General features: G+C 35.5%; 48 protein-coding genes and 1 tRNA gene (2 of these 49 cut by a window edge). 23 read left to right on the top strand and 26 right to left on the bottom strand.

Annotated features, from left to right (window positions below; all coding sequences use genetic code 11):
- Both hutI and K8344_RS08255 read left to right on the top strand, forming a co-directional pair.
- Positions 1-1,147, top strand: partial view of an imidazolonepropionase gene (gene hutI, locus K8344_RS08260; RefSeq protein WP_237608258.1) — the 3' portion only. It extends 92 nt beyond the left edge of the window; 1,147 of the gene's 1,239 nt are visible here — the last part of the coding sequence; its start codon lies beyond the left edge, outside the window; its stop codon occupies positions 1,145-1,147.
- Entirely contained in the window at positions 1,144-2,145 is a 1,002-nt protein-coding gene (locus tag K8344_RS08255; RefSeq protein ID WP_237608257.1) for a formimidoylglutamase, read from the top strand. The genes hutI and K8344_RS08255 overlap by 4 nt, the downstream gene beginning before the upstream one ends.
- Before the next feature lie 86 nt (positions 2,146-2,231).
- Here the strand turns inward: K8344_RS08255 and K8344_RS08250 are convergent, their stop codons facing one another.
- The 11 genes from K8344_RS08250 to K8344_RS08200 form a co-directional block, all read right to left on the bottom strand.
- Positions 2,232-2,606, bottom strand: coding sequence for a hypothetical protein (locus tag K8344_RS08250; protein WP_139855643.1), 375 nt, complete (start codon positions 2,604-2,606; stop codon positions 2,232-2,234).
- A gap of 72 nt (positions 2,607-2,678) precedes the next feature.
- Positions 2,679-4,370 carry an energy-dependent translational throttle protein EttA gene (ettA, locus tag K8344_RS08245; protein ID WP_237608256.1) on the bottom strand — a complete coding sequence of 564 codons (1,692 nt, stop codon included), beginning with the start codon at positions 4,368-4,370 and terminating at the stop codon, positions 2,679-2,681.
- A 168-nt stretch (positions 4,371-4,538) separates the two neighbouring features.
- A complete protein-coding gene (locus tag K8344_RS08240; RefSeq protein WP_237608255.1) occupies positions 4,539-5,015 on the bottom strand; it encodes a DinB family protein in 477 nt (158 codons plus the stop codon).
- Between the two features lie 67 nt (positions 5,016-5,082).
- Positions 5,083-5,265: a CAL67264 family membrane protein gene (locus K8344_RS08235; RefSeq protein ID WP_165149676.1), complete on the bottom strand. Its 183-nt coding sequence runs from the start codon at positions 5,263-5,265 to the stop codon at positions 5,083-5,085.
- A gap of 246 nt (positions 5,266-5,511) precedes the next feature.
- On the bottom strand, positions 5,512-6,399 hold the full coding sequence (locus K8344_RS08230; RefSeq protein WP_237608254.1) for a hypothetical protein: 888 nt from the start codon (positions 6,397-6,399) through the stop codon (positions 5,512-5,514).
- 53 nt (positions 6,400-6,452) lie between these two features.
- Positions 6,453-7,325 carry a DUF4412 domain-containing protein gene (locus tag K8344_RS08225; protein ID WP_237608253.1) on the bottom strand — a complete coding sequence of 291 codons (873 nt, stop codon included), beginning with the start codon at positions 7,323-7,325 and terminating at the stop codon, positions 6,453-6,455.
- A gap of 216 nt (positions 7,326-7,541) precedes the next feature.
- The gene (locus K8344_RS08220) at positions 7,542-8,735 is read right to left on the bottom strand and encodes a DegT/DnrJ/EryC1/StrS family aminotransferase (RefSeq protein ID WP_237608252.1); all 1,194 of its coding nucleotides are present in this window, start codon (positions 8,733-8,735) and stop codon (positions 7,542-7,544) included.
- Between the two features lie 169 nt (positions 8,736-8,904).
- Entirely contained in the window at positions 8,905-9,543 is a 639-nt protein-coding gene (locus tag K8344_RS08215; protein WP_237608251.1) for an NAD(P)H-dependent oxidoreductase, read from the bottom strand.
- 169 nt (positions 9,544-9,712) lie between these two features.
- Positions 9,713-10,939: a hypothetical protein gene (locus K8344_RS08210; RefSeq protein WP_237608250.1), complete on the bottom strand. Its 1,227-nt coding sequence runs from the start codon at positions 10,937-10,939 to the stop codon at positions 9,713-9,715.
- Positions 10,940-10,966: 27 nt separating this feature from the next.
- On the bottom strand, positions 10,967-11,104 hold the full coding sequence (locus K8344_RS08205) for a hypothetical protein (RefSeq protein WP_237608249.1): 138 nt from the start codon (positions 11,102-11,104) through the stop codon (positions 10,967-10,969).
- A 114-nt stretch (positions 11,105-11,218) separates the two neighbouring features.
- A complete protein-coding gene (locus K8344_RS08200) occupies positions 11,219-15,109 on the bottom strand; it encodes a hybrid sensor histidine kinase/response regulator transcription factor (protein ID WP_237608248.1) in 3,891 nt (1,296 codons plus the stop codon).
- A 214-nt stretch (positions 15,110-15,323) separates the two neighbouring features.
- Between K8344_RS08200 and K8344_RS08195 the strand changes: the two genes are divergently transcribed.
- Positions 15,324-15,408 (top strand) — tRNA-Ser (locus K8344_RS08195).
- Between the two features lie 34 nt (positions 15,409-15,442).
- On the opposite strand, the gene K8344_RS08190 is transcribed toward K8344_RS08195, so the two are convergent.
- From K8344_RS08190 to K8344_RS08135, 12 genes are all read right to left on the bottom strand, one after another.
- A complete protein-coding gene (locus K8344_RS08190) occupies positions 15,443-15,655 on the bottom strand; it encodes a hypothetical protein (RefSeq protein WP_237608247.1) in 213 nt (70 codons plus the stop codon).
- A gap of 1 nt (position 15,656) precedes the next feature.
- A complete protein-coding gene (locus K8344_RS08185) occupies positions 15,657-17,396 on the bottom strand; it encodes an efflux RND transporter periplasmic adaptor subunit (protein WP_237608246.1) in 1,740 nt (579 codons plus the stop codon).
- A gap of 13 nt (positions 17,397-17,409) precedes the next feature.
- Positions 17,410-17,892, bottom strand: coding sequence for a DUF305 domain-containing protein (locus K8344_RS08180; RefSeq protein WP_237608245.1), 483 nt, complete (start codon positions 17,890-17,892; stop codon positions 17,410-17,412).
- A gap of 4 nt (positions 17,893-17,896) precedes the next feature.
- Positions 17,897-19,942 (bottom strand): heavy metal translocating P-type ATPase, encoded by a 2,046-nt coding sequence (locus K8344_RS08175; RefSeq protein ID WP_237608244.1) that lies wholly within the window; start codon positions 19,940-19,942, stop codon positions 17,897-17,899.
- Positions 19,943-19,970: 28 nt separating this feature from the next.
- Entirely contained in the window at positions 19,971-20,426 is a 456-nt protein-coding gene (locus K8344_RS08170) for a heme-binding domain-containing protein (protein ID WP_237608243.1), read from the bottom strand.
- Positions 20,427-20,519: 93 nt separating this feature from the next.
- Positions 20,520-21,134, bottom strand: a complete 615-nt coding sequence (locus K8344_RS08165; RefSeq protein ID WP_237608242.1) for a DUF3347 domain-containing protein — start codon at positions 21,132-21,134, stop codon at positions 20,520-20,522.
- A 103-nt stretch (positions 21,135-21,237) separates the two neighbouring features.
- Positions 21,238-22,506 carry a TolC family protein gene (locus K8344_RS08160; protein ID WP_237608241.1) on the bottom strand — a complete coding sequence of 423 codons (1,269 nt, stop codon included), beginning with the start codon at positions 22,504-22,506 and terminating at the stop codon, positions 21,238-21,240.
- 39 nt (positions 22,507-22,545) lie between these two features.
- Positions 22,546-22,863: a four helix bundle protein gene (locus K8344_RS08155; protein WP_237608240.1), complete on the bottom strand. Its 318-nt coding sequence runs from the start codon at positions 22,861-22,863 to the stop codon at positions 22,546-22,548.
- A 71-nt stretch (positions 22,864-22,934) separates the two neighbouring features.
- On the bottom strand, positions 22,935-26,747 hold the full coding sequence (locus tag K8344_RS08150; RefSeq protein ID WP_237608239.1) for an efflux RND transporter permease subunit: 3,813 nt from the start codon (positions 26,745-26,747) through the stop codon (positions 22,935-22,937).
- A 147-nt stretch (positions 26,748-26,894) separates the two neighbouring features.
- Positions 26,895-27,311, bottom strand: a complete 417-nt coding sequence (locus K8344_RS08145) for an HYC_CC_PP family protein (RefSeq protein WP_237608238.1) — start codon at positions 27,309-27,311, stop codon at positions 26,895-26,897.
- 108 nt (positions 27,312-27,419) lie between these two features.
- Entirely contained in the window at positions 27,420-27,782 is a 363-nt protein-coding gene (locus tag K8344_RS08140; protein WP_237608237.1) for a hypothetical protein, read from the bottom strand.
- A complete protein-coding gene (locus tag K8344_RS08135) occupies positions 27,782-28,054 on the bottom strand; it encodes a hypothetical protein (RefSeq protein ID WP_237608236.1) in 273 nt (90 codons plus the stop codon). Before K8344_RS08135 ends, K8344_RS08140 begins: the two co-directional genes overlap by 1 nt.
- A gap of 548 nt (positions 28,055-28,602) precedes the next feature.
- On the opposite strand from K8344_RS08135, the gene K8344_RS08130 reads away from it, so the two are divergent.
- From K8344_RS08130 to acs, 15 genes are all read left to right on the top strand, one after another.
- Positions 28,603-29,235: a Crp/Fnr family transcriptional regulator gene (locus K8344_RS08130; protein WP_237608235.1), complete on the top strand. Its 633-nt coding sequence runs from the start codon at positions 28,603-28,605 to the stop codon at positions 29,233-29,235.
- A 67-nt stretch (positions 29,236-29,302) separates the two neighbouring features.
- Positions 29,303-30,112 carry a sulfite exporter TauE/SafE family protein gene (locus K8344_RS08125; protein ID WP_237608234.1) on the top strand — a complete coding sequence of 270 codons (810 nt, stop codon included), beginning with the start codon at positions 29,303-29,305 and terminating at the stop codon, positions 30,110-30,112.
- Positions 30,113-30,352: 240 nt separating this feature from the next.
- The gene (locus K8344_RS08120) at positions 30,353-30,622 is read left to right on the top strand and encodes a heavy-metal-associated domain-containing protein (RefSeq protein WP_237608233.1); all 270 of its coding nucleotides are present in this window, start codon (positions 30,353-30,355) and stop codon (positions 30,620-30,622) included.
- 307 nt (positions 30,623-30,929) lie between these two features.
- Positions 30,930-32,273, top strand: coding sequence for an MBL fold metallo-hydrolase (locus K8344_RS08115; protein ID WP_237608232.1), 1,344 nt, complete (start codon positions 30,930-30,932; stop codon positions 32,271-32,273).
- A gap of 124 nt (positions 32,274-32,397) precedes the next feature.
- Positions 32,398-33,732 carry a cytochrome ubiquinol oxidase subunit I gene (locus K8344_RS08110; RefSeq protein WP_237608231.1) on the top strand — a complete coding sequence of 445 codons (1,335 nt, stop codon included), beginning with the start codon at positions 32,398-32,400 and terminating at the stop codon, positions 33,730-33,732.
- Between the two features lie 2 nt (positions 33,733-33,734).
- On the top strand, positions 33,735-34,811 hold the full coding sequence (gene cydB / locus K8344_RS08105; protein ID WP_237608230.1) for a cytochrome d ubiquinol oxidase subunit II: 1,077 nt from the start codon (positions 33,735-33,737) through the stop codon (positions 34,809-34,811).
- 19 nt (positions 34,812-34,830) lie between these two features.
- Positions 34,831-35,136: a hypothetical protein gene (locus K8344_RS08100; RefSeq protein WP_237608229.1), complete on the top strand. Its 306-nt coding sequence runs from the start codon at positions 34,831-34,833 to the stop codon at positions 35,134-35,136.
- Positions 35,137-35,300: 164 nt separating this feature from the next.
- The gene (locus K8344_RS08095) at positions 35,301-35,699 is read left to right on the top strand and encodes a hypothetical protein (protein WP_237608228.1); all 399 of its coding nucleotides are present in this window, start codon (positions 35,301-35,303) and stop codon (positions 35,697-35,699) included.
- A 146-nt stretch (positions 35,700-35,845) separates the two neighbouring features.
- Positions 35,846-40,177, top strand: coding sequence for a CusA/CzcA family heavy metal efflux RND transporter (locus K8344_RS08090; protein WP_237608227.1), 4,332 nt, complete (start codon positions 35,846-35,848; stop codon positions 40,175-40,177).
- Positions 40,178-40,187: 10 nt separating this feature from the next.
- Positions 40,188-41,354, top strand: a complete 1,167-nt coding sequence (locus tag K8344_RS08085) for an efflux RND transporter periplasmic adaptor subunit (RefSeq protein ID WP_237608226.1) — start codon at positions 40,188-40,190, stop codon at positions 41,352-41,354.
- Positions 41,332-41,559 carry a hypothetical protein gene (locus K8344_RS08080; RefSeq protein WP_237608225.1) on the top strand — a complete coding sequence of 76 codons (228 nt, stop codon included), beginning with the start codon at positions 41,332-41,334 and terminating at the stop codon, positions 41,557-41,559. Before K8344_RS08085 ends, K8344_RS08080 begins: the two co-directional genes overlap by 23 nt.
- Positions 41,560-42,315: 756 nt before the next feature.
- A complete protein-coding gene (locus tag K8344_RS08075; protein ID WP_237608224.1) occupies positions 42,316-42,903 on the top strand; it encodes a hypothetical protein in 588 nt (195 codons plus the stop codon).
- A 302-nt stretch (positions 42,904-43,205) separates the two neighbouring features.
- Positions 43,206-43,763: a YeeE/YedE family protein gene (locus tag K8344_RS08070; RefSeq protein WP_237608223.1), complete on the top strand. Its 558-nt coding sequence runs from the start codon at positions 43,206-43,208 to the stop codon at positions 43,761-43,763.
- Positions 43,764-43,766: 3 nt separating this feature from the next.
- Positions 43,767-44,180: a DUF6691 family protein gene (locus K8344_RS08065; RefSeq protein ID WP_237608222.1), complete on the top strand. Its 414-nt coding sequence runs from the start codon at positions 43,767-43,769 to the stop codon at positions 44,178-44,180.
- 208 nt (positions 44,181-44,388) lie between these two features.
- Entirely contained in the window at positions 44,389-46,296 is a 1,908-nt protein-coding gene (gene acs / locus K8344_RS08060; protein WP_237608221.1) for an acetate--CoA ligase, read from the top strand.
- 396 nt (positions 46,297-46,692) lie between these two features.
- Here acs and K8344_RS08055 read toward each other — a convergent pair whose 3' ends face one another.
- A complete protein-coding gene (locus tag K8344_RS08055) occupies positions 46,693-47,841 on the bottom strand; it encodes a cysteine desulfurase family protein (protein WP_237608220.1) in 1,149 nt (382 codons plus the stop codon).
- Positions 47,842-48,047: 206 nt separating this feature from the next.
- On the opposite strand from K8344_RS08055, the gene K8344_RS08050 reads away from it, so the two are divergent.
- The 4 genes from K8344_RS08050 (at position 48,048) to K8344_RS08035 (ending at position 55,224) form a co-directional block, all read left to right on the top strand.
- Complete coding sequence (locus K8344_RS08050; RefSeq protein WP_237608219.1) at positions 48,048-48,914, top strand: TolB family protein; 867 nt, start codon at positions 48,048-48,050, stop codon at positions 48,912-48,914.
- Between the two features lie 258 nt (positions 48,915-49,172).
- Positions 49,173-50,795, top strand: a complete 1,623-nt coding sequence (locus K8344_RS08045) for a M1 family metallopeptidase (RefSeq protein WP_237608218.1) — start codon at positions 49,173-49,175, stop codon at positions 50,793-50,795.
- Positions 50,796-50,839: 44 nt separating this feature from the next.
- Positions 50,840-54,130 carry an amidohydrolase family protein gene (locus tag K8344_RS08040; protein ID WP_237608217.1) on the top strand — a complete coding sequence of 1,097 codons (3,291 nt, stop codon included), beginning with the start codon at positions 50,840-50,842 and terminating at the stop codon, positions 54,128-54,130.
- A 440-nt stretch (positions 54,131-54,570) separates the two neighbouring features.
- On the top strand, positions 54,571-55,224 hold the full coding sequence (locus tag K8344_RS08035) for an ATP-binding cassette domain-containing protein (RefSeq protein WP_237608216.1): 654 nt from the start codon (positions 54,571-54,573) through the stop codon (positions 55,222-55,224).
- A gap of 64 nt (positions 55,225-55,288) precedes the next feature.
- Here the strand turns inward: K8344_RS08035 and K8344_RS08030 are convergent, their stop codons facing one another.
- Positions 55,289-55,921 (bottom strand): fasciclin domain-containing protein, encoded by a 633-nt coding sequence (locus K8344_RS08030; RefSeq protein ID WP_237608215.1) that lies wholly within the window; start codon positions 55,919-55,921, stop codon positions 55,289-55,291.
- A gap of 191 nt (positions 55,922-56,112) precedes the next feature.
- Between K8344_RS08030 and K8344_RS08025 the strand changes: the two genes are divergently transcribed.
- Entirely contained in the window at positions 56,113-56,490 is a 378-nt protein-coding gene (locus K8344_RS08025; protein WP_237608214.1) for a LysM peptidoglycan-binding domain-containing protein, read from the top strand.
- 71 nt (positions 56,491-56,561) lie between these two features.
- Here K8344_RS08025 and K8344_RS08020 read toward each other — a convergent pair whose 3' ends face one another.
- Positions 56,562-57,671, bottom strand: partial view of a magnesium chelatase gene (locus K8344_RS08020; RefSeq protein ID WP_237608263.1) — the 3' portion only. It continues 354 nt past the right edge of the window; only the last 1,110 of its 1,464 coding nucleotides appear in the window; its start codon lies off the right edge, out of view; it ends in the stop codon at positions 56,562-56,564.

Here is a 57,671-nt window from a genome sequence, read left to right as displayed (position 1 = left end):
TACACTTAAAAATGCTTGGGTGTTTTTAAACAATGGGAAGATTGAAGACTACGGTACTATGGATAACCTGAAAGAATATGAAGGTTTTAAACCCCTAGACTGTTCAGGTAAAATGGTGCTTCCGGCTTGGTGCGACAGTCATAGCCATTTGGTTTATGCTGGAAATAGAGAACAAGAATTTGTAGATAGAATAAACGGTCTTACGTATCAAGAAATAGCCGAAAAAGGAGGTGGGATTGTAAATAGTGCGAAAAAACTACAAGAAACTTCTGAAGAAGAATTATACAATCAATCGGCAACTCGTTTAGAGGAAATAATGAGTTTAGGTACTGGCGCTTTAGAAATTAAAAGTGGGTACGGACTTACTACAGAAGCTGAAATGAAAATGCTTCGTGTAGCTAAAAAACTTTCTGAGAAATATCCAATAACTATCAAAACCACATTCTTAGGTGCGCATGCAATTCCTACAGAATACAAGGAAAACAAAGATGGATATATGGATTTATTGTGTAACGAAATGCTTCCAAAAGTAGCTGAAAAAGGTCTTGCCGAATATGTAGATATCTTTTGTGAGGAAGGTTATTTCTCAGTTGCAGATATGGAGCGTTTACTCGAAGAAGGAAAAAAATACAACCTAATTCCAAAAGTACACGTTAATCAATTTAATAGTATTGGCGGAATTGAATCGGCAGTAAAACACAAAGCATTAAGTGTAGATCATTTAGAAGTAATGACGGATGAAGATATAGACGCTTTAAAAAACAGTGATACCATGCCAGTGGCGCTTCCTTCTTGTTCATATTTTTTAAGTATCCCGTATGCACCTGGAAGAAAAATGATTGACGCAGGGCTTCCTTTAGCGCTTGCAACCGATTACAACCCTGGTTCTACACCAAGTGGAAACATGAATTTTGTGGTGGCAACCGCTTGTATTAAAATGCGACTAACTCCAGAGGAAGCTATTAATGCTGCTACAATTAATGGAGCATATGCAATGGGCTTAAGTGATACTCATGGAAGTATTACAAAAGGAAAAGCGGCAAACCTCATCATTACAAAGCCAATTCCATCGTATGGTTATTTGCCTTATGCATTCGGAAGCAATATGATTGATGCTGTTATAATCAATGGTAAGGAAGTAAAATGAATTTAATTAAAATTTACTCCGAAAAAGATGCCGCTCCTTATATCAATAAGCGCGTTGGTGAAACCAAATTTGGTGAAAAAGTTGGTTTCGTTGATTCTCTTGAAAGCTTAAAGAATCATTCGTCCAATTACGTTTTACTAGGTATCCCTGAGGAAATTGGCGTTCGTGCAAATTATGGGAATCCAGGAACTTCAAAGGCTTGGAACACTGCATTAGGGAGTATTTTAAATATTCAGCACAATCACTTAACAAATGCTGAGAATGTTATTCTTTTAGGGGAAATAGACTGCGACACTCAGATGAAGCAGGCAGAAAATATTTTAAAAGCAGATAAACATTATGCCGAAAAACTTGGTGAACTTGTATTTCAAATAGATCATAAAGTAGCCGAAGTTGTAAAAGCAATCGTTGCAGCTGGAAAATTTCCGATAATTATAGGTGGGGGCCACAATAATAGTTACGGAAATATAAAAGGAACTTCTGAAGGATTTAAAAAACCTATAAACTGTATAAATTTTGATGCACATACAGATTTTCGTGCCTTAGAACACCGCCACAGTGGCAACGGATTTTCTTATGCTTTTGAAGAAGGGTTTTTAAGTAAGTATTTTATATTCGGGCTTCATAGAAACTATACTTCTGAAGCCGTATTTGCTTTGATGAAAAAAAATTCTGAGAAAGTGAAATTTAATCTTTTTGAGGATATAACAATTAATCAAAATAAAAGCTTTTCTGAAGCATTAGCCGAAAGTGAAAACTTCTGTAGTAATGATAATTTTGGGATTGAATTGGATATGGATGCTATTGAAATAATGGGAAGTAGTGCAATTACACCAAGTGGTTTTTCAGTAACGCATGCGCGACAATTCGTCTCCTATTTCGCTAAAAACAAAAACGCGAGCTATGTACATCTTTGCGAAGGTGCTCCTTCTACTGGAGTTGCGTCAAACCAAGTTGGAAAGGCTATCGCTTATTTAGTAAGCGATGTGATTTCTTAATCCGTTTTTAAAAATAATGTAATAAAAAAGTCTGTTAGAACGAGTACTTTGCAAATGCTTGTATTTTCGTTCTAACAGACCATAATTTATTTTTTCTCACAAACTACACCCCAAATTGGCAAGGCGGGTTTTGAGGAGTTTATCTTCACTTTATCGTCGCTTATTACGGTAAAGTGTGAAGCATCACCGTACTGAGCGTCAAAAATTGCAGCTAGCGAAAACTTTGGTTTTACAAAATTTAAAGTCTTCCAACTCCCGTCAGATGTGTAAGTTCCCTTTTCAGAAATTACCACAGGTTTGTCGTTTGAACCAGGCTGCGGAATACTTTTAAAATCGAATAAAAAGGTGTTGTTCTCATAGAGTTTTAAAGATACTGAAGCCACGCCGTTACCTAAACTTTTGTAAGATACAACTTCACTTTTCCCTAATACAATTTCCTTAGCGGCCTTAGACGATTTCATAGCGGTATTTTTAGATCCACAGGATGAAATCGTTACTATTAAACCAAGCGCAATAAAATATTTCCACATAATTTATCTAATTAGTTTTTTGTATTTAATACGCTTCGGCATCAAGTCGCCACCTAAGCGTTTCTTTTTATTCTCTTCATATTCACTAAAGCCTCCTTCGAAATAATACACTTCACTATTACCTTCAAAAGCTAAAATATGAGTACAAATTCTATCTAAAAACCAACGGTCGTGGCTAATTACTACAGCACAGCCAGCAAAATTTTCTAAACCTTCCTCTAACGCTCGCAAGGTGTTAACATCTAAGTCGTTTGTTGGCTCATCAAGCAGGAGAACGTTCCCTTCTTCTTTTAACGTCATAGCTAAATGAAGTCGGTTTCTTTCTCCACCAGAAAGCATAGATACTTTTTTGTTTTGCTCGCTACCACTGAAGTTAAAACGACTTAAATAAGCTCTAGAGTTTACTTGTCGGCCACCCATCATAATAAGCTCTTGCCCATCGCTGAAGTTCTCCCAAATTGTTTTTTCAGGATCTATATTGGAGTGTGTTTGATCTACGTAAGCAATTTTAGCAGTTTCACCCACTTCAAAAGTTCCTTTGTCTGGGGTTTCTTCCCCCATAATCATCTTAAAAATGGTTGTTTTACCTGCTCCGTTAGGACCGATAATACCTACAATACCAGCTTGTGGTAATTTAAAGTTTAAGTTTTCGTAAAGCAGCTTATCGCCAAATGCTTTAGATACGTCTTTTGCTTCAATAACATTTGTTCCTAATCTTGGTCCATTAGGGATATAGATTTCTAACTTCTCATCCAATTGCTTTTGATCTTGACTTAAAAGCTTGTCGTAATTCTGTAAACGTGCCTTTTGTTTTGTTTGGCGACCTTTAGCTCCTTGACGAACCCACTCCAACTCACGTTCAAGCGTTTTTTGACGTTTTCCAGCTTGCTTTTGCTCTAGTGCTAATCGCTTCGATTTTTGATCTAACCAAGATGAGTAATTTCCTTTCCAAGGAATACCTTCACCTCTATCTAGTTCTAAAATCCAACCAGCAACGTTATCTAGGAAGTAACGGTCGTGAGTAACGGCAATTACAGTTCCTTTATATTCTGCTAAATGATGCTCTAACCAATGAACACTCTCTGCATCCAAGTGGTTGGTAGGCTCATCCAGTAATAGCACATCTGGTTCTCTAAGAAGCAACCTACACAATGCTACACGACGTCTTTCACCTCCTGATAGTACACTAATAAGCTTATCTGGCTCTGGAGTACGTAGCGCATCCATTGCTATTTCTAATTTGGTATCGAGTTCCCAAGCGTTAGTCGCGTCAATTTTATCTTGAAGCTTTGCTTGTTTATTCATCAACTCCTCCATCTTATCAGGATTCTCATACACTTCAGGAAGCCCGAACATGTCGTTAATCTTATTGTACTCATCAAGCACGTCAACAACTTCTTGCACTCCTTCCTTTACAACTTCAAGCACAGTTTTAGATTCGTCTAGTTTTGGCTCTTGTTCTAAATATCCTACTGTATATCCAGGAGCGAAAACAACATCGCCCTGGTAGTTTTTTTCTTCCCCTGCAATAATGCGAAGCAATGTAGATTTACCACTTCCGTTTAAACCAAGAATACCAATTTTGGCACCGTAGAAGAAACTTAGATATATATTTTTAAGTACAGGAGTCTGGGCACTTTGATAGGTTTTGGTTAACCCAGACATAGAGAAGATTACTTTTTTATCGTCAGACATAATTATTGATTGTAATTTATTATTTATTGTTGAGATTACTCTCTATTATTTTTTTTCGCAAGCGCTATAAATTTGATTTTTAAGCTCTGAAACTGATTCACTTAATTCTAGAAAACTAATAACTTTTAAGTTTCTGCCATTATTATAAGTTTATGAACTAATAACTAATTAATGAAGATTCAGAAGTCTTAATACAATTAGCATCTGTCCAGTGTGATACGCAGTGTGTTCAATTACGAGGAGCAATTCGCGTAGCAGTGTTTGTTCCCCTTTTCCATTTTTGACTGCTTTGGTTAGTTCATTTTTCTCATCTAAAAGGAAGTTTTTTAAACGTTCGCGGTCTGTAATATATTCGGCTTTTAAGGTTTCCCATTCTTCAGCATTTCTGCAGGTTTTCTCTTTGGGCCAATAAAAATCTGGCCATTTTGGTTTGCTGTAGTCATCAGAACAAGTGAACTTTACAATGTCTTTTTGAGTAAAAACAACGTGAAAAAACAATTCATAAAAAGAGTAAGGCAAATTGGCTGGACGAGTATTAATATCTTCAAAAGAAATTTTATCCAACATATCGATCACAGGCATGAAGGCCTCTCCGCCAAAAAGATGCTTTGAAAGTCTTTCTCGTATTAGTTTTTCTTCAGACATAATATTAAACCGAAAACAATAAAGAATTTATGTAAATTAAGCTTTTTACTGTTTACAAATTACTTTTTTAAACTCTCCCTTTTAATGCGTTAAAAACCCAAGCAATAGCAAAAAAGCCGATCCCTACTGAAGCGAAGCCCCAACCTGCAACATCATCGTACCGAAAGGCACCTAAGCCAATAAGAACTAAACCTACTACAATCATTATAAATGTGGCCCATGCCAATACAGTGTTTTTGTTCATTCCCATAGTTTGTTAATTAGAGTTTTTAAATTTTTGGGTAAAAACAAATATCGGGAATATTCCATAGATAATCGTTAACAAAATGTTGTAAGTTGAATAGAGAAAAATGAGAAATATACATTCCTCCCCTATTTTGAAGTATTAGAAGCTGAAAATGTACATGTTAAAGCATATCAATAATTTGAAGTTTTTATCCGCACATAGCAATGTTATTCAATTGAAGATGTTTTATCTCATAACAACAAAATTTAATTAATATGAATATTTTCTGAAGAAATATTCGGCTTCTGAAGGTTTTTTAGGAATTGTAATATGTTCGTGTTTTTTAAACCAAGATACATCCAAGCCTCTTTCGTGTTCTAGATTGTATCTACCTATTACTTCGGTTTTTACATAATTCCAACCTGGTTTAAAACTTAAATTGTAAATAACAGTTGTTTCTGCATCAATAGTATTTGTACCATCTCTTCTCGCTTTTACAGTAGTAGTTTCATTCCCTTTCATCGCAGCTTTTTCATCAACATAAACCAAGTAAACAAGATACCCCTCATCCCCTTGTTTTAAATTACTTTGATTTGTTAGGTTATATGTAGTTCGCACCGAATTACCTATAGTTAAATTCCCTATAGCATTACCATTCTTGAGAACCTGAAATGATGTATTAGAGAAATAACCAGTAGCTCCATTTTCATAATTAAAACTTGAAATATCAGTAATGTCGAAAAACACAAGGTTTCCCAAATCATCTAATTTTTGTTCTGTTTTTAATTCTGAGGGTAAATTAATATTAACTTCTCCTGAAGCATTAATAGTCCCCACTTTAATGGTTTTGGGATGCATGTCATTTCCTTTGACTTTGAATAACATAACTAAATCTACCGCTCCTTCCTGCCAATTATCGAAGGAATTGTTTTTACTCATAATAGTATTTTTCCAATACCAATCTTCTTGAGTTTTTTTAATTTTCGAATCCCTTTTATTTTCAATGTCCTGAGTTTTATTGTTATTATTACTATTTATTGCTTTCTCAGTTTTTACATGGGCATTGGGTTTTACAGTTGTATTAGTATCAGAACTTTTACTGTCTTTACAGCTAGTGAGATATATTAAAGCGAGAAATATTATTGCGATTGATTTCATTATATTAATTTCAATGATTAACTATTTGTCTTGATTTTAACTTTACAAGATGGTTACAATCCGCGATATTCGTTTCTATTAATAGTAAATTGATGTTTTTCTATAGCAGTACACAGTATATGCATATCATCTCTGTTTTTTGAGTTTGAAGTAAACTCCATCTCCATAATCGTTGAGTTCTCATCAAATGGAATGTCTATAGTATTTTTGTCGTCACCTATGGCATTAACACTAGCTAGCATTCCTAAAAAACCAATTGGAGCTTCATTTGTAATATAAATCTTACTTGTACCCTCCTCCTGTTTTACCAAATATCCTTTACATTTATACCCTAAAATGGTCTTGCCTTCAATTGGGATATACTTCATACCATCACCTTTACTATTACTGCCTTTTTGATTAATCATTTCTTGCATTTCTTCTTGTAAGGGCATATTCATCTTCATTGCCATTTTTTGTCCATTACTATTCATAAAAGTTATCATAGCTTGATTTTCTATATCGTAAACAATAACACTATTGTTTTGACCTGCTACTCCCGTTCCGAAGTAACTCGCATTAGGTGCAGCAAAATATTTTAAATTAGAAGTATTTCCGTCTGAGGTTATTTTCATATCTAATGAATACTGAAAGTTATAACTATCAGGAATTCCATCCATATTACCTCCGATTATATTCGAGTTTCTGGTTTTCTTTTTAGATTTGGATTTCTTAGGAGTTTTTTTCGTTTTTTTTTCTTTATCACCTTCAATTACCCCATCAATAGTTTTATTTGTTTGCTTTGAAACTTCTCTATCTGTTCTATTTAATACAGTTCGTTCTACAGTGCGCTCAGCTCTTTTAGCCATTTTATCTAATATTTGAGCCTGAATATTGGTTCCTATTAAAAGGAAGGTAAATGCTATAAGTATGTTTTTAGTTTTCATAAGTAATGTTTAAATCATTCTACATCACTAAGCTAAAGACATACATGTAAAGTAATTATCACACATGTTTCAAAAGTTGAAAGAAATGTGTCATATTCCGAAAACACCTGAAGAAGAAGCAAATTGTATCTTTCCCATTGGGAATTTGAAGTATATAAAAACAAAAAAGTCGTCTAAAACAACATTAGACGACTTTTAAAAAATAGTGACGAAAATCTATAAAACTGAGATAATCGCTTGTTTCATTGCTTCGGCTCTTTTTTGAACCTCTTTTTCAGTCCAGCCAATTTTAATCAATGAAGAAATTGTACGACTCATCACTGCATGACTTTTGGAAAAATCGGTATTGTTTAAGTCTTGCATTTGGTTTTTCACTTCCGAAGAAAGGTTGCCCAAGCTTTTTTGATTTCTCAGGTGTTCCCAACCGTTTATGTAATGCCAATTATTGGTATACCAATAAAAATAAGCATCGACACCAGCATCAGAAAGTGCTTTATGAGCTTTTTTCGTTAAACCCTCATTCGGCAGGAAAAAGCTCAGAAAAGAATAATTTTCTTCTCCTCCCTCAGGCACTTTTCTAAAAGTCACGCCTTCAATAGACGCTAAAGCTTCGCGAAGTATTTTGTAGTTATCCTTCTGCGTATTTAATATTCCATCTAATTTGTCGAGCTGTGCCAAACCGACTGCGGCATTCAATTCGGATATTCTAAAATTGTATCCTAGAAAGGGGTGCGATTCTGCGCCTCGATCGTTACCAACGTGATCGTGGCCATGGTCTTGATAATGATCTGCATTTTTTGCGTATTCTTTATTATTTGTGATAATAGCACCGCCTTCCCCACAGGTAATTGTTTTTACATAATCGAAAGAAAAACATCCCAAATCACCATAGCTACCTAGAGGTTTTCCTTGATAAGTACCACCTAAAGCTTGGCAGGCATCCTCAAGAAGAAGTAAATTATGTTTATCGCAAATTGCTTTTAAGGCTCTCAAGTCTGCCATAGAGCCACACATATGCACAGGCATAACACACTTTGTTTTTTCAGTAATTGCAGCCTCTACAGCGTTAGGGTCAAGCGTTAAAGTTTCATCGATATCTACCAAAATAGGAACAGCACCCAGCGCTAAAATAGATTCAAAACTTGCTACAAAAGTAAATGTTGGCATGATTACCTCATCCCCAGCACCAATTCCAGCTGAAGCTAAAGCCACAGTTAAAGCTGCTGTACCGCTAGAAACTAATTGACAGTATTCTGCATCCATTCTTTTTGCGAATAGAGATTCAAATTCTTTGGCCTTCCAATGATTGTTTCGCATTCCGTCAAAACCATAGCGCATTAAAACACCTGTTTCCAATACATCATTTACTTGTTTGCGCTCTTCAGCGCCAAAAATTTCAAATCCTGGCATGTTTTTTATTTAATATAATTAATATTTTTTGAAAAAGTTTAAAGGGATAATCGACTTAGTATTTCAACTGTAAACTTACTGTTCATATTTTATTTCGTCATAGCTTTCCTTACTCTTTTACTTTATTCAAGATAAATTAAGTCGAAGGAAATTCTAATTCCAGCTAAATTTATTTGAACTCTATGGTTAATTCATCAACGCCACGACGAACTTTTTTAAGATTTATAAAAAAATCAGACTCATCGCGATAACCGACAGGCAATACAATTACCGATTCTAATCCTTGTTTGTCTAGACCTAGTAAAGCATCGTATTTTTTTGGTTCAAACCCTTCCATTGGACAGGCGTCAATTTTCTCGACTGCACACACCGTTAGTAGTGCTCCTAATGTTAAATAAAGTTGGTTAACCATCCAATCCTTTATTTCCGAACTATCTTTTTCTGTAAACGAATCGATTAGATTTTTTTCAAAAGGTTCTAAAATAGTTCGTGGGGTTTTTCGCAAGCCCTCTACTCTTTTAAAATGGTCTATAATAAACTCTTCATTTATACTTTTTTCTATGCATAAAATTAAAACGTGAGATGCATCTCGAACCTGAGGCTGATTATACGTAATCGGCATTAACTGCTCCTTAATTTCAGAGTTGCTAACAACTACCAATTTTAAAGGTTGCAAGCCAAAAGAAGTTGCAGTAAGATTAAATGCCTCTTTTAAAACATTTAATTTTTCTTCAGTTAATGTTTTAGAAGGGTCAAATTTCTTTGTTGCGTAACGCCACTGCAATTTTTCAATAGTAGTAGAAGTCATTTAAAAAATGAATTAATATTAAATGCAAAAATAGCGATAAAAATTTTGAACTTTTATCGCTATTCTATTGCTGCTAATTAAACAATTTAAAAATTATTTAATGAGTTAATATCAATGTAGATAATTTAAGAAATTACTTGTTTTAATATTTGAACTTAAAATTAAGTATCTACTGAACGGTTGTTACTTTGAATTTATAGGGCGTGTTCCAATGGTCTGGAATTGTTTCATTGTTATATTGGTTAATGACCGTTTTTCTTGAACCCGATATCTCAACCTTTATAATGTAAATCCCTGGTGGTAAAGATTGATTTGTGGTAGTGTAAAACCGTCCGCCATCTTCATTAATATCTCCAGAAATAACGTCGTAATTAACTCCTAACACCACGCCGTCAGGGTTTAATATATTTACATTTAACTTTATCGAAGTTGGCACTTGAAGTAATTCCATTTGTAATTTTGCTGTTTCAAACACTTGTACTTTATAATAATCGAAAGTTTGTGGAGCCCCTGAATCATTATAGTTTAACTTATAACCAGTAATGGCATAAGCTTCAATACTTTCATTTTTAGGAATTGCTTTTGCTTCTTCTATGAAATCGTTTGGTTCGTAACAATCCATCCTTCCAGTGAAGGAATATTCGATAGTGTAATTAACAGGATGATCTACATTTATGTAGGACGAATATATAGCATCAACATCATAGCTAACTCCCGGATGCACTAAAAAGCTTGACTTTCTCTGTGTTTCATTTTGACTTCCTATAGCCGTTCCGCTCGTGATAGCTCCATTAGGATCATCTGATGATTTTATTATCATTTCTGGTATAACACCACTGTCATTCGTTAATTTTACGGTGTAGTATCCTCCCCCGGCATCGGTAACAGCAGACAATAATCCTGGATAGTTATGTTCGTCATTAACTTGTGCCCATGTGCCATTTTTCATGGCCGTATAATCACCTACTTGATACGGACTGCAATCATTTTGCTCTGCTAGCTGTCGTACCCATTTCTGTACGTTGCCCGAGCCACTACTTGAAACAGAAACTCGAAGCGTATCATCAGCCGCTAGTTTCATAGTAGCATCGTAATATTGGTCATCACTTCCCAATTCTTTATGTTCATAGGTATCACTTTGCGTTGCTACTATTGATTTCCATTTTATAGCTCCAGTGTCAAAATTTGAATTGGCTGGGTTCACAATTGTTCCTGTGTTATCCACCACATTTACCAACATTCCATTATTATTAGGATTATTGCCTCCTACCCTATACCAATCTCCTTGAATGTTATCTAAAGTATATTGTGGCGGCGCTGTTTCTTCATTGTCAGAAGAACAACTCACTAATAGTGACAGAAGCAGTAAACAAATAATTTTCATTGAATTTTTCATACTTTTTTAATTTAGTTAATAGTGATTTTAGCTTTTTTTAAATTTTATACTTTTAATTACTTCATTTTTATAGAGTATGTTTAATACATAATTCCCCATTTTTAAATGATCGATACTCATATATATTTCATGAACTATTTTGTCATCTTGAATGGGAGTTTTCATATAATGTGGTTTTCTTAACCAAAGCTAAGGTGAATTAGAAGTGTACCATAGAAGATATGTGCCAAAACATAATACGTATGTTTCAACAGCGAGAATTACACGGTTAATTATTAGTTATGAGATATTTGAGAGATACTCGTTTGGTGTGCAGTTATACACTTCTCTAAAACATTTACTGAAATAAGATGGGGTATTAAATCCAACCTGATAAGCAATTTCTGAAATTGTCGCATCGGATTCTTTAAGCAGACCAATGGCCAATTTTAATCGTTGCGAGCGAATAAATTCACTTGCAGACATCCCTGTTATAGCCTTCAGTTTTCGATGAAGCTGAGTGCGACTCATAAGCATAAGTTCACCAAACTGATTACTAGTGAATTCAGGATTGGTAATATGTTCGTCAAGAACAGTTTTTAAGCGGTTTAAAAAATCACTTTCGGCCGAAGTAATTGCCAATTCTGGAGTTATACTCAGGGTTTTACTGAAGTGTTTTTGAAGTTGCCTCCTGTTTTCAATGAGCTTTTCCACTCTTAATTTTAGTTTCTCACTGTTGAATGGCTTAGTAACATAAGCATCGGCCCCAGTTTTTATACCTTCAATTTCGCTTTCTTCACCTACTTTGGCCGTGAGAAGAATTATTGGGATATGACTAGTAAGCTCATTTGTTTTAAGAGAATTACAAAGTTCTATCCCATCAACTTCAGGCATCATGATATCACTAATAATTAAATCTGGAATTTGTGATAGTGCCTTTTCTATTCCGAACTGTCCATTTTTAGCTTCAATAATGCGATAGTCATTTTTAAATATAGAAACTATAAATGTGCGAATATCCGCTTCGTCTTCTACAATTAACAATAACGGTTTATCTTTTTCTGAAACTTTATTTGTAGGTTTTAAAGGAGTTTCGTTGCTTAGCTTTTCTTCAGTCGAAATAATTTCATCGTCGCCAAAAGATTCTTTATTAATAGGAAGAGAAACAGTAAATTGAATCTTATCATCGTCTAAGTTATTAGCGATAATGCTTCCTTTAGACAGTGTAACCAATTCTCTAACTAATGCCAGACCAACCCCCACGCCTTCCGAAAGTTTATTATCCTGATAAAAGCGTCTAAAAAGTTTGCTTAGGTCTTTTTTTCCAACAGATTCACTTTTATTTATTATAGATAGCACCAAAATTTTACCCTGCGTACTTGCCTCAAACACAATGTCACTTTCCTGAGGCGCGTATTTTATAGCATTAGAAAGCAAGTTGGATACAATCTTTTCTATCACATCCTTATCAAACCACACACGCTCCAAACTTTCAATTTTACTAGAAATAGCAATGTTTTTTTCTGAAGCTTTATATTGAAAAGCACTGATTAATTGTTTTAGTACTATGAAAAGGTTTCCATGTTTTACTGCTAGTCTTCGTTGCCCAGAATCTATCAACGACAAATCGAGCATCTGTTCTACCAAACTCAACAATCTATCGGCATTCTGTTTTACAAGTGAAAGCTCCTTTTTATCAGTTTTTGAAATCTCAGGTTTCGAAAGTTGATTTTCTATCGGCCCGGAGATAAGTGTTAATGGCGTTCGGAATTCGTGTGAAATGTTTGTGTAAAGTTTTGTCCTAAATTCCTCAAGCTTTTTTAATCGCTCGGTTTCTTCGTGTTCTAACCGCAACTGGTTTTTTATTTCCCATCGCCATTTTAGATATCTGTATAGGTAAAATCCAAAAAGCAAAAACAACAATATATAGATGGCTTTCGCCAAAATGGTTCCGTACCAAGGTTTTAAAATTGTAAAGGAGTACGTTTTTGGAGTAGTATTCCATATTCCATCATAATTACTCGATATAACTTGAAATTCATAATCGTTGGGTGGCAAGTTGGTGTAATGCGCTATATTGTTATTACCAGAAAATATCCAATCTTCATCGTTGTTTAAAAGACGATACTTAAACTGATTGCGTTCAGGTTGTGAAAAATGAAGTGACGAAAAAGTAAAAGTAACCGTATTTTCATTGTGTTTTAAACTCAAATCTGGTGCAAGAGCTCGGTTTTTATTAAACACTTGAATACCTGTAATCACAGTTTTTGGTTTAATTGGGTTAAAGGTTAGCTGATTTGGATTAAACCAATTTAATCCCTCCAAACCTCCAAAATACAAGATTCCATTTTCATCTTTATAATAAGCGCCTGTATTGAATTCGAATGCCTGCAAGCCATCATAATTACTGTAGTTTTCAATTACTGAAATTGTATTATCATCAAATTTCAACTTTGAAATTCCTTTATTACTACTCACCCATAAATTCCCTTCGTCATCGGGAAGAATACCATAAATTACATTGTTTGGAAGTCCCTCCTTAGTTGTGAGATTCAGAATAGTTTTATCTTCTGGATGATAAATTTTTAAACCATCGCCGTTGGTACCGACAAAAAGATACGTACCATCAAAATAAAGTGACTTTATATTACTGTTTATAGCTTCAATTTTTGCTAACTCTTTTGTAACTTTATTTAATCTAAACAGACCATCATTCTCAGTGCCAATCCAAAGATATTTGTCGCCTCCACTTTCCACGGTTCGTATATTGTTTGTAGTGATGTATGAATTATCAATTGTAAATTGATTGAGAATTCCTAAGTTCTTATCAAACTCAATAAGTCCGTGATCGCGTGTAGCAAGCCAGATTGCTCCCTTTTCATCTTTGTAAATTTTCCAGATGGTATAGGAGGCTGTTTCCTTAAACGAAGTAAACTTTCCTTCTGAATCCAACAATTGTAGCCCTTCCGATTGATGACCTATCCACAATAAACCATCGTCATAGAGAAGACTCATGATTCTATCACTTAAAAGTTCGGAATCTTTAGATCTGTAAGTGAAATAATCTTGCTTATCGATATTTAATCGAGTTAAACCCTTTCCTGAAGTTCCTACCCAAAGATTATTTTTATTGTCCTTTGCTATAGATCTTATTACATCTACGTTTACGTTAAGCGGAATCTGATCGTTTGTGAGTACGTTAAACTTCACCAAATACTCATCATAATAACTCAAACCTGTACCATCTGTACCTAACCAAATTGTACCTGTACTGTCTTCATACAAACACAAAACATCATTATAATGCAATGCATAAGGATTGTTCTTGTTTTCGGTGAAATTTTGAATAGTTTCGTTTTCAAAATTCACCAAAAAGGCACCTTGACCATAAGTCGCAATCCACAGCTGATTTTTATTGTCTATTAAAAGATCCTGAATAATTAAATTTTTTGGAAGTTTAAAATTTTTAAACCCGAGAAATCTAGTAGGTAAACTTGCGTTTTGCTGTTTTATAAAAAGCCCTTTTCCATAACTCCCAATATAAAGCGTTTTGTTGGTGGATTGAGCGAGGGCACTAAAGTTTGTAGCAGGAAGAATTTTTTGAAATTCATAGGTTTCATTTTTTATTTCGAAATAGCCGTTTGCAGTAGTTGCTAAGATAGTTTGATTGTCAGTTTGCAGAAAATCGTAAATAGTATTTCGAGTATCTTTTGAATTTAAAAACTGAAGGGTGTCTTTTGTTTGGCTATTAGTTTTATAAATACCATTTTCAAAAGTCCCTAAATAATAGTTATTTGAAGTATCTTGAATAAGCGTACTTATATTTTCAAGATTAGAAATAATTTTAAAACTATCGGTCTTCGAATTATACTTTTCTAAATTTCCAGAATTAGAAGTTATCCAAATATCTCCATTTAATGCTACGTAAATTTTTCCTAATTTACTATAGGTTGCACGAGTAACATCTTCAAATTGAATATCGTAATGCGTAAATTCGCGTCCATCGTATTTGTTGAGTCCGTCTTGAGTTGCGAACCACATATACCCTATGCTATCTTGCGCTATACTTACCACACTATTTTGCGATAAACCTTGTTCTACGGTAAGTTCTTTAAAGGACACTTGCTTTTTACTCTGCGAAAAGACAAAGTTTGTCAAGAATAATGTGACAATTAATGTAAAAAGCTTCATTTGGTATAATTAGTTCTTTAAAGTTAATAAAAAAATTTTGCGCTGTTGTTTATGCAAGTTTCTTATTTCCAAATTGTTGCAAAGCCTTTTATTTCGCTGCATTAGCCAGCTAAAATTTTAACAAATAAAAACTTTAAAAAATGAATAGGATATTTAAAAAAGCTTTTTATATTTGCAGTCTCGTAAGCAAAACGCTTATGAAACGCATACCACAGGAGAAATGGCAGAGTGGTCGAATGCGGCAGTCTTGAAAACTGTTGAGGGTCACACCTCCGGGGGTTCGAATCCCTCTTTCTCCGCAAAAGGAAACCCACGACGAAAGTTGTGGGTTTTTTATTTAGTGCAACGACTCAAGCTTTGAGCTTGATGGAGGGGAACTAAATAAAAAAACTCAGCATCGCCTTTTCCTGGCGAGGCGTGGGTTTCTATGATTGTACTGGATTCCTTTTTGGGATCACATCCTATGTAATCCTCTTTCTCCGCGAAAGGAAACCCACAACTTTTTAGTTGTGGGTTTTTATTTATATATTCTATATGCCTATCCATCTTAATCAATTTCATCAGTTACTTCACCACATTTTAACATAGAGGCCCCATAATACGGATTCAAAATACCTTCTTCAGTACTTAACCAAAATGCTCCTTTGTCGCTATTAACCATCGGACAAAAATCTACATATACTTTTTGATTGATACCGTAGGTTTTTACTGCGTTTATCATATAGTTTGAAAGTATTTCAAAATTATCCCTTTGTTCTTTAATATTTGAAGTTTTTGAGATTGCTTCTGCAGCAGTTTGAAGCTCTTTTTCCAATTCCATCCAATGACTGTGACCTGGCTCCTCTTTTAAAAGTTTCATTTCAACTTTTTGTATGCTTTTTAGTAAGTCTGAAGCCGCTGTTTTAGGTTTTTCTGAGTCATCATTTACCAACGCTTTTTCAATTACAATATAGTCATCAAAAACCGCTTTTAACTGTTTCTGAAATTCAGAAGATACTTTTTGTCTTCCTATATCGGCTATTTTCTTTGAAGTATCTTCTTGAGTGTGATCTTGTGAATTCATCATACTCTTTTTTCCTTGAAGTTGTGCTGCCGCATCTACGGTAAATGTACCGTTTACTACTACTTCATCTCCGTTTGTAAGGCCATCTGTAATTATATAGTTTTCACCATTTTTCACGCCCAAGCTCACTTCGCGCATTTCGAATATTGGTTCGTCAGGATTTGTTTTTACATAAACCAAAGATCTATTTCCCGTCCATAGTACCGCTGTAGCAGGAACGCTAATAGTCGTTTCATTCCCGGTATTTTTAGGAAGATTTACTTTAGATGTAACAAACATTCCAGGTTTAAATAACCCTTCTTTATTATTTAATGTTGCTCTTACAGCAACTGTTCTAGATTGAGTGTTTAAAATTGGATCGATAAAAGATACCGTAGCCTCAAACTCTTTATTTGGATAAGCATTAGTGGTAACTGTAATTTTCTGACCTTCTTTCAATTGAGAAATCTGGTTTTCGTAAGCGTCAAACATAGCCCATACAGTCCCTAAATCACTTACTCTTACAATTGGTTGCCCTTGCTTAACATAGTCGCCTTCTTCTGCCAATTTTTCTGAAACTGTTCCCGAAACCGTTGCGTAAATGGGGAAATTCTCTCGTACTTTTCCAGAGGTTTCAATCTGATTAATTTGAGCCTCTGAGAGCTTCCACAATTTCAATTTATTACGAACTGCTTTATACAATGTAGGTTGCGATTCTTTCATTGAAGCTGCTGTTAAAAGTTCTTGCTGAGCAGCAACTAAGGATGGCGCGTAAATTGTTGCCAACAACTGACCTCTATTCACCTTTTCACCCGTAAAATTTACGTTTAATCGCTCTATTCTTCCTTCAAAATAACTTGCTTGTACGGCATTAGCTTCTTCATTAGGCATGATTTTACCAGAAAGAGACATACTATTTTCATCTTCATTTACAGCTTTACCCACTTTTACAGTTTGAATATTTGCCAATGCCATAGCATTGTTAGTCATTTTTATCTCGTTTAAGGCAAGTCCTTCAGCACCCGATTCTGCAGGTATTAAATCCATTCCGCAAATTGGACAGTCTCCAGGTTCGGGTTGCATAATCTGAGGGTGCATAGAGCAAGTCCACATTTCGTTAGCTGAAGCTGCCTCTGAATGATCGTGAGCAGCGGTTGTAGTATTTGCATCTCCACCAAATAGCAGATAGCCGCCCAAAAGCCCAACAATTAGGGCTATAGCCGCATAAATAACATTTTTGTTCATCTTATTTTTCCTTTTACTTATTGTTTTCCAATCGTTTAATCATAGCCTTCATTTCAGCTATTTCTTTTTCTTGTGCTTTTATAATATCGTCGGCGAGTTTTTTTACTTCTGGATCTTTTATATCAGCTCTTTCACTCGTTAAAATAGCAATAGAGTGATGTGGAATCATCGCTCTCATCCATAACACATCGCCTACAATAGGACTTTGAGCTCTCACCAACCCAAGGGCAGATACAAAAAGAACTAAACTTCCTATTAGTATTGCAATGTTCTTTTTCTTGTTTGTATACATTTTTCGCATAAAGAACCACATAATTACCGCCATAGTTGAAATACCTAAGCAAGTCATATAAAATCGTGTAAGGCTGAAATACACGTGGTCTATTTGATATGTATTCAAATACATAGTGATGTACATCGCTACGAATGAACTAGCGAGCATCAACATGAATTTTGTGTAATTGTTGTTTTCTGAATGTTGGTTTGAATTTTTCATAATATTAATTTTTAATTTCAGATTTTATACTTCTTTTTAGCAATTGTGCGTTTGCAGCTGCAATAATTGTGCTGATACTCATTAACGCAGCTCCAAAGGCAGGACTTATCATAAGTCCAGGGATAAATCCTGTTGCCAATGGTAAAGCCACTACGTTATAACCTGTTGCCCAAACCAGGTTTTGAACCATTTTCCGATAGGTCGCCTTTCCAAACAAGATTAGATTGACAATATCTTTTGGATTGCTGTCCATTAAAACGATGTCAGCGGTTTCAGCAGCTACGTCCGTACCTGAGCCAATAGCGATTCCTACTTCGGCTTGTGCCAGGGCAGGTGCGTCATTTACTCCATCCCCAACCATGGCCACAAACTCACCTTTTGTTTGGAGTTCTTTTATTCGGTCGAGTTTTTGGTCGGGTAGTACTTCCGCCATATAATCGTCGAGCCCTAGTTTATCGGCCACGTCCTTGGCTACTATCTCATTGTCGCCTGTGAGCAAGGATACTTTTATATTGTTTTTTTGAAGAGTTTTAATAGCGCCATAAGAACTTTCTCTAATTTCATCAGCGAAAGTTATAAAGCCAATCAACTCGCCGTCAATAACGGTGAATATCTTGGTTTCAACTCCTTCCTCTTTATCTTCGGCAACAGATTTTTTCAATTGTTCCAACAATAAAAATCCACCCACCTGCACTTTTTTGCCATTTACAATTCCACTTACGCCTACACCTGCCGTGTACTTAAAGTCGGTTACTGAGGGAATATCCAAATTTTCCTCATTTGCCTTTCGCCTTAATCCTTTGGAAATATGATGCTCAGATGGACTTTCAACGGCAGTGGCATATTTTAATAACTCTGTTTTGTCATAGTTTGAAGATAATGAAACAATGCGTGTTACTTCGTGTGAACCCTTGGTAAGTGTTCCTGTTTTGTCGAATACTATGGTCGATATTTTTCGAGAAGACTCAAAGGCTGTTCTATTGCGAATCAACAATCCATTTCTTGCGGAAATGCTTGTTGATATTGCGGCAACCAAGGGTACAGCTAACCCCAAGGCGTGCGGACAAGAGATTACCATAACCGTTACCATACGTTCCATTGCGAATGCCATCGTTTCGCCCAATGCCAACCAGGTAAAGAAAGTTCCAAAACCTAACACTAAAGCAATGATGGTAAGCCATTTTGCGGCTACGTCGGCCAATCGTTGGGATTTGGACTTTTGTTTTTGAGCAGCTTGTACCATATTTATCACTTTTGATAAATAGGCATTTTCGCCAATACCTTTAACTTGCACTTTTACAACCCCATTTCCATTTATGGCACCACCGATTACCTCATCATCCACGGTTTTGGTAACGGGTCTGCTTTCGCCAGTGAGCATGCTTTCATTAAGGTCACTTTCACCTTCAACAATTATCCCATCAGCAGGAACTTTTTCTCCGGGTCTAATTAGAATAATATCACCTTCGTTTAATTCACTTATTTGCACTTTTCGGGTTTGGCTCCCTTCCACGAGGTTTGCCTCATTTGGCATTAAATCAGCTAAGGCTTCCAAGGCTTTGCTGGCTCCCAGAATAGAACGCATTTCCAGCCAATGCCCAACAAGCATCACTACGATAAGCGTTGCCAATTCCCAAAAGAAAGTTTGGCCTTCGAATCCAAAAATAACCGCAGAACTATAGAAATAAGCTGCTGAGATAGCGACGGCAATGAGCGTCATCATCCCTATCGATTTGCTCTTCAACTCGCTTATCAAACCTGATAAAAATGGCCACCCTCCATAAAAATAGACGATGGTCGATAAAGCAAAAAGCACATAATCGCTACCCGGAAAAACCCACTCCACCCCTAGCATTCCCTGAATCATTGGTGATAAAGCTAAAATGGGTATCGTCAAAATGAGCGATATCCAAAACCTGCGTTTAAAATCGGCTATCATCATTCTGTGATGGTCGTGGCCCATATCGTGGTCGTGGTCGTGATTGGATTGATTATTTTCCTTCTTAGCTTTAGCTGGATCTGTATGATAATTATGTCCTTGGTGTTCCATATTATTTCATGTTTAGTTCAATTATAATTTATTGTAAACTATCTTTTAGCCACTTCATATATTCTATAACCTCCGCTTTTTCGACATCCGAAAATCCAGCATCCCTATGTATTAAAGTGTAGGAAAAAAGTGGCATCTCATTATCCTCAATTTGGCGAATAATTGATTTTAGCTTACTGTTCTTTCGGCGACTGGAATAGTCGTCCCATTCACTAAAATTCAATTCTTTTTTTCCTTCTTTTATATGATCCTCTAAAAACCAAGCAACAGGTTGTACTTTGTTATACCAAGGGTAAGCCGTATTATTGCTATGGCAATCGTAACAGGCTACTTGCAACAATTTACCGATATTATCCGGAGTATTATTAACTTTTATAAAATCGGTTTTTGGCACAAACTCGCTTTGGTTACGCGTTGTAGGTATAAATTGAATTCCTAAAAGAGCCACTAGTAAAATTGGTGCTATGATTTTTAAAATTTTCATAATAAATATGACTTAAAACGTTAGGACATAAGACGTAAGATTTTTGGAATTGTTTTATCGCCCTACGTCTTACGTCTATAAGTCCTACGCCAATTAGTTAATCTCCTTTTTCACTTTTCCACACTTCATCATTTTGCTTCCGAAATATGGGTTTTTAATTTCTCTCTCCATACTTAACCATGCACCACCACCATCAGCGTACATCGGGCAAAATTGCTGGTATAGGGTATTTTCCGTACCAGTAATTGCAACCATATCTGTAACATCCTTTGTCAACATTTGGAAATGTTCGCGTTGGTGAGCCACATCACTTCTACTAATATGCTCTGCATGCTCCGTTGCTACCTCAATAATATCTTTTAGTTCCGTTTGTTGTTCAGTAGTAAAATTGCTCACATCAAAAGATTGTAAGGTATTTTGAAGCTGTTTACCTGCATCGGCAGCAGCTTTTTCATCCGTTGCTACCAACGCATCTTTAAGTGTCATATAATCTGTCAAAACTTGCTTAGCTTGGAGGTTTTGAGTGTTGGAATCCATTCCGGTATTCGAAGCACTCATATTGTCATGATCCATACCTTTTTCGTGATTCATTTCAGAATGCATCCCTGCTTCTTCGGTATGCTCCGTCTTTTCATCTTTGCAAGAAATTACTGTTAGGCCTAAAACAGCTACTGCGATCATCATTGTTGTTACATTTACTTTTTTCATTTTGATTCTGATTTTGATTTTGATTGTAATTTAATATAGTTCTCGTTATTCCTTTATTTATGGTTGTTATCAAACACTCCTGCTATGCTTTTATATTTAAAATTTAATTGAACGGGATATAATAATTAATGATGCTGCTTTGTTTAAAATATTCAGCAACAGCTTCTATGCGCTTGATTTGAAATTGCAACTGCAATTCCTGTACATCTAAAACTTCATTAAAATTGATAGTGCCCGTTTCGTAATTCTTTAATAGGATTTCATTTGCATTTTCTGCTTGTTTTAAGTTTTCATCCTGAGTTTCAAGTCGAATTCGCGCTGCATCTTTATTTCTTAATGCAGTTTGAAGTTGTGTAAACAAACTATTCTGCGAAGCTTCTTTTTGAATGTTTAGTTCCTCATACCTCAATTTATTCTGACGCGCTACAGACTTGAATTTCTTATTAAAAATTGGAATAGAAAGTGTCGCCATGGGCATAACCATATTCGGAGCTTCGTTAAAAAGCATATATTCTACCCCTACTCCGAAACTCGGTGCGCTTTCTTTTTTATTAAGGGCATCGGCTTGAGTAACTACTTTGTTTAATTCTTCAAACTTTGTCAATTCGGGGTGAAAATTTAATTTTTCAAAATCTATCTCAGCCTCTTTTTCTGGAATAGTTAAGCTATCAACAACAGGTATATCCACAACATCCTTTCGGTTCATAATTTTATTAAAAACCGTTTGCTCTGATGCAAAATCCTGTGCCAAAACCATTTTCCTTTCGGCTAAATCATTCTGTCTCATTTGAAGTCGCAATACAGAAACAGCAGACGCTTGTCCTACTTCCACAGAGGTTAAGGCCATTTGTTCATAAACCTTTAATAGTTGGATATTAGAATCTAATACCTGTTGCTTTTTTGCTATTTCATACAAACGATAATAAGATTGTGACAAGGCCAAGGCAATCCTTCTTTTAGCGATGTCAATTTCCACTAAATCTGCGTCGGCAATAGCATTTGCATATTTTTCACGTGCTGCAATAGTTCCAAACCAAGGCAGCATTTGCATAACCGAAAATTCTGCTTGTTGCATCATCGGCATATTTCCTTCTCCAAACATATACCCACCTGAAAATTGAGTATCTGGCAAGGCATTAACCTCAGCTATTTTTTCAGTTGAAACTGCATGCTGCTTTTCCACTGCCTGAATATTTGGGTTGTTTTCTAAGGCTTCATCAATATAGGTTTGCAAATTTTGTGAATAACCAATGCCACTAATCAACATTATAAATAATGTAGATAGAAGCTGGATGCTGGATGCTGGACGCCTGGAATGCAGCATTAACATTTGTATATTCTCTTTTACTTTTATGAAATTTATTTTATTCATAGCTTTTCCAGTTTTGATATAATTTGGTCAACATTTTTCCTATTTGTTCATTACTTTTAGTAAATGCGGAATGCTCTTCTTTTCTATATAATTAAAAGCTAAGGCATAGTCTAGCCAATCTTGGGTTTCGGAATTCGAACCTAATGCATTTATAAGCTGCTGTTTAAAAACTGCCGCGTATTGTGGTTTTCCCCAACCTTCACTAATGTTGGCTGAATCAGAACGCAAGGAGCGCACGATTTGTGAAGTGAGTGAATATATTTCTTTCTTCGGAAATTTTCTTGTTCGCCAAAATGTATCCATGGCCAACGAAAACGCTTTCTTATGTACCTGTAAGTCCTTGTACGATATTATCATAGCTTCTGTGTTTTTATTTTAAGAACATTCAAAATTCCTATTTCTAATCTCCAACTTCCAACTTCCATTCTCTAGTTTTCTTTAATAGTTTTTAAACGTTTTTTCAATTTTGCTTCTCGTCGCCAGCTGAATAAAACCGGAACTACAAATAGGGTAATTAGGGCAATTAGCATCCCACCAAAACTTGGAATAGCCATCGGGATCATTATATCGCTTCCCCTACCTGTGGATGTTAAAATTGGTAATAAGGCAAGTATAGTAGTTGCCGTAGTCATCAAACACGGACGGATACGTTTTAACCCTGCTTCTAACACAGATGCTCGAATTTCCTTTACGCTTTCTGGATCATTCTTATCAAAAGTTTGCGTTAAATACGTTGCCATTACCACCCCGTCATCGGTAGCGATACCAAAGAGCGCTATAAACCCTACCCAAACAGCTACGCTTAAATTGATAGTGTCCATCTGAAACATTTGTCTTAGGTTTTCACCAAAGAAATTGAAGTTTAAAAACCAATCTTGTCCATAAAACCAAATCATTAAGAATCCTCCAGAGAAGGCCACCGCAATTCCAGTGAACACCATTAACGAGGTAGATACCGACTTAAATTGGAAATAAAGAATTAAAAAGATAATTGCTAGCGCCAAGGGTACAATAACTGAAAGCGTTTTCTCAGCTCTAATTTGATTTTCATAGGTCCCGGTAAACTGATAACTAATTCCTTTAGGAACCGTAAGTGCTCCGTTGTCAATTTTCTCTTGAATTAAAGCCTGCGCGTTTTCAACCACATCAACTTCCGCAAAATCGTTTAGTTTATCAAAAAGTACATAGCCTACCAGGAAGGTGTCTTCACTTTTAATAACCTGTGGGCCTTGCTCGTAGCGTATATCCACTAGTTCTCCTAAAGGTACAGGATTTCCTTTTCCTACTGGCACATAGATGTTTTGAAGATCTTGTGGATTAGCTCTTAGCTCTCTAGGGTAACGCACCCGCACTCCGTATCGCTCGCGCCCTTGAACAGTTTGCGTTAAAGGCATTCCCCCTACAGCAACCTGCAATATTTGCTGAACCTCTTCAATAGAAACACCATAACGGGCGAGACGCTCCCTTTTGATGTCTATTAACAAATAAGGTTTCCCAACAATACGATCGGCAAAAACGGCTTCTACTTTTACACCTTCAGCATGTTTTATGATTTCTTCAAGTTCAAGTCCGAAAGCTTCAATCTCTCTTAAATCCTGACCTTTCACTTTAATCCCCATAGGCGCACGCATTCCGGTTTGTAACATCACTAAACGTGTTTCAATGGGTTGTAATTTTGGTGCAGATGTCACCCCTGGGATTTTAGTAACCCGTACAATTTCATTCCAAATATCATCGGCAGATTCTATTTCAGGTCTCCAGTTTCTGTAAAATTCTCCGTCGTTATCGGGTATAAGGTCTTCTGAAGTTACATTGAACGCAGAAGAAATATCTCTTCCTTCTTCCGAAGCGCTCTCCACTGCGCTCGAACTGACATCACTATTGGGATTCTCCACAAGACCACCTTTCTTCAACTCGAAAAGTCCATCCTTATTCACTCTAAACCTCTGTCGTTTGCCTTCGTGGTTTAATGCGTATTCTGGCTTGTATAAAATTATATTTTCATACATCGACAATGGCGCTGGATCTAAAGCAGATTCGGTTCTTCCTGCTTTCCCTACAACTGTTTTAATTTCAGGAATCCCTGCAACCGCCATATCTAATTGCTGCAACACGCGTTTGTTTTCTTCTACCCCTGAGTGAGGCATTGAGGTTGGCATCAGCAAGAAAGAACCTTCATTAAGCGAAGGCATAAACTCTTTTCCAGTGTTCTGCCAAATAAGAACTCCAAAAACAACAATTAGCGTTGGCACAGAAAGGAAAACTATTTTATTGCCAAGTGCCCAAGTTAAAATTCGAGCGTAATATTTCTGAAACACCCAAAACACTCCAAGAAGTCCAAAACAGATAAATCCTACAAATAAAAGATTCCAAAATATACTTTTATCTACACCGAGTGGACGCCAGAACTCAGCTAATAAAAACACTACTGCTAGTGCTGAAATAAAGATGTTTATAATATTGGCACGCTCGTCTGTAAGCCAAATTTTATCAGAAATTTTTGATGCTATTTTTTCATCTTTTAAAAGTCCTGTAATTCCGAAACCGATTAAAATAAGACCTAACCAATAACCAAAAGTTATTGCAGCAATTCCTAAAATTATTAGAATTCCGTTAATTAAATTAGAAGTGACTTTTTTAATGTTTTTTCTTCGGAATAGATATGCTGCAAATGGTGGAATTAAAAATAACGCAACTATAAATACCGCTACTAACGCCGCTGTTTTTGTAAAAGCTAATGGGCGAAATAATTTCCCTTCTGCTCCTATCATCGTAAAAACTGGGATAAAACTGATGATTGTTGTAAGTACCGCAGTTAAAATAGCTCCTGATACTTCTGCACTTGCATTGTAAACAACCGAGTTGATTGATTGTTTTACCCCGGTTTCTAAAACCCGCTGTTTTTCTTCTTCCAAATGCCTAATAATATTTTCAGAAAGTATTACTCCAATATCCACCATAGTTCCGATGGCAATGGCAATACCAGACAGGGCAACAATATTGGCATCTACATTAAAGAACTTCATGGCGATAAACACCATTAACACGGCAACAGGTAGTAAGCCCGAAATAAGCACTGACGCTCGAAGGTTAAAAACCATTACAATAATCACGAAAATTGTAATCAGGATTTCTAAACTTAAGGCTTCGTCTAGGGTGTCTAATGTTTCCTGAATTAGTTCCGACCTATCGTAAAAAGGAACCACTGTAAGTTGTGAAATAGTTCCATCCGAAAGTTCTTTTGAAGGCAATCCTGCTTTAAGTTCTTCAAGTTTTCCTTTTACATTGTTAATTACTTCCATAGGGTTGGCTCCGTAACGCGCAGTAACAACGCCGCCAACTACCTCTGCTCCTTCCTTATCCAAAATTCCTCTTCGTGGCGCAGGGCCTAAACTAACATTTGCAACATCCTTAATTCGAATAGCAGTATAATTTTCAGAGGTAACTACCGCTTCTTCAATATCGGCTACAGTTTTTATATATCCCAAACCGCGCACTAAGTACTCAGCTTGGTTTATTTCCATGGTTTGAGCACCGATGTCTTTATTGCTTTCTTTTACAGCTTTTACAATTTGCGATAGACTGATGTTGTATTGCCTCATCAACTCTGGCTTTACATCAATTTGGTATTCCTGAACATAACCCCCGATAGAAGCTACTTCCGAAACCCCGCTAGCCGATGACAATGCGTATTTAACATAGTAATCTTGAATACTTCGCAGCTCGTGTAAGTCCCAACCACCAGTTACATTGCCATCTTTATCTCTACCCTCAAGCGTGTACCAATAAACCTGCCCTAAGCCTGTTGCGTCTGGTCCTAAGGATGGATTTACATTTTCTGGAAGTAAGCCAGCTGGAAGGGAGTTTAACTTTTCTAAAATCCTACTTCGACTCCAATAAAATTCTACATCTTCTTCAAAAATGATGTATATGCTCGAAAATCCGAACATCGAAGAACTTCTAATAGTTTTTACTCCTGGAATTCCTAACAGGGATGTAGTAAGTGGGTAGCTTATTTGGTCCTCAATATCTTGGGGAGAACGCCCTTCCCATTGGGTGTAAACTATTTGTTGATTTTCGCCAATATCCGGAATGGCATCCACGGCTACAGGATTACTAGGCAGAATACCAGTATCCCAATTAAATGGTGCGTTTACAACACCCATGCCTACAAAAAGTGCGAGTAACAATACTGCCACCAGTTTGTTCTCTATGAGAAATTTTATGCTTTTATTTAGCATTTGAATTGATTATTAAACAGTTAAACTTTGAATAAAATCCTAAGAGTTTAGGAAAATAAAATCAAGAATTTTGTCCTAAAATGGTAAAACCATAGGACAGCCTTATCCAATCTCACGATTATTATCGGAGTTGGAAACTGTTTAAAATCAAATTAAGTATGTCTCGTGAAGCTTCTGTATGTCCCGTATAAGAAAGGGAGGATTATAATTCCTAAACGGTATTATATTAGTGTCTAAATCTTCAAAAAGATTTATATAAGAATAGAAAAATGAAGCAACAAAAGTCTGTTGCTCTAAGCTTAATGTATCAAAAGAATGTTTTAACTCATCTTGACCTTCAATAAAAATTTGTTTGTCTGAACAACAAGAGTCTTCGAGAGTTTGAATTTCACAATCGCTAGTAGGCTTCTCCATATCCATACCGCAAGAGTGAGCGCTTTGGGTTAGCGAATAATCAACTAACATTTCTCCACAATAGTGCATATCTATGGTAAACGACATAGTGGTAACCATCACTAAAATCGCCATAAACACAGAAACTATTTTATGGAAAATTGAATTCATTACGCACAAAGATAGTGAGATAGAAGCATAGTTTTTCTAATTGTGAAATATTTAACAACTATAACTCGCAAAAGTAAATTGAAATATCAATAATACTAATCTGTAGTATTATTCAAATTTTTGAAGAACATAAAATACAATTCCTCCTAAAGCATAGCATACTACATCCCAAACATCTCCGGTATATCGATAGGATTGTTTTGGAAGGTAATATTCAAAAACTACCGAATATAGCACTACTAAACTTAAAATTGTGAATAAATCTATGCGAATGCTTTTGTCTTTTTTAATAAACCATGTAGTATGCAACCCAAGCATTGCTACCATTGGTATTACCAGAAAATCATTGAGGTGATTAAAAACCCAGTTAGGCGCAATTATTTCACAATATTTCAACCCTTGTACAAATAAAAACACTACTACTGAAAGAAGTACATAGCTATGTAATATTTTAAGTGGAAAATTGCGCATTAGATAAACAATAACGCTATTAACCAGGCTATAAAGCCGCCTACAACCATTATCACCATCCAGATAGAATGCAATAGATAATAAGTACCGCGAATTAGCAGAAAGCGATTGTTTTTCCACTTTTCAGTAAATGAATCTTCTTCTCCTTCAGGATCTGATACAATTTCGGGTTCAATTTTGCTTTCATTGTTTGTCGACGATACTTCCAACTCTTGCTTATCTAAATTAGCATTTTCGAGTTCGGTATTTTCGCCATTTTCTTTCTTCGACATATCATTCAAAATTCAACTTTCAAAAATACGAACTATTTAATTTGTAAAAGAATGATATAGTTCTTTATAAGTTTTTGAAGCTTTTATTTAGTTTTTCTAGAATTATTTAGAGTCTTTATATTTATCCATTCCCTCCACTATAAGTTTTAAACTTAATAAGGTAGCAACTAAACTTCCTACTTCCCAGACCTAAACCACCTATATTTTATATCATAGCACTAACTGTTAGTTTTGATGAAATTTAACTTAATATCTTCAAGAATCCAAGAACGTTAGAAATTGTTACTATAAGACTTCTAAAATAAAAATCGAAATGACTTCTGTTATGATTGACTTCGTATAAGTAATTAATAGCAATGGAAATGCTAATAATTATAACTCTAAAAACACTGCCATAAAAACCAATATCAATAAGCAATTCGCTCCGAAAACTTAAATTTTAAAGTGTATTTTTGAAATACGGAACAGGGTATTTATTTATTCCACTATAATATTTGACTTAAATATCAATAACCTCAACTCTTAACTACATAACTTTAACTTTAATCATGTTGGAAGAATTAAAAAAAAGCTACGGACATTTTTTTGAAAAAGAATTACTTAACGAAATTATAGAAGTAGGAGTAATTAAGGAAATACCAATAGGTTTTAAGATGATGGAAATTGGCGACTACGTAAAATCTATGCCGTTGCTTATTTCTGGGGCAATTAAAATTTTAAGAGAAAATAAGGAAGGCGATGAGCTCCTACTCTATTATTTAGAAAAAGGAGAAACTTGCTCAATGACAATGACCTGCTGCCTTGGGCAAAAACAAAGTGAAATTCGTGCCATTGCCGAAACAGATGCCAAACTAATAATGATTCCTGTTCAAAAGATGGAAGAATGGACTTCTAAATACAAATCGTGGCGAAATTTTGTTTTTGAAAGTTATCACAACAGAATAAATGAACTTTTGACAACCCTGGATAGTATTGCTTTCCACCAAATGGATGAAAGGCTAGAACAATATTTACGAGAAAAAGCTAGGGTAAATGAAAGTGATGTTATAAAAAACACCCACCAAGAAATTGCTTACGACCTCAACACTTCTCGGGTAGTAATTTCAAGATTGCTTAAAAAAATGGAGCAAATGGAAAAAATTGAACTCGGCAGAAATTATTTAAAAATTTTAAACTTATAATGTATGTGTAACACTAGTTACAACACAGGCCGTTTTAAAATATTACTTTTGGCGCAAGTTTAAATTTATGGAGGTATTAGAAGTTTTTGGATATATAAGTGCATTAGCAATTGGTGTGTCTTTAGGTATTATTGGTGGTGGAGGTTCTATTTTAGCCGTTCCCGTTTTAGCATATTTATTTTCTATAGATGAAAAAGCGGCTACAGCATACTCTTTATTTATTGTTGGGGCTAGTGCTTTGGTTGGAGGATTAAAACAACATTCTAAAGGTTTTGTAGATTGGCGAACTGCTATTGTATTCGGAATTCCTTCCATAGCCGGTGTTTCGTTAGTGCGGTATTTTGTAATTCCTATTCTACCAGAAGTTTTGTTTAGCATTGGCGATTTTGAACTCACCAGAAGAATGGGAATGTTTGGCTTTTTTGCGCTACTTATGATTCCCGCAGCTTTCTCTATGCTAAAGCCCAAGAAAGATGTTGCTATAAATAAGAATACTGAGGTAAAATACAACTACCCCTTAATCCTTCTCGAAGGATTGCTAGTAGGTGCTATTACAGGCTTAATTGGCGCTGGTGGCGGATTTTTAATTATACCTGCCTTGGTGATTTTAGCCAAGGTTAAAATGAAAATTGCCGTAGGAACTTCCTTGATTATTATCGCTTTTAAATCACTACTCGGTTTCTTTTTAGGTGATGCCCTTACCATGGATATCAATTGGCCTTTTTTAATGCTATTTACCGGAATATCATTCATAGGTATTTTTATTGGTAGTTATCTAAGCAATTTCATCGACGGGAAGAAACTCAAAAAAGCCTTTGGATACTTCATTTTTGTTATGGCTTTCTTCATTTTCTATATGGAGTTTATTGTAAAGTAAAACATAGAACATAGGACCTAGGACTTAGGACTGAAGGACGTAGGATTTAGGACATAATATGTAATACTTATTGTGTTCTGTAGGGTGTTTTTATTGTTTAATTTCATCTTCGCACCATTTTTCAACTTAAGCATATAGCAGAGTTCTTTTTTGTAACCTAGGTTACTGCCCCCCTTAAATTTCAGTCATATTTTTGAACATGAATAAATTCCATAAGGTTTACTTTAAAATAAAATAATTATGAAAAACTCAATTACAGTACAGAACTTAAAGTGCGGTGGATGTGCAAATACTATCACAAAAAACCTATCTAACTTTGAAAGTATAAGAGAAGTGCAAGTAGATGTAGAGTCAAGCACAGTTTCTTTCGAATCTGCCGATACTGAAGAAATATCGAGAGTAAAAGAAAAACTAAAAAGCTTAGGTTACCCTTCCTTAGAAGACGATAACTCACTTACTTCTAAAGCGAAATCGTTTGTAAGTTGCGCGACTGGGAAAATGTCTAGTTAAATTTTAAATAAAGTGAAAGCTACTGAGGTGTTGTCAACAAAAACTCCGAATTTACTTTTGTACGTTTAAAAACCAAACCCGACGTTCTTTGTAACCTGAGTTACTGTACTTTATTATTGAATATCTTATCTTTGATAGCACAAAGGAAATAGAAATTACATTAAAAGAGTTGACCCTGTAGTGTAACTTTAGTTTTTTAAGAATTGAATAAAATTAACCTATACGTAGAGCATATAGTTTAGGAGTTAGTTAAAAAAGCTCGTCTTTTTATCTGTACTCTGTGCTCTGCTCTTAATAAAAAATAATTATGAAAATAAAACAATTTGAATACAAGCCACTTTCACATTTTTCGTATGCAATTATCAGCGATGGAAAAATGGCTTTAGTAGATCCAGAAAGAAATCCGCAACAGTATTATAAATATGCCGAAGAAAATAACGCCGAAATAGTTGCCGTTTTTGAAACACACCCACACGCCGATTTTGTGAGTTCGCATCTTCAGATTCATAATGAAGCTGGAGCAACCTTATATTGCAGCCAAAAAACTGGGGCTGATTACCCGCATCAAGCCTTTGACGATGGGGATGAAGTTAAAATTGGAAATGCTACTTTTAAAGCTATTAATACACCAGGACACTCTCCTGATAGTGTAACATTTGTAGCTACGGAAGGCGACAAAACAGCGCTGTTTACAGGTGACACACTTTTTGTAGGAGACGTAGGGCGTCCAGATTTACGTGAAAACGCAGGTCACGTAAAGGCTAAGCGTGAAGAGTTGGCGAAAATGATGTTCGATACTATTCAGAATAAATTCACTCACCTACCGGATAACGCTTATGTGTACCCAGCTCACGGGGCAGGTTCATTATGCGGAAAAGGAATGAGTGCAGACGCAACTTCTAGTACTTTAGGAAATGAGCGTATGGGCAACTGGGCCTTCAAAAATCAAACAGAAGAGCAATTTGTAAACCATTTATTAGACGCTCAACCATTTATCCCACACTATTTTGGGTATAATGTTGATGTAAATAAAAACGGTGCTAAAAACCTTAGAACGTCGCTAGGTAAAATCGATCTTAAATTAAATGTTACTGAGTTAAATAAAGATTTATTAATCGTTGACATTAGAGATGAAAAAGATTTTAAGAAGAATCATATTGCTGGAAGTATAAACATTATGGCTACTTCGGACACTTCCAAGTTTGAAACTTGGTTAGGATCTATTGTTCGCCCAGATGAGAAGTTTCAAATAGTAGTTGATTCAATAGATAATGTTGAAAAAATACTTCAACGTACTGCTAAAATAGGTTATGAAGCGAACGTAGTTTCAATAAGTACGCTTGCGGAAAAAGCTTTAGAAAAATCTGATAGATTAAATCTTGGTGAATTTAAGGAGAACCTCAACGATTATACTATTGTTGATATTCGTAATGAAAGTGAATTTTCAGAAGGGAAGTTTTTTGACGATGCTATTACCATTCCGCTACACCAATTACGCGAGAAAGTAGGTGAAATACCTACAGACAAACCGATTGTGGTTCACTGTGCTGGAGGTTACCGAAGTGCAGCAGGTTCAAGTATTCTCGAAAAAGAATTAAACGCAAAAGATATTTTTGATCTTAGCGACGATGTAAACGACTTTAAAGATTAAAGTTAATCGGTTTATTACTTAGAAAGGACGTTATAATAGCGTCCTTTCTTCATTTTTAACAGTGATTATTACTTAAACATTACTTTCGATTTTATAAATTTGAGGGACTAACCCACAATCTGTTATGGAAGACATGATTTTTTACGATAGGATGCAATTTGCGTTTACTATCACTTTCCACTACTTATTTCCACAATTAACCATGGGACTATCTTTAATGATAGTTTATTTTAAGTGGAGATTCTTAAGAACTCAAATTGAAAAATACAACGATGCGGCTAAGTTTTGGATGAAGATTTTCGCTCTTAATTTTGCCATGGGCGTAGTAACAGGAATCCCAATGGAGTTTCAATTTGGAACCAATTGGGCCAAGTTTTCTGAGCTTACGGGGGGAATCATTGGACAAACCCTTGCTATGGAAGGGATGTTTTCGTTTTTTCTTGAATCTTCATTTCTAGGATTGTTCCTTTTCGGAGAAAAACTTTTAGGTCAAAAGCTTCATTTCTTAACAGGTTTCCTAGTCTTTCTAGGTTCTTGGGCGAGCGGCTATTTAATTATTGCAACCCATTCCTGGATGCAACACCCCGTGGGCTATGAAATACTAGAAAATGGAAAATTTGTTCTCAACAACTTTAGCGCCTTGTTTTCCAACCCTTGGCTCCTACCTTCATTTTTACATAACCAAATGGGTTCTTTAATCACTTCTTCCTTTGTAGTGGCTGGAGTTGGTGCGTTTTATATCCTTAACAATAAACACAGTGAATTTGGAAAACTATTCGTAAAAACCGGGGTTATTTTTGGTTTGGTTTCTAGCCTATTAGTCGCTTTTCCTACAGGAGATTGGGCAGCAAAAAACGTTGTAAAATATCAGCCAGTAACTTTTGCAGCCATGGAAGGTATTTTCGAAACTGAAGAAGGAGGTTCTGAAATTATCTTAATCGGTCAGCCCGACGTGGAAAATAAAAAGCTAGACAACAAGATTGCAGTTCCGAATATATTGAGCTTTTTAACCTACCAAAAATGGGATGCAGAGATTAAAGGTCTTAATGAATTCGATGAAAGTGTTTATCCCACAAACATCCCTGGCTTGTACTATTCGTACCACATAATGGTTGGTTTGGGAACTATTTTTATAGGATTATTACTTCTAGCAACGGTTCAGTTATTCAGAAAGAGACTTTATAAAACTAAATGGATTCTCTGGTCATTAATGTTTATGATTCCTTTTCCATATATCGCAAATACTGCAGGTTGGTATACTGCCGAATTGGGAAGGCAGCCGTGGTTGGTTTACAACCTATTAAGAACAGTCGATGGAATTTCCCCAACTGTATCATCTGGAAATACATTATTTACTTTACTTGGATTTATCGGACTTTACTTACTGCTAGGGCTATTATTTTTAATGCTCGCTGGAAAAATAATCTATAAGGGTCCTGAAACCACTAAACTCAACTAATTATGGAATTATTCTGGTATATCGTTTTAATGGCTATGCTTACCATTTATGTGATTTTAGATGGTTATGATTTTGGTGCCGGTATCATTCATCTTTTCTATGCGAAAAAAGAAAAAGACAAAAAGGCTATTAGAAATGCTATTGGCCCATTTTGGGATGCTAACGAGGTGTGGCTTATCGCTGTAGGGGGTGTGTTATTTTTTGCTTTTCCAACCTTGTATGCTTCTTCCTTTAGCGGATTTTATTTGCCGTTAATAATGATATTATGGTTGCTAATTTTTCGAGCTATTGGTTTAGAACTTAGAGGGCAGATCCACAACAAAATATGGGAAGCAATTTGGGACAAAGCCTTCGGAATTGCAAGTCTACTCCTAGCCTTGTTTTTCGGAATTGCTCTAGGAAACGTAGTTAGAGGTGTAAATTTAGGGATGGTTACCAACGGAGTATCTGCTCACGAACCTCATTTTTTCTTTTTACCTCTTTGGAATTCAACGTTTAGCCCCCACGCAGAACACTTAGGTATAATTGACTGGTTTACCTTGCTGTTAGGGATAATTGGTGTGGTTGCCTTAGCTATTCATGGGGCAAATTGGATAATTTTTAAAACCAACTCCGATTTAAACCAAAAGCTTAAGCAAGTAGTTTTTAACTTGAATATTGTATTGCTAATTCTCGTTATTATATCGCTATTTTCTTGGCACATAATCGATCCTAAACCATTTCATAATTTTGTAAAATATCCTTGGCTTTGGATTTTCCCAATCATCACATTTAGTGGACTTTTTGGCTTATTTAAAATCAAAAGTTTTAAAAAGGATGGATTTGGATTTTTGTTTTCAACCTTATTCCTATTTGGCGGATTAGCATCAACTGTTTCTTCTATATTCCCAAACCTGTTGCCATCTACAAATATGGTAAACCCCTCCCTAACTGTTTATAACGCAGCAGCCCACGAGTACGGTTTATCGGTTGGTGTTTATTGGTTTGTAATTGCCGCAGTGTTAGTAGCCATTTATATGGTTATTCAATATCGCGTTTTTAATGGAAAGATGGACGATGTTGGTTATGGCGAACATTAGCAAGTTTTAGAAATACTCCATGATGACGGATACACTAATTGCTATTATAAGTATTTTTATTGGAATCCTTGGTGCCTTGCTTTTAAGTGTATTTAAGAAGAAATATTCTATGGGATTCACTGGCAATACAATTGCTGGAATATTCGGGAGTATATTTTTTATAAAAATTTTCGGAAGGCTTGGCTTCGATCCTATCTCCATAATGGAAACAGGGGAAGTTAACTATGTACTCTTCACTATAAATTTAGCCATTTCTCTGTTAGGAGGCGCAATTGGCTTATTGGTCACTAAGTTGCTTGTAGTTAAGATGAATCAAAAGAAATAAAACATTTTTTCTTATGTAACATAAGTCACTGTACAATTCCATTTAAATTTCAATCTTCGAAGCAACATTTACGTGTAAAAGTATATATCTGAATCAATAATCATTTAATTTAACTGCTTTCCGAAATATTCAATTCAGAAAAAATGTTTAATTTTGATGCCTAAGTGAAAACTATATTCGCCATATCATTTTCTTTTCTTATCGCTTTTCAAAGTGTAGGAGTTGGCATTCAAGATATTTTACTAATTGAAAAATTAGTGCAACATGCCGAATATCATTTTGAAAATCACGGGGATGATTTTTTCACTTTTATGCAAAAACACTACGGTTCCTTACAGGCTGAACATGAGGAAGAGCAAAAAGAGGACAAACACGAACATGAAAAGTTACCCTTTCAACATATCTCTTGCCATCATGTTTTAACCGATGTATTATTGGTGTCATTAGATTTTGAAATCCCAAAGGTGGAAATTAACATTCCGCAATCGCATGAATTTCATTACCAAAATTTATATTCTTCTTTGGAAAAGGTCTCAATTTTCCAACCCCCACAATTAGCATAACAAATAAGACCAGATTAGGAACATTTTTGTTCCGAATTATTTTATGGTCAGCTTATGCGGTTCCATAGTATGGGACGGCTACCACCCTATTCTATTGTTTCATATTTCAACATTTTAACGGTTGAAAGTCATAGATAAATTTAGTTATGTTATCAAAAATTATTCATTTCAGTATAAAAAATAAACTGATCGTTGGGTTGTTCACCTTGGCCCTCATTATTTTCGGAGTATTTTCACTCACCCGAATTTCAATTGGTGCTGTTCCCGATATTACCAATAATCAAGTTCAAGTAATTACTACCTCCAAAAATCTTTCTACGCAAGATATGGAGCAATTTATTACATATCCCGTGGAGTTGGAAATGGCAAATCTTCCGGGAGTTGTCGAAATACGGTCCACTTCAAAATTTGGTCTTTCAGTAGTGACAATCGTATTTGAAGAAGACATGGGAATGTATCTTCCGCGACAACTTATAGCCGAAAAAATACAATCTGCAGCCGAAAATATCCCAGAGGGATTTGGCACTCCGGAGATGGGGCCAATTACAACAGGTTTGGGCGAAATCTATCAATATATTTTAGATGTAGACCCTGAATATAAGGACAAATATAGTTTAACCGAACTCAGGACAATTCAAGATTGGATTATTAAAAGACAACTTTCAGGAATTCCCGGAGTGGTTGAGGTAAATTCTTGGGGCGGAAATTTAAAACAATATGAGGTCGCAATTAACACCAATAAGCTAAATGCTATGGGTATAACTGCAGGCGAAATCTATACGGCCTTAGAAAAAAATAACAGTATTTCTGGCGGTGGATATATTGAAAAAAGTAATCAAGCCTACTTTATCCGAGGCGAAGGCTTAATTACCTCTCTAGATGATATTAAAAATATTGTTGTTAAAGCCCAGGGTGACTTCCCTATTTATATAAAAGACGTAGCGAAAGTACAATTTGGGAGCGCCATGCGTTTTGGGGCAATTACCGGAAATGGTGAAGGCGAAAAAGTACTCGGCCAAGTAATGATGATTAAAGGAGGAGATTCTGATAAAGTAATTAGAGCTATTCAAAAACGTGTAGCCGAAATTTCCTCAGCATTACCAGAGGGAGTACACATCAATCCTTTTTTAGATAGAAGTGAATTGATTGGAAAAACCACCTATACCATTGCCGAAAACCTCATTCTCGGAATTCTAATTGTAATTTTTGTAGTAGTTCTGCTATTAGGAAATTTACGCTCAGGCCTAGTGGTAGCTTCGGTGATTCCGCTTTCCTTATTGTTCACGCTTTCCATGATGTATTTATTTAATATAGATGCCAATCTAATGAGCATGGGTGCAATAGATTTTGGAATTATCGTTGACGGTGCAGTAATTATTGTAGAATATGTAGCATTCCAAATCAATAAGAATGTGCTAAAATTAAATGCCCTTACACCTATTGAGAGGCAAGTTGCCAAAGACAAAATCACTGAAAAAGGATCTTCAAAAATGATGAATGCAGCGGTTTTTGGTCAGCTCATTATTTTAATAGTTTTTATTCCAATATTATCTTTAAGTGGCGTTGAAGGAAAAATGTTTCAACCAATGGCACTTACTTTTAGTTTTGCGATGATCGGAACGATGTTATTGTGTTTTACTTACGTTCCTGTGGCGGCTTCAATCTTTCTTAAACCCAAGAAGATTTCATCTAATAACATCTCGGTTAAGATAATGACCCTTCTTAACCGTCTTTATGAGCCCATGATTGAATGGGCCTTGGGAGCAAAAAAATTGGTTATCGCAGTTGCGATAGTTATGTTAGGAGTAACTGCTTATATTTTCTCCACAATGGGAAGCGAATTTATCCCAACTTTAGATGAAGGGGATTTTGTAATACAACCTGTACTAAAAACAGGAACATCTCTTAGCAATACAATTGATATTACTACTCAAATTGAACAAATATTAATTAAAAATTTCCCTGAAGTAGACCAAATTGTTAGTCGAATAGGTGCCGCTGAAGTTCCAACAGACCCTATGTCTATGGAAGCAAGTGATATTATTATCACCCTAAAACCTAAAAGCGAATGGGTTTCGGCAACCTCTAAAAATGAATTGGCAGAAAAGTTTAGTGAAGCCTTAGCTATATTACCAGGGATGGAAGTTGAATTTACCCAACCAATTGAAATGCGATTTAACGAGCTAATTACTGGAGTCCGAGCCGATATAGCCATTAAAATTTTTGGCGAAGATTTAGATATTTTAGACAAAAAAGGGCAGGAAATTAAAAGCTTAATCGAAGATGTGCCAGGTGCAGACGATATTGTTGTAGAAAAAGTTGTGGGTCTGCCAGAGATGAATGTAAAATTCGATAGAGCGAAAATTGCACGTTACGGGCTAAATATTGAAGATCTGAATCAAATGATTTCAATGGGGTTTGCGGGTAGCGCTGCAGGAAGTGTTTTTGAAGGCGAAAAACGTTTCGATCTAGTAATGCGATTAGAAGAAGGACATAGAAATGACATTTCTAACCTTGAAAACCTCTATGTAGACACACCTTCTGGCGCAAAAATACCTTTAAGAGAATTAGCAGCCATTACCTATTCTAAAGGTGCAGCACAAATATCTAGAGATGACACCAAACGCCGAATTGTAGTAGGTGTAAATGTTCGGAATCGCGATTTACAAAGCGTAGTTGATGATGTTCAAAAGTTGATTGATAAAAATGTGAATCTCCCCGTAGGATACACTATTGATTACGGCGGACAGTTTGAAAACTTAGAAAGTGCAAAACAACGCTTGTATATAGCGGTACCAGTGGCTTTAGTATTGATATTTATAATGTTGTATTTCGCTTTTAATTCGGTGCGGGAAGCATTAATGATTTATTCTGCAATCCCATTGGCTGCCGTAGGGGGTGTATTGCTTTTATGGATTCGGGATATGCCATTCAGTATATCGGCTGGAGTTGGGTTTATAGCCCTTTTCGGTGTTGCCGTATTGAATGGAATTATTTTGATAGAACATTTTAAAGAACTTAAAAAGGAAGGAATGAAAGATAAAAATAAGCTCATTGTTCAAGGCTCCAAAGATAGATTACGCGCTGTTTTACTAACGGCATCCTCAACAGCTTTAGGTTTTTTACCGATGGCAATCTCTACTGGAGCCGGAGCAGAAGTACAACGACCGTTGGCCACTGTAGTAATTGGAGGAATGATTACAGCATTTATATTAACGCTAATCGTTTTGCCTGTGTTGTATTCAATTTTTGATTCCGATAAAGTGAGGGAACCTAAAAAGAAATTAGGAAAATCAATTCCAATAACCCTTCTGGTGCTCTTTCTAGGCTTTTCAGGAACAGCGCAGCAGAATCCGAGAACCTTGCAAGAGTTAAAACAAATGGCTTTCAATAACAATGCAGGACTTAAAGCTTCTGAACTGCAGACAGAACAAGCTAACACCTTAATTGGCAGTGCATTCAGTTTTGACAAAGCCACTATTTTTTATGAGTTTGACGAAAATAACTTAGAATTAAACAATGTGTCCTTAAACAAATATGGATTACAACAAGATTTTCGTTTTCCAACGGTTTACTTCGCTCAAAAAAATGTAAATCAACGTCAGTTTGAAATGCAAAGTAATCAACATGAGCTTCAAAAAAGAAAAATTGAAGGTAATGTTGTTGCAGCGTATTATCAATATCAATATGAAATAAACAGAGTAAATGTCTATAAAAGGTTGGATAGCCTTTACCAAAAATTTGCCCATGCAGCAGAACGTCGTTTTGAATTAGGAGAAACAAATTATCTGGAAAAGATAACCGCTCGTGCCAAACAACGACAGTTGGAAACCAGTTTTAACCAAACTAAGGAAGATGTGTTAATTGCTATGGAGCAACTAAAAACCGTAGTTCAGTCTAAAGATAGTTTGCTTATCGTTACACGCCCCCTTGAAAAACTTCAGCCTTCAATTGTAGCTTTAGAGCATCATCCTGGTATAGACTATTATGAAAGTAGAAATACATTTTATAAAGCTAAAAGAAGTCTTGAGAAGCAAGATTTATTACCAGACCTTAGTTTTTCGTATGCTTTGGAGAGTTATACGGGAATAAATCAAAGTTCTCACGTCTACCAAGTTGGTCTTAAAATTCCCTTGCTATTTGGCGGAAATGCTTCAAAAATCAAGGCATCAAAGATTGCCGCAGATGTAAGTTTGCAGCAAGCTGAAGATTATAGAATTCATCTGAATTCACGTAAAGTACAGCTGCTTAATGAAATTTCAAAATATGAAGATGCACTTCAATATTATGAAACCGAAGGGAAAACGCTTTCAGAAGAAATCTTAAAAACAGCAAATCTCAGTTTCAAAAACGGCGAAATAGACTTTTTTCAATACATACAAAGTCTTGAAAATGCCTACGAAATTGAATTACAACATCTAGAAAACCTCAACAAATACAATCAAGCAGTAATTGCTGTCAACTATTTAACGCTTTAAAAAATTAATTATGCAGTATATAAAATCAATTTTGTTACTATTAGCCTTCACTTTGGCATCGTGTAATAATTCGGAAAAAAAAGTTGATTCTACTGAATCAATTGCCTCAGAAAAAACAGAAGAAAACATCCATCTTTCAAAAGTACAATTCGAAAATGCTAAAATGGAAATTGGACAACTCACCGAAAAACCTTTTGCTCAAACGGTTCAAACAAGTGGAGTTATAGATGTTCCCCCACAAAGCAGAGCGATGGTTAGTGCCTTTGCTGGAGGTTATATAAAAAACACACCCCTATTAATAGGAAGTAAAGTTTCTAAAGGACAACGCTTAGTTACTATCGAAAATCCGGAGTTTATTACCATGCAACAGAACTATATGGAAACTGTAGCGCAGCTTTCATATTTAAGTTCAGAATACGAGCGACAAAAAACGATGCTCGAAGAAAATATAACTTCTCAGAAAAGCTTTTTAAAAGCAGAAAGTGAATACAAAACTGCTGTAGCACGTAGCAATAGTTTAAAGAAAAACCTTCAAATGTTGAATATAAATCCTGCCTCGGTAGCAGCGGGAAAAATAGTTTCACAAGTAAATATATATAGCCCCATAGATGGACATGTAACTCAGGTTTTTGTAAATACAGGCACCTATGTTTCCCCAGCCGATAAAATAATGGAAATAATAAATGCAGATCATATTCACTTGGAATTAAAAGTTTTTGAAAAAGATTTATTACAACTTAAAAAGAATCAAGAAATACTATTTTCGGTTCCAGAAGCTTCAAAAGAAATTTTTAAAGGTGACGTGCATTTAGTTGGAACCTCTATCGACCCCAATTCTAGAGTAGCAATAATTCACGGACATATTGACGAAAAAGATGAACAAAACTTCACCGCAGGAATGTTTGTAGAGGCTCAAATTGTAACAGCTACTACAAACCATCTAGCCCTTCCTGAGGATGCTATAGTAGAATTGGAAGGGAAAAAGTACGTTTTGCTAGTCGAAAAGGAAGATGCTGAAGAGTTTGAATTGCATCCTGTAGAGGTAAAACCTGGAGAGACCCACAATGGATTTACAAGAATTAAAAATGCTGCAGCCTTAATGAAGAACAGCAAATTTTTAACTAAAGGTGCTTTTGGTTTATTGCAGGAAGAAGGTGCTGGCGGGCATAGTCATTGATAAAACTGAAGATGGAGATGTCGTCAAACCTTCCCCCGAATATGACCTGCAAGGTGTTGTTTTGATTTATATAACAATTGAAAACCTCCTTGTAGGTCTTAAACGAAAAATTGATGAGGTAGTTGAAATTGAAGTCGAAAAAGAAAGAATCTTACCTGATGTAAAACACTTACAAGTTCCTTCCCCTTCGAAATTTTTTAAATAATTATACGGAGTGGTTGAAGGAGAAGGTGGCAGCTGGGATACAGGTTGATTAGTAGCTAAATTAAAAATCCAGCTGGCGGAAGGGGTTGAAATTGAAGTTGAAGTTGAAGTTGAAGTTCAAGATGAAGATGAAGTTCTCCCTCGGCAAAGTTTATCATGAGCCAAGCCGAAGGCTCGGGAACCAACTTAATTCGATATTAAAACTTAGTATCTATTTGAACTAAACAATTAAAAATATCATCTGCCAATGTGATACACTTACAATTTCCTTCCCCTTCGAAATACTTTAAATAATAAGACGGAGTGGTTAAAGGGGAAGGTAGCGGTTGGGAAGTCGGTTATTTAGCAGCTGAATTCATAACCCAACTGAGGAAGGGATTGAAGTTGAAGATGAAGTTCTCCCTCGGCAAAGTTTATCATGAGCCAAGCCGAAGGCTCGGGAACCAACTTAATTCGAAATTAAATCTTAGTATCTATTTGAACTAAACAATTAAAAATATCATCTGCCAATGTAATACACTTACAAGTTCCTTCCCCTTCGAAATACTTTAAATAATTGTACTATTGATTTTAAGGGGAAGGTGGCAGCTGGGATACAGGTTGATTAGTAGCTAAATTAAAAATCCAGCTGGCGGAAGGGGTTGAAGGTAAAATGTCCGTTATAGGCATTACATAGAAAATTTTATTACTCAAAATCTTAAAAAATCCAAGTTTTATTTTTTTCGTATCTTAAACATTAATTTTAAAAAGCTTGATTATGAAAAAATTACTCGTTGTTATTGCATTTACCTCTGCTTTTTCAGCATTTTCCCAATCTAAAATTCTGCCAGCCGATATACAAATAAAGACTGCCGTTCTAGCTGCACCTGAAATGTATCGCGATGCGGCTACAGTTCTTGGGTATAACGCCGAAGGAAAACTAGTAACACTTCGTGAAGGCACCAATAAATTGATTTGTTTAGCAGACGATCCAAACAAAGAAGGAATAAGCGTAGCCTGCTATGGCGCCGAATTAGAACCATTTATGGCAAGAGGAAGAGAACTAGAGGCTGCAGGAAAATCTAATCCCGAAAAGCAAGAAGTTCGAAAACAAGAGATTGAAGCTGGAACGCTAAAAATGCCCAAAGAACCTTCAATGGTTTATGTTTTGGCTGCTGAAGATAAAGACCTTAATACCGAAACTGGTGAACTTGAAAATAGCAGAATTCGCTATGTACTTTACAAACCTTATATGACGGGTGAAAGCACTGGCCTACCAACTAAACCACAAGCTCCAGGAATGCCCTGGTTAATGGATGCTGGCACTCATCGTTCACATATTATGATTTCGCCTGCTAGAAAATAGTAAGGACAGTTATATTTAAATCTATAAAAAGGTGGTGTTTTGTTATAATACAGAACACCACCTTTTGCTAGTAATACCTTTCTATTTACTCTCCAATACTCCAATAAATCTAGTTTAGTATTTTTGATTTTTTATTTCATAATATTTCAATTTTAAAAAGCTATACACTACTCTTCTTAAGCTGGTTAACCTCAAATTAAGATTAAAACTTTCTCTATTCTTTTTAATTACCCATTGGAATGTAATCTAAGTTACACTCTGTTTGGTTAATCATACTTAAGTTTGCACAAAAATTATTAACTATGAATTTATTTTATGATCCTTGGCCGTGGTATATAAGCGGACCTTTAATTGCGCTTGTAATGTTTGTGCTTTTGTACTTAGGAAAGCAATTTGGAATGTCCTCGAACTTACGTACAGCCTGCTCAGCCTTAGGAGCTGGCAAAGCAGCAGACTTTTTTAAATTCGACTGGAGAACGCAACGTTGGAATTTAATGGTTGTTTTAGGCGCCATAATTGGGGGGTTTATAGCCTCTAATTTTATGAGCGATAATATTGTTACCATAAACCCTGATGTAGCACAACAGTTAGCTGATGATTACAACATCACCTCCGCAAACCAAGCGTATTTACCGACTGAAATTTTCAGTATGGAGAATATTGCACAGCCAAAAAACATTCTAATTTTACTAATAGGAGGATTATTGGTAGGATTTGGTGCTAGGTATGCAGGTGGCTGTACTTCTGGTCATGCAATTTCGGGATTAAGTAACTTACAACTGCCTTCATTGATTGCAGTAGTAGGCTTTTTTATTGGTGGCTTAGTTATGATTCACCTTATTTACCCTTTAATATTTTAGAAAATGAGATACATCACATATTTAATAGTAGGTATATTCTTCGGAATTATAATGTTTAAATCTGAAGCTGCATCTTGGTTTCGAATTTATGAAATGTTCCAATTTGGTAGTTTCCATATGTATGGAATTATGGGTTCCGCATTAGCCATTGGAGTAATTGGAGTTCAGCTAATTAAACGAAAAAACATAAAACCCATTGATGGAGGGGAAATGAGATTACAGCCAAAAGATAAAGGTTTTAGTCGTTATATGATTGGGGGTATAATTTTCGGATTAGGTTGGGCCTTGTCTGGTGCTTGTCCAGGACCGATGTATGTATTAGCAGGAGCAGGATATCTCCCTATTTTAATAGTTATCCTTGGAGCACTATTAGGAACTTTTATTTATGGATTAGTAAAAAACAAACTTCCTCATTAATTTCGATTTTATTCATAATTTGAAAGTCCCGCTACAATAATTTGCTAGCGGGATTTTTAATTTTTGTAAATAGTTATTTTCATATTTTATTGAATTCTAATTTAAATATTCTTAAAATGTAAATATATTTGAAAGGCTTTAGTCTAGTAAGGTTAAAAAAAATCTATCTTAATTTTGCTAAATTCACTTCCCATAAGACCGTCTTACAATGAGTAATTACCACATAAAGAATTTAGAAGAATATTTTCAAGTTTACAGAAAATCTGTTCGTGACCCAGAAAACTTTTGGGAGGAAATAGCCGAAGAAAACTTTTTGTGGCGTAAGCGATGGGATAAAGTATTAGAATACGACCTTTCAAAATCGGAATTCTCTTGGTATAAAGGGGCAAAACTAAATATTACTGAAAACTGTATTGACAGGCATTTATATACTCACGCTAATAAAACAGCTATCATTTTTGAACCAAACAATCCCGATGAGATGGCAGAACATATTAGCTATCGCCAACTACACGATAGAGTTTGCAGGTTTGCGAATGTTTTACAAAACCACGGAATTCAAAAAGGAGATCGGGTTTGTATATACCTACCAATGATACCTGATTTGGCAATTTCCTTATTGGCCTGTGCGCGAATTGGAGCGATACATTCAGTAGTTTTTGCAGGCTTTTCTGCTTCTGCCCTATCTAGCAGAATTAACGATTCCGATTGTAAGATGGTTATAACTAGCGATGGCTCTTACCGTGGAAATAAAACAATAGATTTAAAAGGAATTGTAGATGATGCATTAGAAAGTTGCCCAGGTGTAAAAACTGTTTTAGTAGCAAAACGTACAAATTCTGATATTCCTATGAAGGAAAATCGCGATAAGTGGTTACAACCTTTATTAGACGCTGCAAAAAACGAATGCGAACCGGTGATTATGGATGCGGAAGATCCATTATTTATTTTGTACACATCTGGAAGTACAGGAAAACCAAAAGGCATGGTTCACACTATTGCTGGATACATGGTTTATACCGCCCATAGTTTTAAAAACGTGTTCCAATACCGAGAGAACGATGTTTTTTGGTGTACTGCAGATATTGGATGGATAACCGGCCATAGTTATATAGTGTATGGCCCCTTAGCAAACGGAGCCACAACTTTAATGTTTGAAGGTGTTCCCTCCTATCCCGATTTTGGACGTTTTTGGAATGTTGTTGAAAAGCACAAAGTGACTCAGTTTTACACCGCACCAACGGCAATTCGTGCCTTAGCCAAAGAAAAAACAGATTTTTTAGAAAAATACGATCTTTCATCACTTAAAATTTTAGGTAGTGTTGGTGAACCAATTAATGAAGAAGCTTGGCATTGGTACAACGATAATATTGGGAAGAAAAATTGCCCAATAGTAGACACTTGGTGGCAAACCGAAACTGGTGGAATTATGATTTCTCCAATTCCCTACTCTACTCCTACCATTCCGACGTATGCAACCTTGCCGCTACCGGGAATTCAACCTGCATTAATGGGTGAAAATGGAGAGGAGCTTAAAGGAAATTCTGTTAGTGGAAAATTATGTATAAAGTTCCCTTGGCCTGCCATGGCAAGAACAATATGGAATAATCACGAGCGATATCGAGAAACCTACTTTTCGGCTTATAAAGATATGTACTTCTCTGGCGATGGTGCGCTTCGAGATAGCACAGGTTACTACAGAATTACAGGCCGTGTTGATGATGTAATTATTGTTTCTGGTCATAATCTAGGAACAGCTCCTATTGAAGATTCGATAAACGAACACCCAGCAGTATCCGAGAGTGCAATTGTAGGCTTTCCTCACAACATTAAAGGAAATGCACTATACGGTTATGTAATTCTGAAGGAAACTGGAGAGAGCCGTATGCACGACAATTTGCGCAAAGAAATAAATCAGATTATCACAGAACACATTGGACCCATTGCGAAATTGGATAAAATTCAATTTGTTTCCGGTTTACCTAAAACTAGAAGCGGGAAGATTATGCGCCGTATCTTGAGAAAGATAGCTGAAAAAGACACTTCAAACCTTGGAGATATTTCTACCCTACTAAACCCTGAAATTGTAGAGGAGATTATGAAGGAGGCGCTTTAGATGGACGATGTTGGAAGTTGGAGGCTAGAAGTTAGAAGTTGGAGGTTGGAGGTTGGAGGTTGGTAGTGAAATTTAAAAAATATAGTTTCCATTCCGCTTCGCTCGGGGTGCGCGTTTTGGGATTTGTGATTTGGAATTTGAGTTTTGTCCGTATTGTCTTCTACAAGCTCAGACTGACAAATTGAAAGATGTTTTGTATTTGAAAACATGTCTACCCCCTCGGCTCCGCTTAGGGTGCGGGTTTGAAATTTGAATTTTGGAGTATTAAAAGATTGTCTTCTACAGACTAAAACTGATAAAAGGCAAGAAAATTTGTATTTTAGAATAATTGAGTTCCCTCGGCTCCGCTCGGGGTGCGGGGTTTGGAATTTGCAATTTAACTTTTAGATTTTTAGTTTACCCTTCAATAAATTCCTTTAAACATTCAACTACATAATCCACTTCTTCTTTTTTATTGAAAGAAGAAAATGAAAAACGAATTGATGGCTTAGCAAGATCGTCGTCTGAAAGGATGGCGCTTAGCACGTGTGATCCACCTTCGCTACCACTTTGACAGGCGCTTCCTTTAGAGCAAGCAATTCCTTTTAAATCTAATTGAAACAAAAGCAACATCGCTTTTTCAGGAGTTATAGGAAGGCATACATTTAGTAACGTATACGTACTGCGCTCGTCATTATCGCAATCTCCGTTGAATTTTACACCTTCAATGTTTTCTGAAAGTTGTGTTTTAAAGTATTGCTTTAACTCGCTAATGTATTTGCGTTCCTTTTCTAATTTATGATAAGATAATTTTAAGGCTTCAGCCATTCCTGCAATTGCATACACTGCTTCAGTTCCTGCTCTAAGTCCTCTCTCTTGAGCACCACCGTGAATTAATGGCTTTAAACCTGAATTTTTACGAATAAAAGCAAACCCTGCTCCCTTTGGTCCGTGAAATTTATGTGCGGCAGCAGCAGCAAAATCAACTGGAATGTCTTTAAAGTCAAGTTCAAAATGTCCTACAGATTGTACTGTATCACTATGGAAAAGTGTATCGTATTTCTTACAAAGCTCAGCAGTCGTTTTTAAATCCAGAAGATTACCCACCTCATTATTAACGTGCATTAAGCTCACTAAAGTTTTTTCGGAGGTATCAGACAATAACTTCTCTAAATGCTTGTAATCTACATGCCCGCAATGGTCTAAGTTTACGAATTCTATTGTAATACCGTATTTTTCTTGAAGCCAATCTAAAGTATGTAAAACAGCGTGATGTTCAATTCTGCTAGAAATTATGCGTTTAACGCCTAGATCACGAACAGCTCCATTGAGTATTAAGTTATCCGCTTCGGTACCCCCAGAAGTAAAAATAATTTCGCTTGTAGTAACATTCAGTAGCTTAGCAATTTCTTTCCTAGCATTTTCTAACAGCGATTTTGAAGATCTACCGTACGAATGGGTCGATGAAGGATTCCCGTATTCAGTTTTTAAAACCTCACAAATACAATCAATCACTTCATCTCTAAGCTGAGTGGTTGCAGCGCTATCAAAATATACCTTTTTCATCTAGAAATTATTTAAAACATTCGCTTTCAAACAAGTGGAAACCACCTGAAGTCTTATTTATTATTTTCAGCTTGCAAAAATACATATTTAAACAGTTTTCAAGCTTATTAAAACGAAAAGATAAAACAAGCTTTAAGTTTTCCAAAAAAATACTTCTTGTAGATTATGGCGTAGAGTTTGCTATTTTTGAGGAAAAATGATTTACCATGAAAAAGATTCTTTTCCTTCTTACTTTATTTACACTTCAATTAAGTTTTGCGCAACAAAATACTGAAGTTTATATTTTCGATATTTCACCTTCCTATTCGGGTATGGAACTGCTAAATGCCCGTAATGTTTCAAATAATGAAGGTTACGACAATCAGCCTTCTTTTATTTCAAATGAAACCTTGGTCTTTGCTGGAAACAACAATGGACAAACAGATATTTCAGAATACAATTTAAATTCAAAAATTAAAACTTGGGTCAATCAAAAAACCGAGGGAGGCGAATATTCGCCACAAAAATTTCCATCCAGCGATGATATCGCAGCAGTAAGATTGGACAAAGACGGAAAACAACGCCTGTATAGATATGATTCAGAAACTGGAAAATCTTCAGAAATTATAGAGGATTTAGAAGTAGCTTATTTTGCATTTTATAATGACGAACTAATACTTGCCACAGTTCTAGCTGATGACAAATTGGATTTAGTCATGATTAATTTAACTACTAGAACTGTTGATACTTTATTTCGAAACGCAGGAAGAACGCTTCAAAGAATCCCAAAAACCTCTTATATGAGCTATTCCTTGAATAATGATGAGGGAAATTTAGATATCTATATGCTCGATATGAATTCAAAGGAAAATTATTTTGTTAGTGAACTGCCTATTGGCATTCAAGATTACGTTTGGATTAACGAAACTCAGATTCTTGTTGGTAGCGGTAATAAACTATATATGTATGACACTTTGGGTGAACCAGAGTGGAATCGTGTAGCATCACTTGAAGACTACGGAATAAAAAATATAACTAGAATGGCAATTAGTCCGAATGGAAAAAAAATAGCCCTTGTGGTTGAAGAGAAGTAAAATTTAGAATCAGTTTTGTACTAAAAGTTTAATCTTCTTACTTAGAGTACAAAATAGAGAGAAAACTCTTCAGAATTACAGTCTTGGAATGAATTCTTTTGCCTTAAAGTTTCAGACAGCTTGAGATTTTCGAGCAAAACCGAATATTTCAATTGAACTAATTGAATAATTTCTCTTTTATAGAACTCAGCTACTTTTCAGTATTTATAATAGCTTCAAGTCTTTTTTTTGGTATTTTTAGACAAAAATTTCTCCTCAATGAAAAATCTTTTCTTACTACTATTCCTAAGCATTAATTTTGTTTCCATTGCACAAGAATTTTCACGTGCAGATACACTTAGAGGTAGCATTACACCTGAAAGAGCTTGGTGGAATGTTACACATTACGATTTAAAAGTTTCCGTAAACCCTTCAGAAAAATCTATCGAAGGTAGTAATACCATAACTTATGAAGTTTTAGAGCGCAACAACATTATGCAAATCGACTTGCAGGCTCCGATGAAAATTGACAAAATTCTTCAAAACAATGAACAAATATCATTCACTTCAGATGGAAATGCGCATTTTTTAAAACTGAAAAAGAAGCAGAAAAAAGGTAAGCAGAATAAAATCACCATTTACTTTTCTGGAAAACCAACTGTAGCTCGACGTGCGCCTTGGGATGGTGGATTTACTTGGACCAAAGACAGTAATGGCAACCACTTTATCGCCACTGCTAATCAAGGAATTGGCGCTAGTGTTTGGTGGCCGTTAAAAGACCACCCTTCTGAAGAACCTGATAATGGCATGAGAATTTCGGTTACCACTCCAAAACATTTAATGGATGTGAGCAATGGAAGACTTATTAAAGTAACTGAAAGCGACACTACAAAAACTTGGGTTTGGGAGGTTGTAAACCCGATTAATGCCTACGGAGTGAATATAAATATTGGGGATTATGTACACTGGGGTGAAAAGTATCAAGGTTTAAATGGCACTTTAGATATGGATTATTATGTATTAAGAGAAAATGAGGAAAAAGCCAAAGAACAATTTAAACAAGCCCCAATGATGATGGAAGCGTTTGAACACTGGTTTGGCCCCTACCCTTTTTACGAAGATGGATACAAACTTGTGGAAGCACCATATTTAGGAATGGAGCATCAAAGTAGTGTTACCTATGGCAATGGATTTGAAAATGGATACTTGGGTCGCGACTTATCTAGATCGGGATGGGGAATGAAATTCGATTTTATAATAATTCACGAAAGTGGTCACGAATGGTTTGCTAATAATATTACGAATAAGGATGTGGCAGACATGTGGGTTCATGAAGGATTTACCTGCTATTCTGAAAATATCTATCTCGATTATCACTTCGGAAAAAAAGCATCTTCAGAATATGTTGTTGGACTTCGCCGTAGTATTCTAAATGACATTCCAATAATTGGAAATTATAATGTTAGCCATTCAGGTAGCAGCGATAAGTATTACAAAGGAGCAAATATGCTTCACACCATTAGACAACTAATTGATAATGATGAAAAGTGGCGACAAATCCTTATTGGGTTGAATAAAGGTTTTTATCACCAAACTGTAAGCAGCAAACAGGTTGAAGATTATATCATGCAGAAAAGTGGTTTAGATCTCAATGTGTTTTTTAACCAATACCTAAGAACAACTATGATTCCTAAGTTGGAATATAAGGTTGAAGACAACAAGTTGAAATTTCGCTACACCGACATCCTTAAAAACTTTAAGATGCCTGTAATTGCTATTATTAATGGAAAAGAAGAATGGATAAAACCTACTTCGGAATGGAAAACAAAAGAATTTTCATCATTCATTGAAACTGCTGAAATCAAAAAAGATTTTTATGTTATTACTGAAATAATTGAATAACATACACCCATTTAAAATTACACCGAAATTTATAAACATTGAATATGAAACTACTTTCAACACTCCTAATTTTTACATTTTCACTAACGCTTACGGCACAGAAGAAAAAGAAAAAAGACAGTGAAAAATCCGAAGCAAAATGGGAAGTTGCAAATCCCGGTAAAGATTTTAACTACAAAACACATTCCTTTACTACCGATGAAGGAACTTGGATGAATATTGATGTTAGCCCCGACGGGCAAACTATAGTTTTTGATATGGTGGGCGATATTTATACGCTGCCAATAACTGGAGGTACAGCAAAAGCTATTAGAACTGGAATTCCTTTTGAAATTCAGCCGAGATTCAGTCCAGATGGGACAAAAATTTCATTTACCAGCGATGCTGGTGGTGGTGATAATATTTGGGTAATGAATGTTGATGGCAGCGAGGCTAAACAAATTACTAAAGAAAATTTTAGACTACTTAACAATGCCGTTTGGAGTGCAGATGGAAATTATTTAATTGCTAGAAAACACTTTACATCAGGAAGAAGTTTAGGAGCTGGAGAGATGTGGCAATACCACAAAACAGGAGGCTCTGGCATTCAACTTACCAAAAGAAAAAATGACCAACAAGACGTAAACGAACCCTTCGTATCTTCAGACGGAAAGTATTTGTACTACAGTGAGGATGTGTACCCTGGCGGATATTTTCAATATAACAAAGATCCAAACAGTCAGATATATGTTATAAAACGCTACGAGTTTGAAACAGGAGAAACCGAAACTATCACTGGTGGACCTGGGGGAGCCGCAAGACCAACAGTTTCTCCCGATGGTAAGAAATTAGCTTTCGTAAAAAGAGTACGTACTAAAAGTGTTTTATTTATCCACAACTTAGAAACCGGAGAAGAATTCCCTATCTACGATAAGCTGAATAAAGATCAGCAAGAAGCTTGGGCAATTTTTGGAGTCTATCCAAACTTTAATTGGATGCCAAATAATAACGAAATCATCTTTTGGAGTGGTGGAAAAATTAATAAGATTGATGTTAATTCATTAGAGGTTACTAATATCCCTTTTACAGCTAATGTAAAAATAGATTTAGCCGAAACTGTTCATTTTGACAATAGCATTGAAAACGAAAAATTCACCCCAAAAATGATCCGTCATACGGTTACTTCACCGGATGGAAAACATATTGTTTTTAGTGCTTTAGGACATTTATACAAAAAAGAATTACCTAATGGAAAACCTCAACGTTTAACAAATAGTACCAATTTTGAATTCGAACCTACCTTCTCTCCTAATGGCACTGAAATAATTTACGTTACCTGGAACGACGTTGATAAAGGAGCTATTTACAAGGTTTCTGTAAACGGCGGGACCCCTGTAAAACTTACTTCAAACAAAGGAATTTACCGAATGCCTTCTTTCTCTTCCAACGGAACACAAATTATTTTTAAAAAAGAAAGTGGAAATACCGATCAAGGTTTTACTCACACAAAGAAAGAAGGGATTTATATAATGAATGCTAATGGAGGTAATGAAACTTTTGTTACCGACAAAGGTGATTACCCAGTGTTTAGCGTAGATGGAAAACGTATTTTCTTACAAACGGGCGGCACATACTTTGGGAGCATAGAGAAGAAACTAATTAGCGTAAACCTGAATGGAAACGAAGAAAAAACGCATATTACCTCAAAATATGCAAACAGATTAGTTCCAAGCCCAGACAATAAATGGGTTGCTTTTACAAATCTTCATAAGTTATATGTTGCGCCTTTAGTGCTTAACGGACAAACAATCGACTTAGATGACAAAACAAAAGCATTACCTGTTTCACAACTTGCAAAAGATGCGGGTATAAACATTCATTGGTCGGCAAACAGCAAGAATGTAATGTGGACACTGGGAGATGAATATTTTAGTAATGAATTAAAAAACAGATTCACCTTTTTGCCAGGTTCACCAGATGAAATACCAGAAGTAACGCTCACGGGAACTAAAATTAATTTAGAAGCTCCTGTAGATATTCCAAATGGTCGCATTGCATTCACAAATGCGAGAATTATTACTATGGAGGGCGATAAGGTAATTGAAAACGGAACTATATTAATTAATGGTAATAAAATTGAAGCTGTAGGAGCTGCAGATAAAGTTTCTATTCCATCAGGTACAAAGATTTATGCTGCTGAAGGAAAAACCATTATGCCAGGAATGGTAGATGCACACGCTCACGTTGGTGCTTTCCGATATGGATTGCCTACGCAACAAAAATGGTCGTTTATGGCCAATTTAGCCTTTGGTGTAACTACAGCACATGACCCTTCGGCGAATACAGAAACGGTATTTACACTATCTGAACTTCAAAAGAGCGGCCAATTGGTAGGACCGAGATTATATTCTACTGGTTTTATTTTATACGGTGGCGATGGCGACTTTAAGGCGGTGATAAATAATTTAGAAGATGCTAGAAGCAGTATTCGCCGCACAAAAGCCTTTGGTGCTAAAAGTGTAAAGAGTTATAATCAACCGCGTCGCGATCAACGTCAGCAAGTTTTACAAGCAGCGCGTGAAATGGGGATTAACGTGGTGCCTGAAGGAGGTTCAACCTTTTATCATAACATAACTCAAGTTATTGACGGACACACGGGAATAGAACACAACATTCCTATTGCACCAATTTATAAAGATATTAGAGAAGTATGGAGCAGAAGCAATACTGGCTACACTCCTACTCTTATTGTAAACTATGGTGGGATGAATGGAGAAATGTATTTTTATGAAAGAGACAATGTTTGGGAAAATGAAAAACTACTCAACTTTACTCCGCGTGGCGTTATAGACAGTCGTTCTCGTCATAGAATTAAAGTTCCACAGGAAGAGTACCAAAACGGGCACATTCTAGTTTCTGAAACCGTTAAAGATTTAAGTGAAGCAGGCGTAAAAGTAAATATGGGGGCTCACGGTCAATTACAAGGTCTTGGAGCACACTGGGAAACCTGGATGATTAATCAAGGTGGACTTAGCAATCTTGAAACTTTAAAAGCCGCTACTATTAACTCTGCTGAATATATTGGTGCAGGTAAAGATATAGGCTCATTAAAGGTTGGTAAACTAGCAGATTTGATTGTGATGGATAAAAATCCATTAGAAGCTATCGAAAACACCTTATCTATAAATATGGTTATGATAAATGGCAGATTGTACGATACTGAAACTATGAATGAAATAGGTAACAATCCTAAAGAACGCCTACCTTTTTTCTGGGAGTTAGATGGTTACAATCAAGCATTCCCTTGGCATCAAAAAACCCAAGGTTTTATGGATGGCGGTTGTACTTGTCATTAAAGAACTAAGGAGGCTATCTATAAGGTAAAATAAATGGGGTATCAGACCCAACCCAATAGAGACCGAATAGGAAGTCAACAGTTTAAAGTTCTCGAATGCGCTCGAACCAATAGCGAGAGTTGCATTTTGGATAGCCTCCTTTTAATAATTTTATATGTATCGAGCCTATTGGCAATTTTATAAAAGTATATTTCCGTTTATAGCGGCATTTTCCATATTAAGTCTTCTCTTTGTTGGGATAGTTTGCGGGTTTTTAATATTTACTACTGTTGGCTTGCTTATAGGTTTTTTAGGATTCAATGTTTTCTATAATAAAAACTATTATTTCTACTTTAACTTAGGAATAAGTAAATTGAAATTATTTCAAACCTCATTTATTATAAATTTATTTCTTGGTATTCCTATATTTTCTTTTTTCATTTTTATAATATTTTTCCTTTTTGGCGATCTTCAAATTACATAAAGCATCTATTAGTTTTGGTAATAAAGAAGTTTTAAATGAAATTTCTTTCTCATTAGAGACCGGTGAAATCTTAGGTATATTCGGTCGTAATGGGTGTGGCAAGTCTACCTTATTAAAAATGATTTTTGGAACCTTAAAAAAAGGTTTTGTCGAAATTACAATTGACGATAAAAAGTTTTATCCATCAAAAAATATATCAGAAAAAAGGATTGCATATTTACCTCAACACTCATTTTTACCTAAGAATTTAAAAGTACGTGATATAATCCCAATCTATTTTTTTGAAGAGGAAAAGCAAGATGTTATATTTTACAATCCATTAATAGCAAAAATTGCTGCTCAAAATATTGGAACACTCTCCCAGGGTCAGATTAGGTATTTAGAAGTATTGCTAGTAAGTAATTTAGATCATCCTTTTATAATGCTTGATGAACCTTTTTCAATGATTGAGCCATTATATAAAATAGAAATTCAAGATCTCCTTCAAAATATTAGTTCTACTAAGGGTATAATAATTACTGACCATTATTATGAAGATGTATTAGCTATTACTTCTAAAAACATGATCATAAAAGATAGTATTTTACACTCCATAAATTCTAAGGACGACTTATATGCTTGGGCTTATTAAGGAAAAGAATAGACATAAAAAAAACCTCTTTTCAGAGGTTTTTAATAATAGGAAATAAGATGATTTACATTTTTGGCATCAAAACTTTATCTAAGGTATGAATTACTCCATTGGAGGCATCGATATCTACATTGGTAACAGTTGCAACATTTCCCTTAGCATCTTTAATAATCACTTTACCATTCTTTTCCGATAAAGTAAGAATCTCTCCATTTAAGGTAGTAACATCCAATTTGTTATTAGCATTATTAATTTTTGCTAAAACATCCACTGAAGGCAATTTACCTTGAAGCACGTGATACTTAAGCAAACTTTGCAGTTTTTCTTTGTTTTCTGGTTTCATCAAATTATCTAAAGTTGCTTTAGAAACTTTATCAAATGCATCATTGGTAGGTGCAAATACTGTGTATTCGCCTTTACTTTTAAAGGTATCGGTTAAATCGGCAGTTTGAAGAGCACTAACTAAAGTGGATAAATTGTCGTTACCCATTGCTCTAGCCGAAATAGAATTTGCTTCCATATCTTCCATTCTAGCCATTTTCTCATCTTCTAACTTCAATATTGAGTCGGCTTCACGTTCCATTCTCAATTCTTCCGCCTGAGCTTGAGCTTCGGCTTCTTTCTTTTTCGAATCATTACAACCAACCAATAATATTCCTACGGCTGCAATTGATAGTACAATTTGTTTAAACTTCATAATAGTGTGTTTTTTAGTTTGTATCAAAGGTATCGTTCAAACTGTGAAGTTTTTACCAATTATCATTAACATTTAGTTAAATTTAGCTGATAATGAAATAGTTACATTTTTGTCTTAAATTTTTCTAAACGTTAAATTTAATTTTGGGTAAAATTGTATCTTTATAGAAATTAACACTAAAACTATAAAAAATGATTAAGTCGAAATACCAGAGTGTTCTGGATTTAGGAGAAAAACTTAACATCCAAGAGGGTGATGTAAAAGAGGAAAATGGTCAACTAAAAGTTTGGGGTACTGCAAAGACTCAATACGACAAAAACTTAATTTGGGATGAAATTAAGCGAATTGGTGGTGAAAACCCTACAGATATTATGGCTGACATTAAGGTTGCGGATAGTTCTGTTTTTGCACATCACACTGTGCAAAGTGGCGAATCTTTAAGTAAGATTGCTAAGAAATATTATGGTGATGCAAACAAGTACAACGCTATTTACGAAGCGAATAAAGGTAAGTTAAAGTCTGCAGACCTTATTCATCCAGGCGATGAGCTAGTAATTCCAAACTTGTAATACCTATAAGAATTTATAAATACTGATTTAATAAGGCTGTCAAAATTTTGACAGCCTTGTTTAATTATAAGCTATAGCCCACTTATATAACCACCATAAACATCTTTAAAATGAAGTCCGTTGCCAATACTAAATTTACTTAACTTGTTATTGGCTGCCAGCCCCCATAGTATTACTTCTTTTAAAAAATAAATATCCTCTTTTAAAGTATCAGGCTGATGTTTATCTATTAAATCCTGTAAAGGAGTTATCCTATCAAGTTCCATTCTGTATTCTTCATCGGAGTAAGAGTCCAATAGTTCAAAATCACTTTCTTCAAAAAACCAAGAAACAATTTTAGAATACGGATCGTCATCTCCTTCTTTGGTGAGCTTTTCAATTTTTGGAAAACGCTCTTTAAAAGTTGTGTCAACTGCATCAACTATTAACTGCTGCGCAACTTGATTTACTCCTTCCTGTTCTCCTTCATACACCAATTCAATCTTACCTGTAATTGCAGGGATAACTCCTATAAAGTCACCCAACCTTATAGAAGTCTTTTGCATTCCGTTATGTAATGCTCTTCTTTCGGCAGTGCTCAATAAGTTTTCGAAGGCAGTAATACTCAATCTTGCACTTACACCACTTTTTACATCTATATAATTATTCTCTCGTGCTTCAAAGCTTATTTGTTCTAAAATATCCTTGGCTAGATCGGGAACATAAACATTAGACTTTTCTTTAGTAGCTTGATCGGTCTCTTGTTCAGTAATTGCACGAGCTGTTCTTATACTTTCTGGATAATGTGTGAGAATTTGGGAACCAATTCTATCTTTTAATGGTGTAACAATACTTCCACGGTTGGTATAATCTTCTGGATTTGCCGTAAATACAAATTGTATATCTAATGGTAATCGCAAGGCAAAACCTCTAATTTGAACATCTCCTTCTTGAAGAATATTAAATAATGCTACTTGAATTCGCGGTTGCAAATCTGGCAATTCATTAATAACAAAAATGCATCGATTACTTCGCGGGATCATTCCAAAATGAATTACTCGATCATCGGCATAGTTTAGTTTTAAATTAGCCGCTTTAATAGGATCCACATCGCCAATAATATCAGCTACAGTAACATCAGGTGTGGCAAGTTTTTCAAAAAAACGTTTATCTCGATGCAACCAATTTATAGGAGTATTATC

Origin of the sequence: Aequorivita xiaoshiensis, from assembly GCF_022008395.1 — a bacterium.
Taxonomy (GTDB): Bacteria; Bacteroidota; Bacteroidia; order Flavobacteriales; family Flavobacteriaceae; genus Aequorivita; species Aequorivita xiaoshiensis.
Note: the sequence above shows the minus strand (reverse complement) of the source record. Positions and strands in the feature narration are given on the sequence as shown.

Excerpts from the sequence above, each read along its gene's own strand:
- K8344_RS08255 (WP_237608257.1), top strand. The coding sequence starts at position 1,144 with ATGAATTTAATTAAAATTTACTCCGAAAAAGATGCCGCTCCTTATATC.
- K8344_RS08250 (WP_139855643.1), bottom strand. The coding sequence starts at position 2,606 with ATGAAATCGTCTAAGGCCGCTAAGGAAATTGTATTAGGGAAAAGTGAA.
- ettA (WP_237608256.1), bottom strand. The coding sequence starts at position 4,370 with ATGTCTGACGATAAAAAAGTAATCTTCTCTATGTCTGGGTTAACCAAA.
- K8344_RS08240 (WP_237608255.1), bottom strand. The coding sequence starts at position 5,015 with ATGTCTGAAGAAAAACTAATACGAGAAAGACTTTCAAAGCATCTTTTT.
- K8344_RS08235 (WP_165149676.1), bottom strand. The coding sequence starts at position 5,265 with ATGGGAATGAACAAAAACACTGTATTGGCATGGGCCACATTTATAATG.
- K8344_RS08230 (WP_237608254.1), bottom strand. The coding sequence starts at position 6,399 with ATGAAATCAATCGCAATAATATTTCTCGCTTTAATATATCTCACTAGC.
- K8344_RS08225 (WP_237608253.1), bottom strand. The coding sequence starts at position 7,325 with ATGAAAACTAAAAACATACTTATAGCATTTACCTTCCTTTTAATAGGA.
- K8344_RS08220 (WP_237608252.1), bottom strand. The coding sequence starts at position 8,735 with ATGCCAGGATTTGAAATTTTTGGCGCTGAAGAGCGCAAACAAGTAAAT.
- K8344_RS08215 (WP_237608251.1), bottom strand. The coding sequence starts at position 9,543 with ATGACTTCTACTACTATTGAAAAATTGCAGTGGCGTTACGCAACAAAG.
- K8344_RS08210 (WP_237608250.1), bottom strand. The coding sequence starts at position 10,939 with ATGAAAAATTCAATGAAAATTATTTGTTTACTGCTTCTGTCACTATTA.
- K8344_RS08205 (WP_237608249.1), bottom strand. The coding sequence starts at position 11,104 with ATGAAAACTCCCATTCAAGATGACAAAATAGTTCATGAAATATATATG.
- K8344_RS08200 (WP_237608248.1), bottom strand. The coding sequence starts at position 15,109 with ATGAAGCTTTTTACATTAATTGTCACATTATTCTTGACAAACTTTGTC.
- K8344_RS08190 (WP_237608247.1), bottom strand. The coding sequence starts at position 15,655 with ATGGATAGGCATATAGAATATATAAATAAAAACCCACAACTAAAAAGT.
- K8344_RS08185 (WP_237608246.1), bottom strand. The coding sequence starts at position 17,396 with ATGAACAAAAATGTTATTTATGCGGCTATAGCCCTAATTGTTGGGCTT.
- K8344_RS08180 (WP_237608245.1), bottom strand. The coding sequence starts at position 17,892 with ATGAAAAATTCAAACCAACATTCAGAAAACAACAATTACACAAAATTC.
- K8344_RS08175 (WP_237608244.1), bottom strand. The coding sequence starts at position 19,942 with ATGGAACACCAAGGACATAATTATCATACAGATCCAGCTAAAGCTAAG.
- K8344_RS08170 (WP_237608243.1), bottom strand. The coding sequence starts at position 20,426 with ATGAAAATTTTAAAAATCATAGCACCAATTTTACTAGTGGCTCTTTTA.
- K8344_RS08165 (WP_237608242.1), bottom strand. The coding sequence starts at position 21,134 with ATGAAAAAAGTAAATGTAACAACAATGATGATCGCAGTAGCTGTTTTA.
- K8344_RS08160 (WP_237608241.1), bottom strand. The coding sequence starts at position 22,506 with ATGAATAAAATAAATTTCATAAAAGTAAAAGAGAATATACAAATGTTA.
- K8344_RS08155 (WP_237608240.1), bottom strand. The coding sequence starts at position 22,863 with ATGATAATATCGTACAAGGACTTACAGGTACATAAGAAAGCGTTTTCG.
- K8344_RS08150 (WP_237608239.1), bottom strand. The coding sequence starts at position 26,747 with ATGCTAAATAAAAGCATAAAATTTCTCATAGAGAACAAACTGGTGGCA.
- K8344_RS08145 (WP_237608238.1), bottom strand. The coding sequence starts at position 27,311 with ATGAATTCAATTTTCCATAAAATAGTTTCTGTGTTTATGGCGATTTTA.
- K8344_RS08140 (WP_237608237.1), bottom strand. The coding sequence starts at position 27,782 with ATGCGCAATTTTCCACTTAAAATATTACATAGCTATGTACTTCTTTCA.
- K8344_RS08135 (WP_237608236.1), bottom strand. The coding sequence starts at position 28,054 with ATGTCGAAGAAAGAAAATGGCGAAAATACCGAACTCGAAAATGCTAAT.
- K8344_RS08130 (WP_237608235.1), top strand. The coding sequence starts at position 28,603 with ATGTTGGAAGAATTAAAAAAAAGCTACGGACATTTTTTTGAAAAAGAA.
- K8344_RS08125 (WP_237608234.1), top strand. The coding sequence starts at position 29,303 with ATGGAGGTATTAGAAGTTTTTGGATATATAAGTGCATTAGCAATTGGT.
- K8344_RS08120 (WP_237608233.1), top strand. The coding sequence starts at position 30,353 with ATGAAAAACTCAATTACAGTACAGAACTTAAAGTGCGGTGGATGTGCA.
- K8344_RS08115 (WP_237608232.1), top strand. The coding sequence starts at position 30,930 with ATGAAAATAAAACAATTTGAATACAAGCCACTTTCACATTTTTCGTAT.
- K8344_RS08110 (WP_237608231.1), top strand. The coding sequence starts at position 32,398 with ATGGAAGACATGATTTTTTACGATAGGATGCAATTTGCGTTTACTATC.
- cydB (WP_237608230.1), top strand. The coding sequence starts at position 33,735 with ATGGAATTATTCTGGTATATCGTTTTAATGGCTATGCTTACCATTTAT.
- K8344_RS08100 (WP_237608229.1), top strand. The coding sequence starts at position 34,831 with ATGATGACGGATACACTAATTGCTATTATAAGTATTTTTATTGGAATC.
- K8344_RS08090 (WP_237608227.1), top strand. The coding sequence starts at position 35,846 with ATGTTATCAAAAATTATTCATTTCAGTATAAAAAATAAACTGATCGTT.
- K8344_RS08085 (WP_237608226.1), top strand. The coding sequence starts at position 40,188 with ATGCAGTATATAAAATCAATTTTGTTACTATTAGCCTTCACTTTGGCA.
- K8344_RS08075 (WP_237608224.1), top strand. The coding sequence starts at position 42,316 with ATGAAAAAATTACTCGTTGTTATTGCATTTACCTCTGCTTTTTCAGCA.
- K8344_RS08070 (WP_237608223.1), top strand. The coding sequence starts at position 43,206 with ATGAATTTATTTTATGATCCTTGGCCGTGGTATATAAGCGGACCTTTA.
- K8344_RS08065 (WP_237608222.1), top strand. The coding sequence starts at position 43,767 with ATGAGATACATCACATATTTAATAGTAGGTATATTCTTCGGAATTATA.
- acs (WP_237608221.1), top strand. The coding sequence starts at position 44,389 with ATGAGTAATTACCACATAAAGAATTTAGAAGAATATTTTCAAGTTTAC.
- K8344_RS08055 (WP_237608220.1), bottom strand. The coding sequence starts at position 47,841 with ATGAAAAAGGTATATTTTGATAGCGCTGCAACCACTCAGCTTAGAGAT.
- K8344_RS08050 (WP_237608219.1), top strand. The coding sequence starts at position 48,048 with ATGAAAAAGATTCTTTTCCTTCTTACTTTATTTACACTTCAATTAAGT.
- K8344_RS08045 (WP_237608218.1), top strand. The coding sequence starts at position 49,173 with ATGAAAAATCTTTTCTTACTACTATTCCTAAGCATTAATTTTGTTTCC.
- K8344_RS08040 (WP_237608217.1), top strand. The coding sequence starts at position 50,840 with ATGAAACTACTTTCAACACTCCTAATTTTTACATTTTCACTAACGCTT.
- K8344_RS08030 (WP_237608215.1), bottom strand. The coding sequence starts at position 55,921 with ATGAAGTTTAAACAAATTGTACTATCAATTGCAGCCGTAGGAATATTA.
- K8344_RS08025 (WP_237608214.1), top strand. The coding sequence starts at position 56,113 with ATGATTAAGTCGAAATACCAGAGTGTTCTGGATTTAGGAGAAAAACTT.